The sequence below is a fragment of the Bacillus thuringiensis genome, from assembly GCF_022095615.2.
Lineage (GTDB): Bacteria > Bacillota > Bacilli > Bacillales > Bacillaceae_G > Bacillus_A > Bacillus_A cereus_AG.
Map to the genome: position 1 here is coordinate 1,517,787 of NZ_CP155559.1, position 57,671 is coordinate 1,575,457.

Here is a 57,671-nt window from a genome sequence, read left to right on the forward strand (position 1 = left end):
GGCTGCGCACAAGATCTTCCCTCAAAACCGAATGATACTAGTTGTTCAGATTGGGATTGGGATGATGAACTTGGGGTATGGCAGTGTGATGATAGTAGTTCAGGTTACCGTGGGCATTATTTCTATGGTGGGCGATACTATCAAAATAAATCCGCTTTTAAAAATTCATCGGCGTTTAAGTCGTATCAATCGTCTGCGGAATTTAAAGGTGGAATTGGAAGTGGTTCAAAGGGTGGATTTGGGGGCTAACATATGTCGCAATACATAAGAGAACGAAAAGAGTTTTATTCGAAATATCCGAATTTCTGGTCGAATTTATATGAATGTGAGTATAGTTTGTTTCATGTTTTCTCTATAACAAATGAGACTATGAAACAATTACAAGTAGCGACTGAACGGATGGGGAAAATATTTTTTAAGACTGCTAGACTTTTGCGTAATTTAAGTGAAGAACAGCTTCTTGAACTTGGTTTTCCTCCTGCGAGCTTAACGTTCATTAGAATGAAAGGATTGTATCCTGAATCTGTTATTTCACGATTTGATTTCGTTGTAACTGATGATAACCAAATTAAAATGCTTGAGTTTAATAGTGATACGCCAACTTTTATTATGGAATGCTTTCAAATGAATGGAAAAGTTTGCGGAAAACTAGGCTACGATGATCCAAACTTGGATCAAGAACGGTTGCTATCTTCTGGTGTTACAAAAGCTGTTATGGAGGCGACAAAGGGAATAGATAACCCAAATGTTGTTTTTACAGCACATCATGAACATATTGAGGATTGGAATACGACTATGTATTTGAGTCAGTTATGCCATGTTGAAAATAAAGTAGTGCCAATGTCAAAACTTAGAATTACAAAAGATGCTTTAGTGGATAGTGATGGAGTAAAGATTGATGTTTTATATCGTCAAACTTATCCGATAGAAGATTTAATTGAGGATCAAGATCCTGAAACAGGAGACTTGGTAGGTGTGGAACTGTTGCAACTTGTAAAAGCCGGAAAGCTTTTTATAATAAATCCTTTGTCAGCATTTTTACTTCAGCCCAAATCAATTCAGTGTCTAATTTGGGGGTTAGCAGAAGAAGAGGCCTTTTATACAAATGAGGAACAACAGTGGATTAAAGAATATATGTTACCTACATATTTAGAGCCAGATTTATTTTTAGGAAAAGATTCTTTCGTTCAAAAACCTTCATTTGGTAGAGAAGGGGACACAATTACCGTTCGAGATAAGGACGAAAATATTATGATGCAAAATGCATATCAGACGTATAAAGCGTCACTGCCGATATTTCAAAAATATATAGAACTTCCAGTTGTATCCTTGGAAACAGAAAAAGGGATGGAGACAATGTCGTATGTGTTTGGTTCGTTTTTAATTGCTGGAAAAGCGAGTAGTATCGGTATTCGCGCTGGGGAAAAAATTACGGGGAATGAATCGTACTATTTACCGGTAGGTATAAAAAGGAGGAAAGTACATGATTAATTTTTTATTATATTTAGCAGTAACATTGGGACTTTTATGCATTGGTCTTTTCCTAATGGAAGTGACAACGAAAGTAAAAGAATTTAAGTTAATGGCCCAAGGAAATAAGGCGGTAAGCTATGTACTTGGAGGACGATTACTTGGGTTAGCTATTGTTTTATATTCGACAGCAGCTAATTCTATTTCACTTCTTGATATGGTTTCGTGGGGAGCAGTTGGGATTTTGGCTCAAATTATCGTCTTTTATTTAGCTGAGTGGCTTACACCGCGCTTTAATATAAACAAAAGTCTCGAAGAAGATAATCAAGCAGTCGGTCTTTTTCTTATGTTTTTATCGCTTTCCATTGGGATTGTAATTGCTGGTTGTATAACTTATTAAAAACTTTACGTTCAAACGTAAAGTTTTTAATTTTTATAGATGTTAGTTTGCCATACCTTTCGAAAAAATTGTAGGCTACTGTTGACATCTATTTTAAATAAGAGTAACATTTTCTATGTAATAAAATATAAGTCTCTGTTAGGTGAGGCTCCTGTATAGAGAAATGCTACTGCCCAAAAATGTCGAGAGACGCCAATGGGTCAACAGGAATGATCGAATTAAGGTTTTTCTTAACGTAGCTGGTAATGTACCTATGCTATACAGTGCTAAAACTCGGCGAGGGAGAGGTCCGTAGATTTCTAATTGTATTAGGAATCGTTTATTTGTGTATGTAATGGCCTTTACTCTTTTCGGAGTAAAGGTCTTTTTGTTACCAAGCTATGAGTAATTTCATAGTATAAACTATAAAATTAAACGAGGAGGTGAGGAGCATGTCAAATTCTGACTCGGTTCCGTTACCCATATACTTCAATTCAAAAATATATGATGTAGGCAGGAAACGACTTGTTCCTCCCTCTATATTTATCATAATGTAGCGTTTATATGGATGTTTAAGCGCTAGACACTGTTACGATAAAGTGGATAATTTGAGAAGCAAAGCGTTTCTTCTTATGTTGTACAGGAGGAGACGATAATATGTTATATGCAAACAAAACTGTGGGTAACACGTCATATAAATTAAGTAAAAAATCAATGAAAGAACAAACAATGCTTCAGAAAAATAAAGATTTATTAATTGAAATCGCAACGAGAGATGTAAAATCTGTATTTGCGTATTTTAAAACAACAAGAGACGGATTATCTATGAAAGAGGCACAAAAACGTATTCAAGTATACGGCCGAAATGAATTAACTTCAAAAAGAGCGCGTATTGCGGAATTGATGATGAAGCTAAGCGGAATGATTCCAGGTTTTTCAAAACAACATGTGCGTGATGGATCACAATGTGAGAAAATTACTGTGTCTCGAGTAGAATGTTCTAGTGTAATAGGGGTAAACGGTGAATTAAAAATGATGAATTTGCCAGTACAAGAGCTTGTTCCTGGTGATATGATTTTTCTTTCAGAAGGTGATATAGTACCAGCAGATGTACGTATCATTTACGCGAATGATTTATTAGTAAATGAATCTGTGCTAACAGGAAAAGATGCAAGTATTGAGAAATTTGAAAGTTGCTATCATCTTGAGCGCAAACGATTTATTCCTTTAAAACGAATGAAAGACTATAATCCACTTGAACTTGAAAACGTATGTTTCAAAGGGACGTATATTGTTGGTGGAAATGCAAAGGCTGTAGTTGTTTCGACTGGGAAAAATACGTATTCAGGAATTCTTCATACTTGTTGTAGTAGAATGTCTTAATGTGTAAATGATGCTAAATATACAAAAACAATGTATAATAGACAAAGTTGAAAAAACGTAGAATGGTAATCTATTTATATAACCTTACGTGATGACGTGGGGTTATTATTTTTTGTAGTAGGAGAGGAATTATGAAAAAAGTATTATTAGTTGATGGTATGGCACTATTATTTCGTGCTTTTTACGCAACAAGTGTCTACGGACAATTTATGAAACGACAAGATGGTACCCCTACAAACGGGATTCATGGTTATATGAAACATTTATTAACAGCTATGCAAGCAATTGAACCAACACACATCGTAACATGCTGGGATATGGGAAGTACGACATTTAGAACAGAATCGTTCTCAAATTATAAAGCGAATCGTGCAGCGCCGCCTGAAGAATTAATCCCGCAATTTGATTTAGTTCAAGAAATGACTGCGAAATTGTCTATTCCAGTTATTGGTATGAAAGGGTATGAAGCGGATGATTGTATCGGCACGCTTGCAAAACAATACTGTAATGAAGCGGAAGTGTATATTTTAACAGGTGATACGGATTTACTTCAGCTTGTTGATAAGAACGTTACAGTAATGCTCTTGCGCAAAGGAATTGGAAATTACGAATACTACACACCAGAGAAAATCATGGAAGAAAAAGGTGTGGAGCCTTGGCAAATCGTGCATGCGAAAGCATTCATGGGAGATACGAGCGATAATTACCCAGGTGTAAAAGGTATCGGGGAAAAAACAGCGTATAAATTGATTCAAGAGCACGGAACAGTAGCAACTGTACTAGAAAATGTAGCATCATTAACGAAAGCGCAGCGTACAAAGATTGAAAGTGATCTAGAGAACTTAAATATTTCATTACAATTGGCACAAATTCATTGTGAAGTTCCTATTTCTTGTTCATTAGAAGAAGGATTACACACAATGGATGAAGAAAAACTTAGATTCGTTTGTGAAGAAATGAATTGGGGAAGACCTGAAATATTAATAAATATGCTGTAAATAGTTTTGAAAGAGGGATGTTGTATAAGTCAAACTTTGACTTATACAACATCCCTCTTTTTGTTTTTACGAATAGGATCGTAGTAAATAAAATTATATCGAACTCAATTTTAAATATATAAATGTTTTGACAAAATATATTGGTAGAAGTTGATGACAATAACAACTTTTATAATGAAATGAAGCAATTTCAAAATGGTTTTAGGATGATCACATTTTTGCATGTTCACAAAGTTGTCAGAAAATAAACGGAATTTTCATATGAAGTTCAAATAGAATTCACAACAATCAATTATTATAAGGGCACACAGATAATTCCTTATCTTTTATATAAACCATCCCCCAAGGAGGACAATGAAAATGAGAAAAAAAGTGAGAAAATCTTTTAAACAATTATTAATTGAAAATAAACAATCACTATTAAATAATAAAGAAAATATGAAAGAAATTGAAGAGAGAATTGAGAAACGACATGTAGCATATAGTGCTGCTAGCAATTGATAATTTTGCTTATGAAAAAAGCTTGTAGTTTGGATAGTATCCAAACTACAAGCTTTTTCTTTTTTATTACTTCCACCAAATCCAAGCCCAAAAGTAATTTCGTATATTTCGAGGAGTAACGTGTATAAAACGTTCACCGTCAAAGAAGCAATTTAAATTTGGAAGTGTTTCATCTGGATTTTCTGAAATAAAGGCGACGATGTTTTCGTTGCTTGTAACGGTTACTGTAATTGGTGGATCGGTAGGTGAGACCTGAAGTTGTAACGAAATATTCGCCGTGTTTTTGAATTCATTATTAACAGGTGGACGTATCACTTGTACTGTGAATAACACGATAATTGTTTCGTTTGGCTCCAAATTAGTAGCGACTAGGAAACCGATATTCGGATTCGCTAGTGGAGAGCGTTCGCCGTTAATAAAGACAGTGCCGTTCATAAATTGTAAACCTGGTGGGATGGTATCTTGTAATGAAACATTTGAAAGTGAAATATCAGAAGTATTTGTAATACGCACCGTATAATCAAAATATTGGTTTAAATAAGCGGAGCTGACGGAAGCGTTTTTTACTACTGTTGCAGTTATAAATTGAACTGGTATACGAACGATATTTGAATTAACAATAAAAGTAATAATTGGGTCTTGTGGTGTCAACTGGAAGGCAACTGTAACCGTTGCAGAATTGATAATTGTGCTGTTTGAAGGAATAGAAGTGACGAGAACTTGAAATGTTATAGTTGCTATTCCATCTGCAGGTAAAGCGCCAATATTCATACCAGTGTCTGGACGAACATTTGGAACCGGAGTACCGTTAATTGTTACGCTGTTTTCTATAAATGTTGTACCAGATGGAATGATATCTAGGACAGAAGTACTGATTGTAGGAATTGGTGAATGATTTATTACTTCTAATGTGAAAGTTATCGTCTCTCCTGTTGTTACGATAGATTTATCAGCTGTCTTTTCAATGCGAACCATCGGATCAACTACTGTTGTTGTAACGGTATTTGTTTGCTTTGTAATTGTAATAGGCGGTTCATTCGGATCAATGGTAACAGTATAGGAAACAGAAGCATCATTATTGATTGTAGATTGAAGAGTTGAAGAAGATATTGTTACTTGGAAAGTAATGATAGCAGATGCATTAGGAGCAAGGTTTCCTAATGTAATACCATTTTCAGGGTTTGCATTAGGTTGATTGATTCCGTTAATCGTAACGCTACCCGTAACGAAGGTTGTATCTACTGGTACGGTGTCTATGACAAGAAGATCTTCAATCGTTACATTACCGCTATTCGTAATCGTAATTGTATACGTTAAAGTTTGACTAGGTAATGCATTCGTAGCATTAACAGACTTTATGGCAACGACATTATCATTTTGGACAGTTGTTGTGACGGTATTTGTTGTAGTCGTATTTGTAACAGGTACGTTATTTGGGTTGACTATATAGCTAAAGGTAGTAATTGCTTTGTTGTTGAGTTCATTTGGTGTTGGAATAGAAGTTACGGATACTTGGAATGAAGCGCTAGCATCTCCACCAACAGTTATAGTACCAATTGGTATACCACTTACTGGATTAACTCCTGGAAGAACTTCTCCGTTTACAATAACGCTATTCTCTACAAACGTAGTACCTTGAGGAATCATATCTTGAATGATTACATCATTAGCTGCAACATTACCAGTTTGTTTGAGTGTAATCGTATATGTTAACGTGTCATCGACTGTTGCAAATGCACGGTCAACTGCTTTATTACTATTCAAATTCGCATGATTAATTGTTGTTACGGCAGCTGATGAAATAATAGTTTCTGTAATAGGTGGCTGGTTTGGTACCGTGTATTGGTATTCAATTGTACTTGTGTTAGAAATTGGATTGGTTTGCGGAATCGAAGTAACCCGTACTTGGAATAGAATAGTTGCTGTCGTATTAGGCGGAATGTTATCAAGTTGTATCCCGCTAAGTGGATTGTCATTTGGACGAGCGTTTCCATTCACAATAACACTATTCTCTATAAAGCTCGTATTTGCTGGGATGATATCTGTAACAATAATATTTTCCACTTGTATATTTCCATTATTTATGATTGAAATTGTATAAGGGATAATAGTTTGTAGGTCAGCATATTGGATAGGTGTTGTTTTTGTTGCAATTACAGTAGCAGAAATAACTTCAGTGAAGGTAATATTACTAGTCGATATTTGTTCCTCACCATTAATTGTATAACGAGAAGTCGATTGATTTTGAATACGACCGCTAGCTGGAAGAGCTACGATGGTAACAGAAAAGGTGACTGGGATAGAAACGTTAGGAGCAATCGTTCCTACAAGTATACCAGCACTTGGATTGGCGTTAAGTTGAGGAATGTTATTTACTAAAACGCTACCTTCTATAAAGATTGTTCCATCAGGTATATTGTCTGTAAATACAACAGCAGTAGCATCCGTATTTCCTATATTCGTTAAAGTTGTTGTATAAGTTAAAATGTTACCAATCGTTACAGAAGTCAAATCAACAGTTTTCAGTGAAACGATATCAGCATCATTAATTTGAATGAAAGTAGTATTGGAAGTAGTAGATTTTTGAATTGGTGCAAAATCAGGATTGAAAATAAAGTCGTAGACGATGTTTGTCGTATTAGGTGTTGGATTTACAGCAGGTAAATTCGTAACGGAAACTTGGAACGTTATTGTAGTCGCTTGACCTGGCGTAATATTAGGAATGGAAAAGCCGATATTCGGATCTGCTGCAGGAAGTACAGTGTTGTTAACTGTTACACTTCCTGGAATAAATACTGTTCCATCTTCTATAGTATCTGTAAAAAAGATGGAGTTAGTTGTAGTGGATCCATTATTTTGAATGAATACTGTATATGCAATGGTTTCACCAATATTAGCTAATACTTTATTAGCGGATTTTGTAGCGATAAGAATAACATCAATAAATTGTATATTTGTAGTATTGGAAGAGGTCGTTTCTGAAATTGGTGGTGCGCTTTGTTCCGGTTTATATTCATAGTGAATGACAGCGATATTATTAATATTATTTTGTGAAGGTATAGAGACTACATTTACTTGGAACGTAACAATAATCGTATTATTTGGAAGGATAATACCAAGATTGATACCGGTAACTGGATTTTCATTAGGTCTCGGTACGCCATCTACAAGGATGCTATTTGGAACGAATGTTGTACCAGCAGCAATTGCGTCAATTAGGAGAGTATTTGTAATAGGTATTGTACCAGCGTTTGTAACGGCGACTGTATATGTGATAATTTGGCCGATACGTGTAACAGATCTGTTAGCGGATTTAATTGCACTAACATTCGCCGTCCGCACTTCAGTATTTACTGCATTTGATAACGATCTACGCTGAATGATAGGGGAACTAGGGTCAATTTGGTATTCGTACGAAGTGTCTGAAATGTTAATGACTGTGTTGCCCTCTGGTATACTTGTAAGTTGTACTTGGAATGAAATAGTGACTGTTTCATTTGGTTGTATCGTGCCGAGAGTTACTCCATTTTCAGGGTTCGCACCAGGATGCATCACATTATTGATTGATAAGCTATCTTCAATGAATATAGTACCTTCTGGAATGTTATCAATGAACACCGTATTGTTAGCTGGAACGGTTCCTATATTTTGTAGTGTATTTGTGTAGGTAATAATTTGCCCGATTGATACGAAAGTTACATTCGCGCTTTTAACAGAAATAATATTTGCATTTTGAAGTGATGTTGTAACGATATTAGAATTTGCAGAGCGATTCACTGGTGGAGCTGTAGGGATACTTACATATTGGTAAGTTGCTGAGGATTGATTTATAATTTCGGTTTCAGTAGGTGGGGTATTTGTTTGCACTTGAAATAGTATCGTTTTGGAACTGTTTGCTGGAATTGTTCCAATCGGTATTCCGTTTTCAGGATTTACACCTGGCTGTAGGACACCGTTAATTGTGACACTATCGGGAACGAATGTAGTGCCAGGTGGAATAGAATCTGTGAAAATAATATTTATTGCATCAACATTTCCAGTATTTTTCACTTCAGAAATATAAAGTATAGTTCCGCCGATATCTACAGTTATTGGATTGGACGTTTTTGTAATTGTCAATTGTGCTTGCACGAAATTTGTAATGACAATATTACTTGTAGATGTTTCAGTAATAGGCGGTTGTCCTGGATCTGGTTGGATTGTATATGTTGTATTGGATTGATTTGTAATCGATTGTTGCAAGAATGGATCGTTAATAAAAATTTGGAACGAAATAAGGTGAGTAGCGTTTGCTACTAGGTTAGGCAAAGTAACACCTACATTTGGATTTGCACCAGGTATAGTTGCTCCGTTAAGCGTAAAACTATTTTCAACGAATGTAGTCCCTTCTGAAATAGTATCTGAAAATATGAGATTAGTAGCTGGAATGTTTCCGGTATTTTCAAGCGTTATCGTATAGGTTAAAATATCACCTGTTGTTGCTTGTTGTGCATTGACTGCTTTTAAAGAAAGGATAGTTGCATCCGAAATTTGTGTGAAAGCTGGATTAGACGTAATTGTTCGAGAGATGATAGGAGCGTTTGGATCGGCGATAAAAGTATAGTCAATACGGGCTATATTAGAAATTGGATTCACGCTTGGAATGGATTGAACGATAACTTGGAATGTGACGGTGACGATTTCTGAAGGTGTAATGGAGTTTAATGAGATCCCTATGTTTGGATCGGCACCTGGAGCTGAAACGCCATTAATATTCACGCTATTCGGAATAAATGCAGTTCCTTCTGGGACCAAATCTGTTAAAGTAACTGTATTTGCAGTAGTATTTCCGTTATTTTGAATGACTACAGTGTAAGTGATTGTACCGTTAGTAGACTGTACGAGGGAATCTGTGTTTTTAATTACAGATAGCGATGCATCAACGACAGCTGTAGTAACCGTATTAGATGAAGATGTTGCTGTAACTGGAGGTTGACTTGGGTCGACAATATACGTGTAACTTGCAAGTGCTTGATTTATAATCGCTCCTTGTGGTGGAATAGAGCTTGCAAGAAATTGGAACGTAATAGTAGCAGAATCACCTGGTGCGATAATACCAACTGGAATACCGAGAGTTGGACTTGCATCTGGCAGTGAAACCCCATTAAGCGTGACACTATTTGGAACAAATAATGCCCCTTCAGGAACTCCGTTAATGAGTAATACAGAATTTGCTGGGAAGTTTCCAGTGTTTGTTAATGTTGCAGTGTACGTAATTATATCTCCAATAGATACAATTGTTCGATTTGCTTCTAAAACAGTTGTAACAGTCGCGTTATTAATTTGTGTTGAAGCACTTCTAGAATTTATAGTGCCTGTAATAGGAGGGGCTGCGGGGTCAACGATGAATGCGTATTGAATAGATGCAACGTTTGTAATTGGGTTCGAAGGTGGAGTAGATGTAACTATGACTTGGAAAGTAACAGTTAAGGAATTACCCGCGTTAACGGTTCCGATATTAACTCCGTTATTTGGATTTGCACCTGGAATGGTACTTCCATTTACAGTGAAACTATTTTCAACAAAGGTCGTTCCTACTGGAATGAGGTCTGAGAAATTTAAATTCGTAGCGTTTGTATTTCCACTATTTTGAATTGAAACGGTATAAGTGATCGTGTCACCGATATTTGCAAAAGCTGTATTAGCAGTTTTTACAGCTGAAAGTATTGCTGAATTAATAGAAGTAACGAAGACGTTCGTTTCCACATTGCCAGGCTGAGCTTGTAATGCATTGCCTACGTTATATTGGAAGTTAACAAATCCTAAGTTTTGGAGTTCAGGAGTGAATGTTGTTGGATTGCTTACAATTTGAACTTGGAATATGATTGTTACAGTTTGATTTGGATTGATTGTATTTATACCAACACCATCAATAATAGAAGCGGATGATAATGGAGTGCCATCAACAACAACTGATCCTGCAACAAATTGTGTCCATGTCGGTAAAGGGTCTGAGAAAACAACATTGTTAGCTGGAATATTTCCTGTGTTCGTAATCGTAGTTGTATACGTAATTGTATCACCGATCGTTGCAAAAGCTTTATCTCCGATTTTAATCGTGTTTAAAATAGCACTTTCAATTTTTGTTGTGACGTTGTTAGAAGTAATATTTTTTGAAACTGGAGGGTTTGCTGGATTAACGATATGTTGGAAGCTAACGCTAGCTTGATTCGTAATTGGATTTATAGGCGGAATTTCATTGGCATTAATATGAAATGCTACGATGACAGATTGGTTTGGCGCGATATCACCAATTGGAACACCTGTAATTATATTTGCATTTGGGATGCTAATTCCGTTAAGTGTAAAACTATTCGGTTCAAAGGAAGTTCCGTCTGGAATAAGGTCGGTAAAAATAACATTCGTTGCACTAACATTTCCGCTATTTGTAATTGTAACGGTGTAGACGATATCCTGCCCGATATCTACCGTTGATACATTTGAATTTTTTTGTGCAGTAAGGATAGCACTATTAATTTGTGTGGTCGTTGTATTAGATTGATTGGAAGTTGTAATAGGTGGCTGGCTAGGATCAACGACGTAATGATATGCGGTTAAAGTAGAATTAGATATTGGATTCAGTGTTGGAAGTGTAGTAACAGCTGCTTGGAATGTGACGATTGCCGTATTACCACCATTAATGGAACCTATATTTACACCAGTAGATAAATCAGCGTTTGGAATGGTTTGCCCATTAACTGTGAAACTGTTTGGAACAAAAGTTAAATTGCTATCAAGTATATCGATAACGGTAACATCAGTTGCAGTCATATTCCCAGTATTAGGGAGGTTAAGTGTAAATGTTATTGTATTACCAACATCCGCAAAAGTAAGATCTGCTGTTTTTGTACTTATAATATTTGCGTTGTTTATTTGAAGAAGCGTAGTGTTGGAAGTAGCTGAACTCGATACTGAAGGATTAACAGGATCAACAATAAACTCATATGTCGTTGATGCTGTATTCGGTGTTGGATTAATAGATGGAATGCTGTTAACCGTAACTTGAAAGACGATACTGTATATTTCATTTGGTGGAAGTGTTGCAAGTAATACACCTGTATTTGGATTCGCATTCGGTTGTAAAACGCCATCGACAGTTAATGTGTTAGGAACAAATGTGAGTCCGCTTGGTAATACATCTGTGAATACTATATTAGCTGCATCCGTATTTCCTATATTGGAAATAGAAATAGTGTAAAAAGCAGTTTGCCCGATATCTGAAAAGGATGCACTTTCATTCTTCGTCATTGATAATATGGCTTCTTTAATTTGCGTTGAAACGGGATTGCTAATTGAAGTTTCTGCATCAGGCGGTGAGACTAATTGATACGATGTCGATGAGAAATTTACAATTGGGTTTTCAGTTGGTAATGAGGTCACGTTTACTTGGAAGGAAACATTTACTATAGCCCCAACTGTTATAGGCCCAATATTTACACCGTTTGTTGGATTCGCACCACTTTGAGGAATTCCATTAATGGAAAATGTGTTTGCAATAAATGTAGTACCGCTCGGCACAGTATCTGTGAATATAACATTTTGTGCGGATGAATTTCCGTTGTTTGTTAAAGTAACAGTATAAGTGAGTGTGTCTCCGATGTGGCTAAATGATTTATCAACTTGTTTAGATGAAAGAATAGTAGCTGTATTAATTGTAGTAAACGTTGTATTTGAAGTAACATTTCTTGAAACAATCGGTGCATTTGGATCAGCGATAAATGTGTAAGAAGCAGTAGCGGAATTGGCAATAGGATTTTGAACAGGGGTAGAAGTAGCGGTCACTTGAAATGCTATAGATATCGAGCTGTTAGCAGCAATTGATCCAATCGTTATGCCAGTATTAGGATTCAATCCAATTTGTGTGATGCCATTTATTGTAACGCTATCAGTAATAAACGTTGTACCATTTGGTATAAGATCAGTGAAAGTAATATTCGTTGCATTTGTATTACCAGTATTCGTTAAAATTGTCGTATAGGTAATCGTATCACCTAGTGTTACAAGTGTTTGATCGACCGATTTTACCATTGTTATCATAGCATCTAGTACCGGATTTGTAACGATATTCGTTGAAGTAGAAGTTGTAACAGGAGTTCCGTTTGGATCAACAGTATAAGAGTATAAAATTGTGTCATTACCCATAATCGAATTTGAAGGGGGTACAGAAAGAACAGTTACTTGGAAAGTAACAGTTACTGTTGCGCCTGGCGCGATATTTGGTATAGTTACTCCAAGTGCTGGCTGTGCACCAGGTTGCTGTATGCTATTGATTGTGACCGAATTTGGTATAAATGTAGTGTTAGCTGGAATAGCGCTTGTGAAAGTAATATTGGTTGCTGGTGTATTACCGGTATTCGTAATAGTAGTTGTATACGTAATCGTATCTCCAACTGAAACTATAGATTTATCAGCACTTTTTGTGGTAGCTAATATTGCACTATTTATTGTCGTAGTAACGGTATTAGATGAAGCGGTTTGAGTGATAACCGGTTGACTTGGATCAACAATATGCTGAAATTGTACAGAACTAGAATTAGAGATTGGATTTATACTTGGAATGTTTAGGACAAGTGCGTTAATAGTAATAACGGCCATTCCGCTTGGGTTTATATTTCCAATTTGTATTCCGTTCGCAGGATTTCCGATTTGCTGCGCACCAGAATCATTTACAAGAGTGCCAGATATAAATGTCGTTCCATCAGGCAAAATATCCGTGATATTGATATTTTGTGAAGTGACATTTCCAGGGTTACTTAATGTAATTGTATAAGAAATTGTATCGCCAATCGTTGCGAAAGTTTTATCTACAGATTTAACTGCCACAATTTCTCCAGAATTTATTTGTGTCGAAACGGGATTGGATGTTGTACTTCTTGAAGCAAGTGGTAAATTAGGTCCTGTCATAAATTGATAATCAATCGAAGCGCCGTTTACAACCGGTGAATTTGGACCCCCAGGTCCAATTGTGAAAATCGGATTTGGAATACTAACTACTTGCACACGGAAGGTGACGTTTATAAAATCTCCTGCAATAATATCCCCAACAGGTATCCCATGCGCTGGATTTACCCCAGGTAATAAAACTCCCCCTACTCGAACGCTATCAACTATAAATACTGTATTATTTGGAATTGGATCTGTAAAAATGATGTTAGTAGCAGTCGCGTTCCCGATATTTTCTAATAAAACTGTATATGTTAAAAATGAATTTCCAGGTGCTACGTCAGAAAATAGTCGATCCACACTTTTCGTTGCTTGAATAATTGCTTCGTTAATTTGCACTAAAGTTGGATTACTTGTAGCTGTTTCTGTCACTGGCGGCTGGGTAGGATCCACAATAATAGAGTATGTCGTACTAGATTGATTCAACGTTGGATTGGAAGCTGGTATTGAGCCAACGATAGCTTGAAAGCTAATTATTGTCGTTCCTCCAACTGGAATTGAGTCTAAAGAAATCCCGCTATCTGGTCTAAATCCAAGTTGTGAGATGGTATTGATTTGTACGCTATCAGGAACGAATGAAAGTTCAGGTGGTAATATATCGATAAAAACAGGCGAGTTTGCGATAGTATTTCCGCTGTTAGTGAGGGCAGTTGTATACGTAATTGTATCTCCAACAGCAGCAAATGCACTGCTCGCAGTTTTGGTTGCGATAACGGAAGCGGTATTTACTTGTGTAAAGGTTTTATTAGATTTAACTGTTCGTGAAACAGGTGGTTCATTTATATCTACAATAAAGCTATATTGAAGTGAGGATTTGTTAGGGATTGGATTAGGGTTTGGAATTGTTGTAATGTTTACTTGAAAACTAAGTGTAACGGATGCATTTGAATTCAAGTTACCAATATTGATACCATTTTGTGGATTTGCATTAGGAATAGTTGTTCCATTTACCGTAAAACTATTTGGAATAAACGTTGTACCATTTGGAATTGCATCTGTAAAAATAACATTGTTTGCGGTAGTATTACCAGAATTAGTAATGGTAGAAGTGAAAGTAATTGTATCTCCAATAGTAGCGAATGTTGAATTGACAGTTTTATTTATAGAAAGAGTAGCATCAATAATTGGAGTAACCGTCGTATTCGTAATTGTACTGCTAACAGCAGGTGATTGGTTTGGGTTCACGGTATATTCATAATTTACAAGAGCATTATTTGTTAATGTGCCACTAGGTGGTATCGCTAAAATTTGTGCTTGAAAAGTAATGAATACAGTATCTCCTGGCGAAATATCTGCTAAGTGAACACCAAGTGATGGATCTAATCCTGGTTGTGGAACATTATTGATCGTTACGGAGTTTTGGATAAATGAAGCTCCTGCGCCAAGCCCATCCGTTAAAACAGTTGCACTAGCAGGGATATTACCTGTATTTGTTACTGCAATCGTATAGGTCACGATATCACCAATTGCAGCTGTCGGTGTATTCACAGACTTAGTAGCGACAATAGTAGCATTATTAATTTGAGTTGTTATTACGTTACTTAACGTATTGGCGGATGCTGGAGGTAAGTTAGGATTTACGACATACTGGTACGTTGTATTGCTTTGGTTCGGGATAGGATTTGGATTCGGGATAGAATTTACTTGTACTTGGAACGAGATGGTCGTATTTGCATTGGGGTTTATTGGATCAATTGCTATGCCATTTGCTGGATTTACATTAGGGAGTGTATTCCTGTTTACTGTAACACTATTAGGAATAAAAGACGTCCCGTTTGGAATTACATCTGTAAATATTACATTTGATGCAAGTGTGTTCCCGCTATTCGTTAAAGTAGTCGTGTACGTAATAATATCATTTACATTCGCAAACTGTTTATCTGCAGATTTCGTAGAGGTAATCGTAGCGTTATTAATAGTTGTTTGTACAGTGTTAGAAGCAACCATCTGCATTACAGCAGGTTTGGATGGATCGTACGTGTATTGGAATGTTGTGCCCGATTGATTCGTAATCGGATTTAAAGTAGGGATACTTGGTACAGAAATTTGGAATGCAACAGTACGTGATGAATTTGCTCCTATCGTACCGATAAAAATGCTGTTAGCAGGATTTGCATTTGCTATAGGGACACCGTTAATCGTTACAGTATTAGGAATGAAGATGGTACCCGCTGGAATGATATCTGTAAACGTTACATTAGAAGCAGCGATATTCCCGTTATTCGTTAAAATAGTTGTATACGTAATGACATCACCAACATCAGCGAAGTTTGTGCTTGTTAGCTTCGTTGCAACAATATTAGCAGTATTAATTTGTGTCGTTACTATATTACTAGTAGCGTTTCTCACAACAGCAGGTAAATTTGGATCGGCGATAAAGCTATATTGAAGTGCAGCGCTGTTTTGAACTGGATCTGGTAAAGGTAAACTATTTGCACTAATTTGGAAAACAATGGTTGTAATACCACCTGCTGGAATCGTACCAACTTGAAGACCAACACTTGGATCTACACCTAGCTGTAAAGTACCACCTATAAAAATACTATTTGGTACGAGAGTCGTACCAGGAGGTAGAATATCTGTAACGATTACATTATTTGCTGGAGTATTCCCAGGATTAGCTAGGGCAATAGTATATGTGATCGGTTGCCCAACATCTGCAATAGTTAAATCTACCTGTTTGACAATAACTACATTTGCTAAGTTGATTTGTGTACTGACAGTATTACTTAAAGATGTTTCTATAGTTGGTGGATCGCCTGGATTTAGAATAAAGCTATATTGTGTACTAGCTGAATTTATTGTTGGGTTTTGTGTTGGTAAAGAAGTGACAGTTACTTGATAAGAGACTGTCAGTGAGCCGTTAGCAGGAATGGAAGGTAACGGAACACCGAGATTTGGATCGGCGTTATTTTGGAGTACACCATTAATAAGGAAAGTGTTTTGGATAAAGGTAGTACCGTCTGGATTCGTATCTACGAAAGTAGGACTATCAGCAGAAACGCTTCCTGCATTCGTCAAAACAACGGTATAAGTTAATATATCCCCTACAGTAGCGAACGCTCGATCCGCTGTTTTGGTTGAAATGACATTTGCATCGTTTACTTGAGTAAATGTAGTAGTTGAAGTAGTGTTCTTACTTACAGGTGAAGCGTTTGGATCAACGATAAAGTTATAGGAAATGGAAGCGCTATTTGAAATGGGATTTGGGTTTGGAATGCTAGTTATTACTACTTGGAATGAAGCTGTAATTGTAGTAGTAGCATTGATGCTACCAATGCTGATGCTAGCTGGTGTTGCTCCCGGCTGAGTGATACCGTTAACTATAACACTGTTCGGTACAAAGGTAGTACCGTTCGCAATTGGGTCGGATAGTAATACGTTGTTCGCTGTAACATTTCCATTGTTTGTAAGAGAAAAAGTGTAAGTTAATATATCTCCAACTTCCGCAAATGTTTTATCTACAGATTTAATAGCTTGAAGGTTTGCTAGTCTAATTGCGGATGTAACAGCATTAGAATTTGCAGTTTTTGAGGTGGGTGGCAGACTTGGATTTACAGTATATAGATAAGAGGCGAAAGCATTATTAATGATAGGGTTTTGGGCGGTAATATTGATGACTGTTACCTGGAAAGAAAGGGTAAAAGTAGCTCCGCCAGGAATTGTGCCGATAGGTAAAGCAACTAGAGAATCTACATTTTGCAAAACTCCGTTTAGTGTTACAGTACCAGCCGTCAATATCGTTCCATTTGGAAGTGGATCTGTTAGTTGTACGTTAGTTGCAGCTGTATTTCCACTGTTTGTAATAAGAATTGTATAATTGATTGTTTCGCCAATTGTAGCAAATTGTTTATTTGTTGATTTTGTTAATGTTACATTGGCATTGTTAATTTGAGTGGAAACGAGATTAGAAGAAATGTTTTTTATAATGGGTGATTGACTTGGATTGACAGTGTACTGATAAGAAGCACTTGAACCATTAGATACGGCATTTGAAGCTGGTATTGTGTTTACTACTACTTGAAATGAAACATTTTTAGTTGTGCCAGTTGGAATCGATCCAATGTTCACACCGTTAGCGGGATTTGCTCCCACTTGTGTCGTACCATCTATCGTTAAACTGTTGAGAACAAAAGTTGTTCCAGTAGGAATGATATCTGTAAAAATAACGTTGTTCGCATTCGTATTACCTGTACCTGTAAAGGAAACGGTGTACGTTAGTGTATCACCAATATCTGCAAAATTTTTATCTACTGCTTTCGTCATGGTGACAGTAGCATTATTCACTTGAGTGGATACGGTATTAGTTGTATCAGTCCCGCTTACTGCCGGTTGATTTGGCACAGGAATGTATTGATATGTTGTTGTACCACTATTTAATATTGGATTTGTTTGGGGAATAGAAGGAACGAATACTTGAAATGAAACAGTAGTCGTAGAATTAGCAGCAATAGATCCAATTGATATACCAGTAGCGGGATTTGCTCCTGCTTGAGTAACCCCGTTAACAGTTACACTCCCTGGAATGAAAGTAGTCCCGCTAGGAATCGGATCCGTATATATAACGTTCGTTGCAGCGATATTTCCTATATTAGCTAAGGAAATACTGTAAGTTAATGTTTCACCAATGTCAGTAAAGATTTTGTTAACTGATTTTGTTCCATTAATATCGGCGAGGTTAATTTGTGTTCCAGCAGAGTTGCTTGTTGCAAGACCGTTAAAGGTTGTTCCTCCAGCAATTGGTGTATATTGAAATGTAATATTAGCAGTGTTAGAAATCGGATTTGGGTTTGGAAGAGAGACGACAGTCGCTTGGAAAGTTACGGTACGAGAAGCGTTGTTATTAATTGTTCCAAGAGATATACCAGCAGCAGGATTTGCATTTGTCTGTGGTACGTTATCTACTGTTACAGTGCCAGGTATAAAAGAAGTACCGTTAGGGAGACTATCTATAAAAATAGCATTATTGGCGGGAAGAAGCCCGGTGTTAGGGATAGTAACGGTATAAGTGAGAATATCTCCAATTGCAGCAACACTTTTATTCACGCTTTTCGTTGCTTGTATATTAGGTGAATTTATGTTGATTTGTAAGCCGACTGTATTTAACATATATGCATCTCCGTTAGTTGTTAAACGGATTGCGGCGGAGACTTGAGAGTTTGTTAAATAAGGAGAAATATCAATAGAAGTAATGTCCCAACCTTGCCGGCCTGCGGAGATATTTGTACTTGTAGAAGCACTTTGATTTCGTGTTCCGAATGTCCCCGTTGTATCTAAATTTCCGGCAGCATTATTAATTTGAGAACCAAAGAAATTATTTATAGCATTATTTGGTCCAGATAAAGCATTTAATGAACTGAAATTGGGTCCAAATAAAGCTTGATCCCCGGTTAAATCAGCATCTCCTTCGGTAGAACTTAAAAATAATCTCCCGCTTACAGGTCCTCCTGAAGGTGTTAAAAATCCTGAGACTGATACATCGGCACTACCAGTTTCCACAGAAACACGGTTACCAGCTACGTAAATTGTTAAATTTCTTGCAGGTAAGGAACCGTTTTGATAAGCGACAATGAGCGTCCATCCAGAAGAATTGATAGCCCCATTAGAAGCATCTAAAGGATCAACAAGTCCAGGGACAGAGCCGGTTGTATAAGAGCCAGATCCAGCAGCTTGGACGAGGGATGTTACATCTGCGGATCGCGTATAGAATCCAAATGTGACAGATCCAGAAACGAATGTTTGATTTGAAGCTGTAACAGCTGAAGGAGTAATCGAGTATGTTGATACAGGTGTTGTGAAAGAAACAGGATTCCCTAAAACACTCGTAATATTTTGATCACGAGATAAGTAGTTTCCGCCCCAAACAAGTTCTGCGTAAAGAATAGTACTACCAGCAGGGATATTTAAAATAGCGGTAGAACTATTTTGTGTATAGTTTAACGTAGTACCAGCAGGAAAAGTCGTAACTTGTAAAGCGGTATTCGTAGTTATAAACGCCCCAATTGCACCGATTGTACCAGCACGGTTTTGATTACTAATTTTACTTAAGCCTAAAGTGTTTCCTGTAATAGCGAGTGCGCCGTTAGTGGTGGTAGAAAATCGATTTGTAATTGGCATGTTGTCACCTCATTTACAATATAGTTTTGGTCAAAATAGGATATGTGTGTGACAAATAAAGGGAAACATGTACAAGTTGATTTGGTAATAATGATTTAAATGTCTAGATAAGGGGATGGAGTATGATTGAATTAGAAATTAGGTTGGAGCGTCTTAAGGAAGAACAAATAGGCGATATTGTAGCGTTATCTTCTTATATTGGATGGGATTATAACAGAGAAGAAATTGAGACTATTTTTGATTCAGGTATCGTATATGGTGCGTGGAATGAGAGGGAGAACCTAATTGCTAGCGCAGCAATAATATTATATGGGGAGAAATTAGCGTCTATCGGAATGGTCATTGTACATCCAGATTATAAGGGGAGAGGGATTGGAAAGGCGATAACGAATTCATGTATTAAGAGCGTATCGGTTCAAACTCCCATTATGCTTATTGCTACGGATGAGGGAAAGCCTCTATATGAAAAATTAGGATTTAGAGTAGTAAGCTATGTTTCTAAATACATATGTAACTCGTACAATGTGAATGATTATTGTGTAGGAAATGAAGATTATATGATGAATTATGAAGAGTGTGATTTAGAAGAAATAATAAAATTGGATGAGTGTGCGTTTGGAACAAATAGAGAAGAGTTTTTAACGAAAAGAATGATGCAAAGTGAACAGTGCATCGTTGTAAAGGACAAGGAACAAAATGTATTAGGTTATGGTTTAAGTATACAAACACCAGAAAATAAAATAATAGGACCAGTCGTTGCAAGAGATGATGCGATGGCAATGAGGATTGTACATTATTTAGCAAGAGGGCATCATGGTAAATTAAGAATGGATGTACCAGAAGGAAAGAAAGATTTTGTGAAAGAATTAGAGATTACTGGTTTTCAAAAGGTTAATACACCACCAATTATGATGAAAAATAGCGATAAATTATTAAAAAGGAGTAATGAACTGTATAGCATTGCAGCACAAATTTTTGGATAAAAAAGAATCCTTCTGAATGAAGGATTCTTTTTATTAATCACGGTATTGATCATGAATAGGTTGAAAAAGGTCTTCCTCGACATCTCTAACAACTGAAAAATGATCAACATTATAATGACCATGTAGAGTTTTATTATGATGACCAATGATTTGCTCTGCAGATAATACGTTAGAATCAGTTGTGGAATGACCGTTTTTAATTAATGTAACGTCAAATCCTTGTACAGTCGCCGTTCTAACAGCGGTATCGATACAATGTTCTGTTTTACATCCACCGATAACGATATGGCTAATTTTTTCTTCTTTTAAAAGTTCGAGTAAAGAGGTGCCATAGAATGCGTTTGTTGCTGCTTTATTAATAAGGATTGCAGACTTAGGTACTTTAATTTGATTATGTACTTCAAATCCTTCTCCGCTGCCAGAAGCAACATCAATATCTCTTACGAAAACAATAAGGGCATTTGCATCTATTGCTTTCTGTACGGCTGTATTTAATGTAGATAATAACTCGGTTTTACGAAAAACTTCTTTTTCTTGTTCATTTCCATCCATTAATTCTTGCTGCGCATCGATAATTAATAGTGCCTGTTTCATCGTGTCTCCCCTTTAATCTGAAATAAGTTCCACTGTACATATTCCGTTATATTGATAGGAAATCCTTCATTGCAAGCGAAGTAGACGATAGATTTACAAAGTTGTCAAATAAATTTCATTCTCTTAGCGTGTAAAAACATGTATGATAGGAGATGGAGAATTTTTGAGTAGGTGGGAATAACATGCAAACAGTAGAGGATTATCTTTCATTCTTACATACGAAAGGATTTAAATTATCAGAGGAAGCACAAGGGTTTATTATGTTCGGACAAGGATATACTGGTGCATCTGATGGAATTGTGAACGCGGCAATAGAAGCGACAATTAAACATCAATTACAGTTCGATGGAAGTTATTTTGTTGCGTTATTAGAACGATTGAAAGAAGAAGATATTACAGATAAAAAAAGCGCTAAGGCTTTTATGCGGAAGTTACAAGCGTAACTTCACGCAGCCTGCGCTTCTTTTTTTGTTTTGGAAGGTAATTCAACAAAAATCATGCCTAGGAAAATACATAAGCATCCGATAATAGCAGAAATAGAAAGTTGTTCGTTTGCAACGAGAACGCCTGTTAAGGCAGCAAAAACGGGCTCCATTGCGAAAATAATTGCTACTCTCGTTGGAGACGTATGTTTTTGTGCGGATGTTTGAATGAAAAAAGCAATGGATGTCGCGAATAGGGAAGTTAGGAATAGAGCAAATAAAAAGGAAGAATTCGTCCATAGTGCTACTGAAAATAACTTTTCCCAATCTTCAAACAAAAAGGCGCAAATAGAAGAAAAAATCCCGACAGCTAATACTTGCGACGTGCTTAACAATAAAGGTGATATTTTCTTAGAGAAGAAGCCGTTAACAAGAATATGAGCAGCGAAAGCAACTGCACAACCGAGAACGAGTATATCTCCTATATTTAATTGAAAAGAATCACCAGCTGTTAATAAGTATAGCCCTGCTGTTGCTACAGCAATGCCAATTACGATAAAAATGGTAGCTTTTTGCTTTAAAAAGATAAAAGACAAAATTGGTACCATAACGATACTAAGCCCCGTTAAAAAACCAGCTTTTGAAGAAGTTGTATAAAGTAAGCCGAATGTTTGTAATACATAGCCAACGCATAAAAAGAATCCAACGATTAATCCAGCGAGACTACTCTGTTTTATATCTTGTTTTGAAGTTTTTTTTGAGAAAATCATTTGAACGAATAATAAAATAATTCCAGCGAATAAAAAGCGAATACCATTAAAAGTAAATGGACCAACGAAAGACATAGCATTTTGAACGACGACAAATGTAGCTCCCCAAATAAAAGAGACAAATAATAAAGCAAGAGGAGCAACCCAATCTTTTTTCACACTCATACCCCCGTTAATTTTGTAAGATAGCTTTTCTAGCTAATTCATCAGCGACTTTATTTTGACTACTTGGAATCCACTTAATAAAAAAGAGATCAAAACTTTTTATGTACTGCAGTGCTTCCTCTAATAGTGGTGCAAACATTTTATTTTTTGCGTATTCTTTTTCAACAGCTCGCTCGACAAGTTGCGAATCTGTACGAAAAGAGACAATGTTATAATTATGCTCCGTGCAATATTTTAATGCCGCAAGTAAAGCGTGGTATTCCGCTTCATGATTGGACATTGTCCCAAGGGGTAATGATAATTGTACAGCTGGTTGTACCCCTTTAATAAATACTCCTGCACCAGAAGGACCAGGATTTCCTTTTGATGCACCATCAATATATACTTCAATCAAAATGAGAAACCTCCAAATAATAAGATGATCCCCTACTTATATGTTTCCTTGAAGTAGGGGATAGGGTACTTAGCCGATTGTAATACTATAACGACATGTAAATGTTTCATTCGCTTGTAAAGATTGAATTCCTTTTTTTTCCTTGAAATCTTTTGCTGGATTTACTTCATCAGCAATTCCGTACCAAGGTTCAATACATAAGAAAGGTGCGTTCTCACCTGGTGTCCATACGCCGACAAATGGGAACCCATCAAATTCTACCTTTACAAATTTATTATGTTTATGAGAACGAATAGAGATTTCATCCGTATTCATATTTTCAAAAATAAGTGCATCATTTTTGAATAAATCGTATGTAAGTGGCAATTCATTCGTATTTTCAGCGATTAATTGCTTTTTACTAGAAAGGTAAGGTCCTTCTAATACACTTGTTTCTAAGCGTTCAGAACCATTAAATGATAAATGGTAATCTGTAAATGATTCACCCTCTAATAACGGGAAGTTGAATCCAGGATGCGCCCCGATTGAGAAGAACATTTCTTTTGAAGTAGGGTTATTCACTTCATATGTTACATGAACGATTTGTCCGTCTAGCTCATAAGAAACAAGTAACTCAAATTCGTATGGGTATTTTTTTAATGTTTCTTCATTACTAGTTACAATATAAGTGATTTTCGTTTCACTTTGTTCTTTTACAGAGAATGTAAGATCACGAGCAAAGCCGTGTTGTGTTAAAGAATAAGGTTTACCATCTACGTAGTATGTATCATTTACTAATCGGCCGACAATTGGGAACAAAATTGGTGCGCGGCGCCCCCAATAAGTAGAATCGCCTTGCCATAAGTATTCAGTGTTGTCTTCTTTTAAGCGAACGCTTTGTAATTCTGCACCTTTGTCAGAAATGGAAACGATCACTTTTTCATTTTGAATTGTTGCAGTCATGAAGTAAAACCTCCTAAATTTTTCATATATTTCATTATACGTTGTCTAAAAGAAAAAAGGTAGTTCATGATAGGAATCTATTGACGAAAGGGGGGGCTACCGCGTAAAATATAATCTTGTTGCTTAAAAAACGAATAACGTGGTTCGAAACCATCCCACGTAAAAAAACTAAGGAGATTTTGTCATGAATATTAGAACTTTAGTCGGTAATGGTATTTTAGCGGCATTATATATTGCTGTTTCTATGCTTATTCAGCCATTTGGCTTTACGAGTGTACAGTTTCGTATTTCAGAGATGTTTAATCATCTCGTTGTATTTAATAAGAAAGCAATTTACGGAATTGTATTAGGTGTATTTTTAACGAATCTCTTTTTCTCACCTATGATCGCTTACGATTTAGTATTTGGAGTAGGGCAATCTATTCTGGCATTAGTTGCGACGATTATTTCTATGCGATTTATTAAAGGTGTTTGGGCTCGTATGGTTTTTAATACAGTTATTTTTACAATTACAATGTTTATGATTGCAATTGAACTTCATCTTGCATTTGATCTACCATTTATGTGGACTTGGTTAACATGTGCAGCGGGTGAATTCGTTGTAATGGCGATTGGTATGCCTGTAATGTACTGGATTAATAAACGAGTACGATTTGAAAGATTTATGTAATAGATAAAAGAGCTATTCCTATAGGGATAGCTCTTTTTGTATGGAGTCAAATTGAATATAATACTGTGACTCTTGATAAAATATAATAAAATAAAGTGAGGCTTTCATTAGCTGGCTACATATAAGAAGTCTTATATAAGGGGAATCTGGTATGAAATATAAAATCCATTGGTTGTATAAAACGAAGCGCGGTTTGCAGACGGAATTAACGACAGGTTATATGAACATAGAAGATGTATTGCAATTTGCAGAGGATTTCGAGAAAACAGGAAGAGTGAAAGAACTATTATTTTATGATGAAATGAATGCAGAATGGTCATTAAAGGAAATGAAAAAGCTAAGTAAGCAAGTGGAGGAAGAGCCCCAAGAAATACTCGTTTATTTTGATGGCGGGTATGATGTTCAGACGAAAGAAGCTGGAGTAGGTATATGTGTATACTATAAAAAGGGAAATACAAAATACCGAATTCGCCGTAATGCATATATTGAAGGTATATATGATAATAATGAAGCAGAATATGCATCATTATTATACGGCATGAATATACTCGAGGAATTAGGGATTAAGTATGAAGCAGTTACACTTCGCGGTGATTCTCAAGTTGTACTGCAGCAATTGGCGGGGGAATGGCCTTGTTATGATGAGCATTTAAATCATTATTTAGACCAAATTGAACAAAAAGCGAAGCAAATGAAATTAAAACTTGTATGTGAGCCGATATCTAGAAAACAAAATAAAGAAGCACATCAATTAGCAACGCAAGCATTAGAAGGAAAAGTCATTGATAGTCATAAAGAAATAACCGAATAGAGAGGTGCAACGGTGGATAAAAAGCAACTCATTACAGAGGTAAATGACTTATTAGAAACATATTGTGAAGGGTGTTTTTTACGAGAACATAATCGAAAGACAAATAGTAAATATTATGCTCATTCTTTTTGTATTAGGCAATGTACAGTTGGAGAAACATTGAAAAAGTATGGAGAACAGTTGTCATGAAAAAACATCCAGAGAAAATTCTCTGGATGTTTTTTAGTGTCTTGCTTCGTTTAGTTGATGCTCGCATTTGCTTAATTTTTTTTCCTCATTCATTAAAAATGGCTCATCTAAATCTGTCGCAACAGATTTCATAATTTCAAGCTGAGAGCGAGCGGCTTCTACGGCAGTAGTCGCATGCTCTAATGTATCTGGATCCATTGAAATTGTCGCTGACCCTACCATTTTTTGTGCTGTTTCTACACGGAATTTCACTTCTTCAAAATCATTTACTTCTGATCCCATTATTACTTCCTCCTTTGTATATTGCGCATTTCACATAGTTTTTGCTCTGTAAAACGGAAATATACAAAGGAATAACAAAGGAGGTTACCAAGTAAGGTAACCTCCTATTATATGTTGGATTAAAGTTTTACTACGTTAGCAGCTTGAGGTCCGCGGTTTCCTTCAGTAATATCGAAAGATACTTCTTGACCTTCTTCTAAAGCTTTATAGCCGTCACCTTGAATAGCAGAGAAATGTACGAATACATCGTCAGCGCCTTCCATTTCGATAAATCCAAAACCTTTTTCGTTGTTAAACCATTTTACTTTTCCTTGCATGTTACAATTCCTCCTAAAAACATTTGCTTTTTTCATTTAGTGAAATTCATTTGAAAGATAATATAAACTAAAAATGCTATAATCTTGAATATTCTGCTAAATGATTAATTTAAATATACATGAATTGGTAGAAATTAGTCAAGTAAGCGATTTTATTTTTTTGTATTTTTAAATAATTTTCCAGCCGAATTTTTAAATAGGTATAGGACAGGCCGAGTATGTAATATTCTTAATTGAATGCTATACATAATGAGGTGAAAGAAAGAATGAATGAGTCTTATTTATTAGATAATGAAGGAATGAGAACGAGAACTGACATACCAAATTGGGTTACAAAAGAATTTCAAAATTTTTCGAGTGTTGTGCTAGAACCAACTTTCCCATGTTATTTCGGCTTAACAGCTTTGAAAAAGAATGAACTTCGTTATTCATTTCTCTCTCATAATGATTGGAGTCATTTGCCACATACAATGTTATCTTTTTTAGAGTTAATGAAAGAGCGCCCAATTGTAAGAAGAGGATTCTTTCTTTTTGTGGAACCGGAATGTGAAGAGCAATCACTGGAATATTATCGTGATTACTTTTGGAAAGTACTACAATATTTACATGAAAACGATGACCAAACATGGCCGAAGCAAATTCCTGAAGACCCAGACCATTACTTATGGGAATTTTCATTTGGTGGTGAACCAATATTCGCATTTGGAAATGCGCCAGCTTATAAACAACGAAAAACTAGGCATTTAGGAAATTCTCTCGTTATTGGGTTTCAACCACGCACCATCTTTGATGGATTAGAAGGGGATCGTCCTAAAGGAGCATATTCAAGACAAACGGTCCGAGATCGAGTTGAAAAGTGGGATCAGCTGCCGAAACATCCTAACATTAGTCATTATGGTGATCCAGATCATCGTGAATGGAAACAATACTTCATAGGAGACGATGTAGAGCCGATAAAAGGAAAATGTCCTTTTCTTCATAAGTTAGAAAAGTAAGAGCCATCATGCGGATGGCTCTTTTGCATATTTTGGATAAAAAAGGGTATTTTAGTAGTAAATATTTTGATGAAAGCTAGTCTATTTTTAATCATTACATCATTACTTAATAGTAAAGGAAGTAGAAAGGATAGAGCGATGTTTGGAGCGATTATACAACAAATTGTATTAGGTATTTCATTAGCTGCACCAGTAGGTCCGATTAATATTGAAATGTTAAAACGAGGAATTGAACGAGGTTTTTGGCATGCGTGGGTTGTTGGAATTGGTGGAATGACTGCAGATATTTTGTTTATGCTTCTCATCTACTTCGGTTTATCTTCTGTGTTTATGTATACATATGTACAAGCTTTTATGTATTGCACAGGTTTTTTCTTATTATTTTATTTAGGATTTCAAAGTGTAAAACAAGGAATTTCCCACTCGAATATGGAATATAAAAAGGAAGAGGTAGGTGGTCTTAAACAATCGTTTATGGCAGGTTTTTTAATTGCGATATCCAATCCATTAAATCTTGTTTTTTGGTTTGGTATATACGGAAGTACACTTAGTTCATTGCTTACGAAGGTAACGAAACAAGAAGCCTTTTTGTACAGTCTGTGTATTATCATTGGCATTATTTTATGGAATTTAAATATTGCTTTTTCTGTCCATTTTGGCAGAACTTTACTAAAGCCAAAAGCACTTGGCTATATAACAGCCGGAGCAGGTATTATTTTAGTAGGATATTCTATCCATTTTGCATACAAAGCTTTACAGTTGTTCACATAAGATTGAAGGGGAGATTTTTATGTATCGAACCACTATTGACGGAAAAGAAATTATTATTACGTTGGCACCAAAAATCCGAAAAGAAATTACTGATAGGAATCCACTATATGAAGCGGTATTTCATAATGCAGCAAGATTACTACAAACAAAGCAACCAACGTTTGCGCTGAATCATGAAATATTTGGGCTCATTATTGGAGAGGTACAAAGAGGAGAAGTAACAGTGTTTGCGGTGGAACATATTATTCCAAAACAAAATATATTTGGATCGAACAATTTTTTCTCGACAATAGAGCAGCAGGCAAATTTGTAAAGTGAATAGAATAAGAATAAAAAATAAAAGAAATAGTCGTAACGATATGTTGCGGCTGTTTTTTTAGAAAAGGGGGAAGGAAGATGAAGAGAGTGGGGAAAGAGTTCTTTTTACAACATGATATCGTTATTATGTATAGTATTTTATTTATTTTCATCATTATTTTAAAAATGCAATTATTCACATGGATTGGTATGTTAGCGTGTTTATTTGGGATTGCTTTTTATACGCTTAACGAATATATGACACATCGATTTTTATTCCATTTAAAGCCACCTAAAAACGTATTTTTATTAAAAATGTTAAGAAGATTACATTATGATCATCATGTATATCCAGATGATTTAAAACTATTGTTTTTGCCTGTATGGTTTAGTATACCTAGCTTTACTATATATTTACTTATAGCATATGGTATAACGAAAAGTGTTACTATTACACTTTCATTCGGAATTGGAATGATTATTATGCTTCTCGTTTATGAATGGAAACATTATATTGCACATAAGCCGATTCGTCCGTTCACTAAGTTTGGACGATGGCTCAAAAAACAGCACATATTACACCATTATAAAAATGAAAAGTTTTGGTTTGGTGTTTCCAATCCAGTATTCGATTTCCTATTTGGAACACTTAAAGACGGAAAAGACGTTGAATTAAGCGAAACAGCACGTAATTTAGAAAAAGAGAAAAAAACAGAAGTGGTGCGATAAGCACTACTTTTTGTTTTGTTTTAACGAGAATAAAAGCTTGATTGGTACGGGTTGAAAAGCAAAAATTTTATGTTGAAAAAGTATATTAAAAACTTGGGGGAAATTGCCGAAAAATGTCTATCGAAAAATCTTTGCAGGAATGTATGGATTGTCTAAAATGAAAATAAGTTTCTGAATATTTATAAAATTTAGTCTTTAGGTATGCAAGGGGGAATTGTATTTCTAGTAAGAGAGGGGAATGGGAATGAAAAGAAATGATACGTCAGCACGTAAGTTACAAAATGAAGTGAATTATACAGAGGTTGTTCAGTCAGAAGAGTTTCAATTGCTATTAAATACGAAAAAGAAGTTTATCGTTCCGATGAGTATTTTCTTTTTAAGCTTTTTTATTGCATTACCTATTTTAACATCGTATTCAAAGGTGCTCAATACATCGGCATTTGGTGATGTTACGTGGGCGTGGGTGTTTGCATTTGCGCAATTTATCATGACGTGGTCATTATGTATGATTTATAGCAAAAAAGCAGAATCCTTTGATAAAATCTCGCGAAAAATTCTACAAGATATGCAAAAAGGGAGGGACTAACTTTGAATGTAACCGCTTTTGCATTATTTTTAATCATTGTTCTTGGTACACTCGTCATAACTTATTTTGCATCGAAGAAAACGAAAAATGCGAGTGAGTTTTATACAGCTGGAGGGGGATTAACTGGTTGGCAAAATGGTCTGGCCATTGCGGGAGATTACATGTCTGCTGCGTCTTTTCTTGGTATAGCCGGAGCGATCGCATTAACTGGGTTTGATGGGTTCTTTTATAGTATCGGTTTTTTAGTTGCTTATTTAGTTGTTCTATACCTTGTTGCAGAACCGCTTAGAAATTTAGGGAAGTATACGTTAGCGGATATGATTGCAGCACGTTTTGATGCGAAAAAAGTTCGCGGCGTTGCAGCACTTAATACGATGACGATTTCGATTTTTTATATGATTGCACAATTAGTTGGTGCGGGTGCACTTATTAAATTATTATTAGGGATCGAATATACGACATCTGTTTTAATCGTTGGTACATTAATGACAGTGTACGTTATTTTTGGCGGAATGACTGCGACGAGCTGGGTGCAAATTGTTAAGGCTGTATTACTTATGGCTGGTACGTTTATTATTTCTGTTATCGTTTTCTCCAAATTTAATTTCAGTGTGACGGAAATGTTCGCTCAAATGAAAACTGCTACTCCATTAAAAGATTCGTTTTTAAATCCAGGAGTAAAGTATAAGGATGGTCTTGATACACTTTCTTTAAATTTAGGACTAGTTCTTGGTACAGCTGGATTACCACATATTCTTGTCCGCTTTTTTACAGTGCGTGATGCAAAAACAGCACGTCAATCTGTTGTATACGCTACGTGGTTAATTGGCGCATTTTATATTATGACAATTTTCTTAGGATTTGGGGCAGCGGCATTTGTAGGGAATGAGGCAATTATGAAAGCAAACCCTGCTGGTAATATGGCAGCACCTTTATTAGCTAAAGCGTTAGGTGGAGATTTCTTATTTGCTTTCGTATCGGCCATTGCCTTTGCAACGATTTTAGCTGTAGTGGCAGGTCTTGTATTAACAGCAGCATCAGCATTTGCACATGATTTTTATAATGAGATTATTCGTAAAGGAAAATCAACGGAAAAAGAGCAAGTGTCAATGGCTCGCTATGCGTCTATTGGAGTAGCGGTATTATCCATTATACTAGCGTTATTTGCTCAAACATTGAACGTAGCATTTTTAGTTTCATTAGCATTTGCAGTTGCAGCGAGTGCAAATCTACCAGTTATATTATTCACAATATATTGGAAGCGCTTCAATACAACAGGTGCCATTTCGGGTATGGTTGTTGGTCTTGTATCAGCAATTGTTCTCGTAGCGTTAAGCCCGAATGTTTGGAACCCTATAGCTGGAAAAGCTATATTTGTTGGAGAAGCGATATTCCCATATACGACACCTGGAATTATTTCAATCCCGCTCGGATTCCTTGCAGCATATTTAGGAACCATTTTATCTAGTAAGAAAGAAGATGCAGCGAAATTTGATGAAATTCTCGTGAAATCTAATACCGGTCATGGCATTAGCGATGCGTCTTCGCATTAAATAAAAGAAGAGCTTTTCGATAGATAAGAAAAGCTCTTTTTTCTTTTGTCATTTTCTTGTAAATATTACTGTATTGTTAGTAGGATTTTGTCTTAATTTTGTGGAATGAAAATAGCAGGGAGAAATTTAAATCATCATGGTACCAGCGCAGCTTTTGTGAAAAATAAGTTGTTATGGAAGGTGGAAGAAATGATGAAAACGAAACAGACTGATGAATTATTAGCAAAAGATGAGCAATATGTTTGGCACGGAATGCGTCCCTTTAGTCCAAATAGTACAATGGTAGGGGCAAAAGCAGAAGGGTGCTGGGTTGAAGATATAGAAGGGAAAAGATATTTAGATGGTATGAGTGGTCTTTGGTGCGTGAATAGTGGATATGGAAGAAAAGAACTCGCAGAGGCGGCATATAAGCAATTACAAACATTATCATACTTTCCGATGTCACAATCGCATGAACCAGCTATAAAGCTTGCAGAAAAATTAAATGAGTGGCTTGGAGGGGAGTATGTTATTTTCTTCTCTAATAGTGGCTCGGAAGCGAACGAAACGGCTTTTAAAATAGCAAGGCAATACTATGCTCAAAAAGGTGAACCGCATCGTTATAAGTTTATGTCACGTTACCGTGGGTATCATGGAAATACAATGGCAACGATGGCAGCGACGGGACAAGCACAGCGTAGATATCAATATGAGCCATTTGCTTCAGGATTTTTACATGTAACGCCGCCAGATTGTTATCGTATGCCTGGAATAGAAAGCGAGAATATTTATGATGTAGAATGTGTAAAAGAAGTAGATCGCGTTATGACATGGGAATTAAGTGAAACGATTGCAGCTTTTATTATGGAACCAATTATTACGGGCGGAGGCATTTTAATGCCGCCACAAGACTATATGAAAGCTATTCATGAAACGTGTCAAAAACACGGTGCACTTCTCATTAGCGATGAAGTGATTTGCGGTTTCGGACGTACAGGAAAAGCATTTGGATTTATGAATTATGACGTTCAGCCAGATATTATTACGATGGCAAAAGGGATTACGAGCGCATATTTACCATTATCAGCGACAGCTGTGAAAAAAGAAATATATGAAGCATTTAAAGGGAAGGGAGAATATGAATTCTTCCGTCATATTAATACATTTGGTGGAAATCCTGCAGCTTGTGCATTAGCGCTTAAAAACTTAGAGATTATGGAAAATGAAAATTTAATTGAGCGATCTGCACAAATGGGCTCGCTTTTATTAGAGCAATTAAAAGAAGAAATTGGAGAGCATCCACTTGTTGGGAATATTAGAGGGAAAGGTCTACTAGTTGGAATTGAACTAGTAAATGATAAAGAGACGAAAGAGCCAATTGATAACGACAAAATTGCAAGTGTTGTAAATGCTTGTAAAGAAAAAGGTTTAATTATTGGACGAAACGGTATGACAACAGCAGGATATAATAACGTCTTAACATTAGCACCACCGCTTGTTATTTCAAGTGAAGAAATTGCTTTTGTTGTTGGAACGTTGAAGACAGCGATGGAACGCATTTAATGAATGAAGCGAGCTGTAGATTACAGCTCGCTTTTGTTTAGTATGACGGGCTTTTATGGAGAAACATGATCTGAGTCAACATTATCACATCGGATATTATGAAGATGGATATGATTTAGAAGTAACGGCGTACAAAAGAATAAATGAACCAGTTTGGGATGCTTATATTCCGCACTATGAGGTAGGCGATTTTTACAAAAAAGTGGAGAAAATGAAACTGGGTGAATATACGGATGATTACGGCATTATGGTGTATTCATTTAGTGATGATATGGATGATGAAGAAGCGCGAATTATGTTTGAAAAATGGTTAAAAAAGAACGGGATTGTTTAAAGATACAATGAAAAAGGAGATTACTATCTTATAAGATAGCAATCTCCTTTTATTATATGAAACTTATTTACTTGCTTTCATTGCTTTATCTTTTGCACCAAAAGTGTATTTTAACATTGGTGGTGTAATCATTGTAGTTAAAATAACGACAATAACGATAGCTGTAAAGTAATCTTGTGCTAGTAGACCTGAAGAAAGTCCTGTTCCAGCGATGATAAGTGCAACTTCACCACGAGAAACCATTCCAGAACCGATAATGGCAGAAGACTTAGCGTCAAATCCAGTCATTCGTGCACCCAATCCACAACCAATTAGTTTCGTTAATACAGCGATTACTGTTAATGCTAGGATGAACCAAATTTGATTGCCAATACCGTCAAATGTAATATTCATACCGATACTTACGAAGAATACGGGAACGAACATAGCGTAAGCGATTGGTTCTACTTTCTTTTCTACTTCATGTTTGTAGTTCGTTTGAGAAATAGCGATACCAGCTGCGAAAGCACCGATAATACCAGCAATTCCTAATAATTCGCCGAAATATGCGAATGAGAAACAGATGATAAGAGCCGCGCTCACGATAGACTCAGATACGCGTAGTGGTGATAACCAGCGCATAATCGCAGGAACACCTTTCCATCCGATTAAAATAATAGAAGCGAAGAATACAACTTTCTTCAAGATAATCATTGTTAAGTTAACATCATCTGTACCTAAGAAGCTCATTGCAAATGCTAATAAAATAACGACAAGGATGTCATCAAATACAGCCGCGCCAAGCATCGTTGTACTTTCACGTGTTTTCATCTTTCCTAAATCGCGAAGTGTTTGTACGGAAATACTAACACTTGTCGCACATAGAAGTAATCCTAAAAATACAGCATTTCCTTGTTCCATTCCGATAACAAGACCAGAAACGTAACCACCTATGAATGGAAGAAGGATACCTCCAAGTGCAACTGCTAAAGAAGAATTACGATTTGCGTTTAATTCCTCTAAGTCTGTTTCAAGTCCTGCCATAAACATTAAAAGAATAACACCGACATTACTTAATTGTGTTAGAAGCTCTGAATTTTCAATCCAACCTAATATAGCTGGACCGATAACGATACCGACAATTAATTTACCTAGTACAGAAGGTTGACCTAATCTAACACTAAGATCACCAGCGAGCTTTGTACTTAATAAAATAAGTGCAATTTGAAAGAAAAATTCGAAATCCATCGGATCCTCTCCTCATCATTTTTATTTTTATCATACGATTTCTCGGAATTTGCCTAATGAAAATATGTAAAACCCATTAAACAAAGGGTCTGATTACAAGTTCTTTTGAACTCGTAATTTGAACCTGTAATTAATATATAATAAAATGTATGAAAAATCAATGAAAAAATAGCAGATTTTCATGATAGGATTCGATTTAGGTATGGAGAGAATCACTATATAATAAGAAGAAATAAGGATATATTTTTTATGAATTGGAGAAGGGTATATGTTATTAAATAAACGTTTTACAATTGGAGAAATGGCAAAAATGCAAAATATAGCGGAATCTACTCTACGCTATTATGATGAAAAGGGGATTTTTCATCCGTCCATTGTGGACCCGAAAACAAATTATCGCTACTATACAATCGATCAATTTTCACTATTAGATACGATTAAATTTTTACGCCAATTAAATATTCCATTAAAGGAAATTAAGAAATATATTGATGAAAGAAATCCAGCATACGCACTCAATTTACTGGAAAAACAACAAGAAATGATGTTGAAAAAACAAAGAGAAATTGAGTATGCTTTGGCGAAAATGGAGCATAGAATTCATTTAATTAAGGAAGCAACAAAAGTAAAAGCTGAACAAATGGTAATTAAAGAGATCCCGCAGCGAAAGATAACAGCCATTGCTGTTGCCCCGAATACGACGGATGATATGTTTGAGTACTATATTCATTCGCTGCAAAAAAATATGAAACAAATGGATGATAGTTTATTTTCTGGAGATATCGGTGTAACGGTGGCAAAAAAAGGATTAATGCAAAATGAGTTTCAAGCGTATAGCAGTGTTTTTATTCTGCTGGATTACATGCCTTTTCAAATGCATAGTTCAGATGAAATTAAAGAAGGTATATTTGCCTGTGTATATCACCATGGACCATATGAAGAAACGGATGAAACATATAAGAAGGTAATGAAATATATTGATCAAGAAGGATACAAAGTAAGTGGAGATGCGATTGAGATTGCATTAATTGATTGGTCTGTAACAGAAAATCCAGAGGAGCAAGTAACAGAAATTCAAATTCCTATCATGAAAAAACAAAGCAATAAGTTGTAGGGCTCGTATCATAACAAATTGGCATCAAACACAATAATTAAGTTACCTATTTTTTAATTCTCTATTGACCTTCAAGTAACTTTAAGGTTTAAACTGTGAACAGAGCATTGAAAAAAGGAGCATTTATATGATGGAAACAACAGAAAAGTTAAGAGAAAAACCGATAAAAAGTTTATTTATTTCATATTTAATACCAGCTGTTCTTGGAATGGTATTAATGTCAGTTAATATTGTGATTGATGCGGTTATGATTAGTAGAGGAGTTGGAGCAAATGGATTAGCAGGAGTAAACGTGGCTATTCCAGCGTTTTCAATTTTCTTCTCTATTTCATTATGGATTGGAATGGGCGGGGCAACGTTATATTCCATTGCACTAGGTGAAAATAAAGTAGAAAGAGCAAGGTCTATTTTTACGCAATCTATGACCGTAGCAGTAATGATCGTAGGTGTGTTAGCAGCGATTTGCTTATGGAGAATAGAAGATATAGCATACTTATTCGGTGCAAACGAAGTGATTTTACCGTATGCGTTAGACTATTTACACGTATTATTAACATTTGGAATGATATACGTTTTAGAAAATATTTTAAGTACATTTATACGAAATGATGGAAATCCTAATTTAGCAATGGCAGGTCTAGTTGTAACGGCTGTATTAAATATAGTGTTTGACTATATCTTTATTTTCATCTTTGGATGGGGCGTAACAGGTGCTGCTTCAGCGACTATTCTTTCAGCAGCGATTGGATTCCTTGTATTATTAACGCACTTCTTTAGAAAAAGTAGTATTTTAAAATGGACGAAATTCCATTTTGAATGGGATACAGTTAAACAAATTATGATCATAGGTTTCCCGAGCTTTACAGCAGAAAGTACAGTAGCGATTGTAACGATTGGTTTTAATATTGCATTCGTTCAATATGCAGGAGAAGTAGGAGTCGCTTCTTATGCGATGGTGAATAGTATTCACGCTATGACATTACTATTATTCTTCGGTGTCGGTGCTGCATTGCAACCAATCGCTAGTTTCCATTACGGTGCAAATTTATCAGAAAGATTGCGTGAAGGATTAAAGTTCGCTGTAAAAATTGCGGTAGTACTTGGTGGTATTGCAATAATTGTCGGATTATTCTTCGGGAAATATATTATTGGTCTATTTGATGTCCAATCTCCAGAGTTATTGGAGTTAACATTAACGGGTATTAGCTTGTTCTTTATCCAATATGTATTTTTAGGCTACAACATTGTGTATGGAGAGTACTTCCAATCAGTGCGACAAACTACAAAATCAGTGCTTATTATAATGAGCCGAGGGTTACTATTTATTATTCCATTATTATGGATTATGCCAAAATTATTTGGGATAAATGGAATTTGGCTTGTTATGCCAGTAGCTGAAGTATTGACAGCAATTATCGTATTTACGATGAATCGTATGAAACATCCTGTTCCATTAAATATGGCGGGAGAGAAAGAAGCAATATAATGAAGAGAATCCCCTTGAACAAGTAAGGGGATTCTTTTATGCTTTTAAACTAATCGCAAAAGATCCATCTGTTTCTTGAACAGACGCGAAAGCAACGTTTTTAATATTTGTAATTCCTTTTTCTTTTAATTCTTTATATAACCATTTTTCGTCCTTATGAATTAACTTTAAGTTATCGTATTGAATTTGCGAATCAACGATAAGGACAATTGGTAATCCGGCATACGTAACATCTATGTTCAAATCTTTTGGAGTTAATGGTACAAGCTCACGCTTAGGTAAAATACTAATGGCTCCATTCGCTTCTAAAATAGCGTATTCAATTTCATGAACACTGGGGTATCCTGCGACGCGAAGGTTAGAAAGTAGTTCAGCAATTGGATATCTACTTTTTTGTAAGTTCTCAAAAATAATGTCACCATGTTTAATTAAAATGATAGGATGTCCGAGAATGAAACGATTTAGTTTGTTTAGTAAGCTTAATTTTGTAAGAAGCAAATGCAAACATGTAATAACGACCATACCGAGAAAGGCTTGCAAAGCACCAGAGACTGGTATGGCCTGAAACGCTAAATAAGATAAAAAGATAATAGCACCAAAATCATGAGGAGTTAGTTGGGCTAAAGCTGATTTACCGAGCATCTTAAGTGATAGTAAAAATAAGATAAAAAAGAACGATACGTTACATAAAAAGAGAAGCAATAGAGACACTCCTTCGTGCAAAGTTGTACTTACTTTTCCCGAAAGGAATATAAATATTACTTCCCAGAGGATAAATTAGGGTGAACTGGAATTTGTCTGTATACAAACAAATAAATGGATATTATCATGAAAGAAGCAAAGAACTTAGGAGAATATGGATATGAAAAAGAAGAAAATAATTAAGTATATGATAGGAATTATAATGGTTTGCGCCGTTTATGCGGGATTTTTACAATATAACATTTATAAGCATGGGCAAATGAATGCCACCTACGATGCGGATTATATAATTGTATTAGGATCGAAAGTCAACGGAACGAAACCATCATACTCATTGCAATATCGTATTGATAAAGCAGCTGAATATTTACAATCACATGAGAAGACAATTGCGATTGTATCTGGAGGGAAAGGAAAAGGGGAAGATATTTCAGAAGCATTAGCAATGAAAAATGGATTAATGAAACTAAAAATTGCAGAAGACCGCATTATAATGGAAGATAAATCAACGAGTACAGATGAGAATATTAAATTCTCAAAACCGTTAATTTCGAGCGATATGAAAAAAGGAATGATCGTAACAAACGATTTCCATATGTTTAGAGCGAAAAAAATAGCAGCAAAACAAGGTTTACAATTAGAAGGCCTTCCGGCTGAAACACCGAAGCGAATTGTCATTCCATCGAATATACGAGAGTATTTAGCCATTACGCAATATTGGTTTATGAATCGAATATAGAGAAAATAATCCCGCCTGGAAATCTAGGCGGGATTATTTTTGATGGAAATCTTACAAATATGTCATGTTTGTGAAAGGTAAAGCGATAGTTTCTACAATGGATTCCTGACATAATGAAGATAACAAAAACTATTTAGAGGTGAATCGGATGAAAGGAAATAATATATTATCTTCACTATGTTACTTTAGTATCTTTTTTGCACCATTTTTACTGCCAATTATCGTGTACTTCGTTGCGGAGGATGAAGTGAAATACCACGCGAAAAAAGCATTTTGGTCACATATTTTCCCGTATGCGATTTTATTTGGTGGCTTAGCAGTATCCGGCATATATGGCTTAAGCTTCAATCAATCTGATGGTGCTGGAATTGGAATGATGATCACGTATGCGGTGTTCATTCTTGTAGGGATTTATTACTTCATTTGGAATATCGTAAAAGGTATTAAAGTTTTGAAAACAGCGTAGTAAAATAAGGAATAATTCGATGTGAGTTCGTCGTTATTTGTCGGTAAGTCGATATCTCTTGTCGAATCGTCGATATATTCGAAAAATCGTTGATATAGTGCAAGGAATCGTTGATATATCTGAAAAATCGCCGATATATTTAAATTATCGCTGATATAATTTCATTTACCGTATTAATAGACGTTTTAAAAAGAGCAATTCAAAAAGAATTGCTCTTTTTGTGCTTATAAGTTGTGAATATTGAAAAAGATATGTTAATTTTTCATTATGAAGAGAAAAAAGGAGTGTTTTTCATGAATGAGATTATACATAAAATGGAGCAACACGTTTCAGTTCGTAAATATAAAGAAGAATCAATTCCGAAAGATGTAGTAGACAGAATGGTACAAGCTGCGCAGCATGCCGCTTCCTCACATTTTGTACAGGCGTATTCAGTTATATATGTAACAGATCAAGACCTAAAGGCTAAACTAGCAGAGTTATCCGGAAATCGTCATGTGAAAAACTGCGCAGCATTCTTTGTTTGTTGTGCAGATTTAAAACGACTTGAAATAGCATGTGAACAGCATAGTACAGAGATAAAACATGAAGGAGTAGAAGACTTTATCGTTGCGACGGTAGATGCTTCACTTTTCGCACAAAACTTAGCGTTAGCAGCAGAATCGTTAGGATACGGCATTTGTTATATTGGTGGTATTCGTAATAATCCGAGAGAAGTAAGTGAATTGCTTCATTTACCAGATAAAGTATATCCTGTATTCGGAATGACAGTTGGTGTACCAGATGAAGAACATGGAGTGAAACCACGTTTACCAGTAGCAGCAATCCTTCATGAAAATGGATATGATGAAAAGAAATATGATGAATTATTAAACGAATACGATGAAACGATGAGTTCGTATTACAAAGAAAGATCATCAAATAAGAAAAACATAACATGGACGGAATCAATGAGTTCGTTTATGGCTAAAGAAAAAAGAATGCATATGCAAGAATTTTTAAGTGAAAAAGGATTTAATAAGAAATGAGTAAAAAGGCAGTCCTGTATGCAGGTCTGCCTTTTTTGGAGGAGAAATATGATTGTCTTCGAATAAGTATAGGGGGAGGAGATAATATGAAAAAAGCATTAATCTTTTTATTTGATGGATTTGCAGAATTTGAAGTGAATATAGCGAGTTTATTTTTAATAAGTAAGGAATTCGAAATAATAACAGCAACAATAGACGGCAAAACAGTTACAGGAGAAGGTGGTTTTTTGTGTCAACCACATGTTTCTATCGAGCTTATTGAAGTAGCGGACTATGAAGTGCTTATCGTACCAGGAGGACATATTTTTGACCATTTAGAAAATGAAAAGTTGTTATCTATCGTGAACGAATTACATAAGCAAAATAAATGGATAGCGGGTATTTGTGCAGGGACATCTTTACTACATGCAGCAGGAGTACTTAATAAGAAGAAATTCTCAACATCATTAACACCAGATGAAAAACAATTAGCGCATTTACATGAATGGGAATATATACAAAATAAAGATATAACCGTTGATGGAAAAATTATAACAGCGGTAGGGTCTGCGTACGTTGAATTTGCTGCTGAAATAATGAAGCAGCTCAATTTATTTAATGAAGCTGAAGTGAAGGAGAACTTGCAATACTTTAAAAATGTAACAGCGGTTTGTGATGAAACGTTAGTTTAAGTGAAGATAAAAAGCGGCATAATAGCCGCTTTTTATCGTTTAGTTAGTATTTTATTTATGATTTTGTATCTCTAAAATATGTTTTTTATTTATGATGTAAAATACTCCACCACACGTAATAATATAAAGCATCTTTTATATTGAAAAACTTACTTATAACAAATGTAAACTTTCAATAAGAAGATACATCCCCGTACAACTCAAAAGGATATATGTAAATATTTTGAAAATCCGTTGATTAAGCCATTTGAAAATAATTTGACCTATATACAAACCTAGAAATACGATTGGAATAGCATAAAAACTGGATTCCCAAATTGTTTTGTTTGTCCCAGTGAAGAGTATTTGAGTTAGTAGACTAATGAAATATATAAACAGATAAAAGGCTAATGTAGTTGCTCGTAACTTCTCCTTTTTCGTATCAGTTCCTGTAAAATAAAGTAACAGGGGAGGACCTGGCATACCGATACTTGTCGTTAAAAGACCAGATAATCCGCCAACTATGAAATCTCTAGATTTTGTTGATTGAATCATAAAGTTGCATATTAGCATCAACGTTAATAGTAAGAGCAGGATGCTAATTGCTAATTTAAATGTGTTGATGTTAATGGAAGTGAAAATGATAATACCAAACGGAACACCAACTATGCTTCCGAAAATTAATCTTTTCAGTAGAATAAAATCAATGTCTGTTCTTATTTTCCAAATGAGTGATATGGAAATAATTAATGATAAAATAATATTTATTTGAATAGCTTCTTGTGGTAGAAATAGCATGAGTAAGAAAGGTGTTGCCATAATAGAAAAGCCAAAACCTGTACTTGTTTGTAAAATAGAAGCTACTAATATAATACATATGAAAGTGAATATAATCTCCAAAATAACCCTCCTACATAATCAAATCCAATACATATTTTAACATAAAGTGAAACTTAAATCAGTGGGGCTTACTGTCCTTTAAAACGGGAAAAAAGCGGCTAAATAGCCGCTTTTTATGATGCATTTAATATTCCAATGATGATCCTGTAGCCTTAAAATATTTTTCTCGTGAAGGCGTCATTACCCGGATTGCTAATAAACAGGAAAGGAGAAGAATGAGTAACGAGCTAATGATTACAGTAATTTGAACGGAAAGAAATTGTGCGGATGCCCCAATTGCTAAAATGAAAAAGATTTGGATGAAATTTTTTATAGAATCAAATACGCTATCAATCCGTCCTATCATGTCTACAGGGATGTTATTTTGATAAAATGTGATAAAGCCAGTACCAGCAAATGATGAAGAAATGCCCAGTAAAATGAAACCGCCTGCCGCGACTATAAATGAATTTGAAAAGGCAAAAATTACATAACCTATTGCTGTAAAAATCATACCGAATCCGATACAATGTTGAATCGGTAATCGTTTAGCAAAGAGAGAAACAAGAAATGAACCGAAAATATATGCAGCACCAGTTATACTAACAAGCATGCTATATTTCATGTCGGATAAAAACAGTACTTGTTTTGTGAATACAACTTCTTGTGAATCGAGCGCCATAGACACAAGCATAGTAGCTTGAAATAAAACGAATATGAGAATGATGTAAGTTTCCGTTCGAGCAAATGAAAAAACTTGTTTCAAATCACTTCGTAATGTTTGTACGAAAGTATTTGCAACTTCTTCGTTTTGCTTTGTTTGTAATGTAATGTTTGGCAAGAAATAAATGAGAATAGTAGAAAGTAGAAAGGAAAGTGAGTTGCAGTAAATTACAAAGGATGCTGAGTACGTGGTGAGAAGTATTCCAGCAAGGGCTGGACCGATAATAAAAGCCCCGCTTGTACAAAAGTTATTCCAAGCATTGAATTGAGCGCGTTCTTCAGCTCGTATGAGCATTGTTCTATAAGAAAATGATGCTGGATCGAAAAATGATGTAGCGATGCGAGTTAAAAAGATAAAAATATAAATGGCCCAAATAGAATCAAATAGTGGAATACAGCCAATGAGAGCTGCCCGAATTATATCTGTGATGAGCATAATAGACCGTTTGTTTAATCGATCTACTATGCTACCAGACCATATTTTTGTAACAACGGTCGCAATTGGACCTACAATCCATAATCCTGCTACAGCAGCAGGGGAGTTTGTGCTATTTAACACCATTACGTTTAGGGCGATGAGATACATAAAATCACCTAAACGAGAAATTCCTGTTCCCGACAATAATAATAATTTATTTTTCATGAGCGGCTGGACCTTTCTTTCATTGTTTTTTTATCCTGCAGGAAATAGCGTATTCCTCTTCGGAGTTTGATTGACGAGCGGTTTTGTTTTCCCAGCGTAATAAAACTTGTGTAACTTCCCAAGTAAGCTGTTGTAATTCCTCTGGAGTTAAAAATAAATGAGATACAATATGACTACCTGTATTCGTTCCTTCTGTGCCGCTTTCTTCAATATAGAAATGAGCAGATTTTGCCTTGTAATATTTTTCAATAATTCCCCGTTTTTCTTTCGTTTCTACTAATTCAAGTAACCCTCCATCATATAAAATTTGAACGTGATAATGTACGCTACCAGCAGATTTATTTAGTTTAGTAGCTACTTGTTTTGCAGTGAGTGCTTCGTCTTTTAAAAGGTGAAGAATTTGAATGCGAGTTGCGTTGGAAATGAGCTTCTGCTGCTCAGCTGAAATAGTAAGTCTATCGTCAAACATTACGACATCTCCTTTCTTACAATCTAAATTTATTGTACATTCTAAAAAATTAGAACGTAAGGAAAATAAATCGCCTTTTTCCTTTAAATTTCGACATAAATAAAAATAGCATGTACATAAACATGCTATTAAATGATAGTGGATTCTTTACTCAGTTTCCCTCGATAGAATAAGTAAAGCCATATAAAACTAACAAAAATACAGCATATAGCCAACAAGGTACCGATAACTTGCGGAGAAAGAACTTCTAGAAGCGCTCCTGTAAAAAACATAGATAACTGAATAAGAGATCCATAAATGGAATAATGGAATGAAAAAACTTTACCCATCATATTTTCCTTCGTGTAAGTTTGAAGTAATGTCGTATCAAGTGGAACGATGATTCCTCCTGCTATGCGCATACAGAGTAATGTAATAATACCGACAATAAGCTGATCGGATAAAATGAATGCGAGAAAGAAAACTCCTTGTAGGAAGTAGGCCCAGCCAAATGCTTTTTTCATTCTTTCTTTATGATGAGATATATAAAGATTAACGAGGAGACTACCCATCATAAGCCCAGCCCCTTGAACCGTATATAAAATTCCGATATTCGTGTGAAAAATTTTTTCGGCATAGATCGTTAGAAGTAGCTGATAAGCACCTCCAATCATGCCCCATGAAATGCCGACAAGAATTAAGGTTAAAATGATTTTTGTTTGTAATATGTATGTATAACCATCTTTTATATTAGTAAAAAATGCTTTTTTTGTGTTACAAGTATCATGAGAAGGGACGCTCATATTATAAATAAAATAGGCTGAAATAAAGTATGACAGGCTATTTACTAAAAAAGCGAACTCAATATGTAAAGATTGTGCAAGGATTCCGCCTAAAGAAGCCCCCATAATAGACATAAAACCATTCATTATACTAGAAAGAGAGTTAGCAGTTACGAAATGATCTTGGTGTACGATATTTTTTAAGGTTGCTTGTTTAGCCGGCTCAAATAAACAAGAAAGTACAGCTAAACATATATTAGAAATGAAAATAATCTCAATTTTATATATTGCAAATAAGTAAGTGAGGACGATTATGCTTCGTAAAATATCGGTAAAAATCAGAATCTTCTTTTTAGAAAAACGATCTACAATCCCGCCTATGAAAGGACTAAGCAGAAGTTGAGGCAATCCTTTACTTATAAAAGTGAGTGCAATCATAAACGGAGATTCCGTTATGCTATAGACGAATGTTACTAAAGCTACAGTATGAAACCAATCTCCAAGTACACTTAACGTTTGACCGTAAAATAGTTTTTTGAAGTTATTATTTGTTTTTAGAAGTGCGGAATAAGAAACTGACATAAAAAGATTAATCCCTATGTAATGATGATGCCTGAACTTGTTTTTTCCACTCGCTTACATACACTTTCTCCGCTGTAGGAAGTCCAACAGGTAATTGTGCAATCAATTCTAAACTATTTCCGTCAGGATCGTTAAAGTATACGGCGGCATGTGCTAATTCTGGAAAAACAATCGGTTCAATTGGTTCCATTCCGAAATCTTTTCGTGCTGAAATGCCTTTTTGATTTAGCCAATGAATCGCATTTTCTAAATCATGTAAGCTTACTTGAAAGGCGATGTGTCGTAAAGAGGGATGATAATTAACTTTGTATTCTGTGCCTTCCCAAAGGCCGAGCCAACTTTCATTTTCTTTAATCCAAAAGAAAGCAATATCATCTCCTCTTTTGTATAATTTCAGTCCAAGTGATTCATAAAAAGGTATTGATATCTCTAGGTTGCGGACAGGTAAATGTGCTTCGTAAAGACCTTTAATCATTGTAATCCTCCTTAGTAAAGTATTTCTTAATTTCATAGTAAACGTTTTTTTATTAGTTGAAATCGCAAAAAAGAGGGATATTCATTCATACGAAAGTATGAAAAAACAGCTCAAATATGAGCTGTTTTCGTATAGTTTTTCGTTCATTTGTTAAGGATAGGATATATTAGTATCCGTATCCGCCGCCACCCCAACAGCTACATCCGATGATGATTAGAAGGATGAATAGTACGATAAGCAAAGCAAATCCACCGCCGAAACCAGCGCAACTTCCACCATAGCTCATATGTTTTCCTCCTTTTGAGTAAGTTAATCTATATAATTCATGGACTACTATATACAATATGTTTTTTGTATGGAAAAGGAGCCAGTCTCTTTTGGAATTAGACAAACGCCTGTATGGTTATTTTGATTGTATGTTGGGCTAGTGATATGTGAATGAATTGTTATATAATTTGCGATTTGTTCATAAAAAATATAAAAATTGTAAAAAAAACCATTTTTATATTTTTTTATGAGAAGATTTGTACTATAATTTTACAAGTAATATTATGGGAAAAGGGAGTTTTAGTAAAGAGATGGAGATGGGAAAATTACACAATAAAATAGAAAACAAAAAGAAAGAGCTAATCCAACTTGTTGCTAGACATGGATTGGAACATGATAAAGTTTTGTTATTTAGCCGAGATTTAGATATACTTATTAATAAGTTTATGAATGTAAAAGATAAATTACATAAATAATTTGTAGTTTTTTATATTAGGATATTTTGCGAAAAAGGAGAGAAAATTATTTGGAACATTTACAAGAAGAGTTATATAAACAAATAAAAGAAGAAAAAGGTATTGTTACAGTTTTTTTAAAGAGTGGCGTTAGAATAGTAGGAGAAATTGTTGCGATAGACAAATTTACCGTTTTAATGTTAGTTGATGGAAAACAACAACTGATTTACAAGCAGGCTGTATCAACGATAATGAAATAAGACACTCAATTTGAGTGTCTTTTCATTATCGTTTGCAAGCTTCCACGTCAATGCCGGCTGCTAGTAATTTCTTTTCTCCATCTTGTTCAATCATTTTTTGTAATTTAGATAGGAAAGAATCAAAGTTTGTATGCTTTGCTACTTGGAATGTCATTTTATGCTCAATTGGAAGCCACGTATCAATATCAGCTTCGTTATGTTGAATTTTCACCTCAAGCTTATCAAGTGCGTTAGCTACTTTTGCTTCGTACGTTTCTTTCGCTTCAAACTCCATCCATAAATCATATAATTCCTGACCGAGAGAACCTTCTAATGTTCGTTTAATATTTAAAATGGCTTCTTGCTCATTTTTTTGTTTTTGTAATTGTAATTCATGACTATTCATTGTATCAAAAGCAGGAATATCACCAGCTTCAGCTTCGACTAGGTCGTGAATAATGACCATTTTAAGTAATTTTTCAATGTTTACTTTTTGATCTAAATAAGGCTCAACTAAAATGGCCATTAGAGACATGCGCCACGTATGTTCAGCAACACTTTCTTGACGTCCGTTAGAAAGCCAGCTGTGTCGCATTTCATATTTTAGTTTTTCTGCTAGTGCAATGACTTGTAAAATATTATGTTCCATCGTGATCCTCCTCATATTTCCATACTATAATTCTAATATGGAAATGAAATGTGTCAATTCTATGAGTATATTGCGATAAATAGATGATAAGCGTATAATACTTAATATATGTGAAAACACATTATTAAAATAAAAAAATGTTTTATAAAAATGAAAAGGGAAGGGCCGGAATATGGGAGACGAAAATCAAGTGTTTGCTAGACCAGAAAGAAAAAAAAGGAAGTTTGATATTTCTAGCCCAGTGGGCATAATAGTAGGTTTTGCTATTGTAATAGCGGCAATTATGATTGGCGGCGGCGGAGTAAAAGCTTTTAAAAACTTTTTAGATGTTTCATCTATTTTAATTGTCATAGGGGGAACTACAGCGACAATTGCTGTGGCATATCGATTTGGAGAAATAAAAAAATATACGAAAAGTATTTTTACTGTTTTACATAGAAAAGAAGAAGATTTAGAACAGTTAACGGATTTGTTTGTCGATTTTTCGAAAAAGTCTAAAAAACACGGTTTGCTTTCTTTAGAAGTTGATGGAGAGCAAGTAGACAATCCTTTTATTCAAAAAGGAATTCGATTAATGTTAAGTGGTTACGATGAAGATGAATTAAAAGAAGTGTTAATGAAAGATGTTGAAACGGAAGTGTATGAGTTAAGAAAAGGGGCAGCATTACTAGATAAAATTGGCGATTTCGCTCCAGCTTGGGGCATGATAGGGACTTTAATCGGTCTAATCATTATGCTTCAAAACTTGCAAGACACATCGCAAATTGGTACAGGGATGGCAGTTGCGATGTTAACGACATTGTATGGGTCAGTACTTGCGAATATGATTGCAATCCCTCTTGCTGAAAAAGTGTATCGTGGTATTGAAGATTTATATACAGAGAAGAAGTTTGTTATTGAAGCGATTTCAGAATTATATCGTGGTCAAATTCCTTCTAAATTAAAGTTGAAACTCGATACATATGTATACGAAACAAAGATAAAAAAGGTAAAACGAGCAGCCTAATATTTCAAGGAGTGGTATGGTTATGATGCAACGACCGCAAAAGGGATCGCCTCGTTGGATGACGACTTTTACAGATTTAACGATGTTATTATTAACTTTCTTTGTATTACTAGTTGCTACATCAAAGCAGGATGCAGTAAAATTGTCACAGATGCTTGAAAAGTTTAGTGACGTGGAGCAAGTAGATGCAAAAGTAATGGAAAATACAATACCAGATATTTCACATGAAAAAAATGATGAAAAAATGGTCTCTAAAAAGAGAATGGACGAATTATATAAAAAGTTAAAAGCATATGTAGATAATAACGGTATTAGTCAAGTGAATGTATATCGAGAGGATACGGGAGTAAGCGTCGTTATAGTAGATAATTTAATATTTGATACGGGTGACGCGAACGTTAAACCAGAAGCGAAAGAGATAATAAGTCAATTAGTTGGGTTTTTCCAATCAGTACCAAATCCGATTGTTGTTGAAGGGCATACAGATAGTAGACCTATTCATAATGACAAATTCCCTTCTAACTGGGAGCTGTCTTCAGCAAGAGCAGCAAATATGATTCATCACTTAATTGAAGTGTATAATGTGGATGATAAAAGGTTAGCTGCGGTAGGATATGCAGACACAAAGCCAGTAGTACCAAATGATTCACCGCAAAATTGGGAGAAAAACCGTCGCGTTGTCATTTACATAAAAGAATAGTATATTATCATTTTAATAATAAAATAATGAAAATACGAAAATTCTTTTAAAAAAATATTAAATTTTATCATTTTATTTTGTATAATGAGTGAGAATGATAAGGTGAAATATTAAGATATATTTATACATAGAAGGAGAGAATTAAAAAGAATGGCACATAAAATTTTAGTTGTAGACGATGCGATGTTCATGCGAACGATGATTAAAAACTTATTAAAAAGTAATTCTGAATTTGAAATTATTGGTGAAGCAGAGAATGGAGTAGAAGCAATTCAGAAGTTTAAAGAACTTCAACCGGATATTGTAACATTAGATATTACTATGCCAGAAATGGACGGACTTGAAGCATTAAAAGAAATTATTAAAATTGATTCAAGTGCAAAAGTTGTTATTTGTTCTGCAATGGGACAACAAGGTATGGTATTAGATGCAATTAAGGGTGGGGCAAAAGACTTTATTGTAAAGCCATTCCAAGCAGATCGCGTAATTGAAGCTTTAACAAAAGTAGCAAACAGCTAATATAGAAGGGGCGCCACAAGGAATCTAAACATTGATAGCGGATATGCGTGTGGCCCCCTTTTTTCTTGCTTTAAAACACTAAATTGTTATACATGAATGAAATGTTTGTTAGACAGGTAGGGGATTAAAATGCAAACAGATCTATTAAATATATTTTTTGAGGAATCAGAAGAACATTTACAATCGCTAAATGAAAATGTGCTAACTTTAGAACAAAATCCCACTGATATGGATGTTGTGGGAGAAATATTCCGCTCAGCCCATACATTTAAAGGTATGTCAGCGAGTATGGAATTTACGGAAATGGCGGATTTAACGCATAAGATGGAAAACGTTTTAGATGAAATTCGTCATGGGAATATAGTTGTAAATGCAGAGATTATTGATGTGATTTTTGAGTGCATTGATAATTTGGAGAAGATGGTTGCAGATGTGCAACAAGGCGGAATGGGCAATATTGATGTAATTACAACTAAGCAGAAATTAGAAGCATTATTGAATGGCAATGTAGAAACTCCTGCGGAATATATTGAGCAAGAACCTATAAATAATGATGCAGTTTCACATGAAGTGCATATAACTGTTGAGCAACAAGCTATTTTAAAAGCAGTACGTGCAATTATGTGTATTGAAGCACTGCAAAATGTAGGTAATGTACAAAAAACAGTTCCAAGTATTGAGGAAATTGAAGCAGATGCTTTCGGGTTTGAGTTCACAGTATTTATGGATACTGATCAAAGTGAAGAAGAATTAAAACAAGTAGTGCTTCATGTTTCTGAAATTGAGAAAGTAGAAGTGAAGCAAGGACATACATTAAAAGAAGTAGTCTCGAAAGAATTGGGTACACAAGAAGCTGTGCAGGAAGATTTACAAGCGGCTACGCATGTGGAACCAACTAAAGAAGAATCGAAGCAATCAGCTAATGCTACACCAGCTAAAAGCGCTGCAAAAACGAAAAATGGTAAAGTGGAAAATCGTTCCATACGTGTTCAATTAGAAAAAATTGAAAGATTAATGAACATGTTTGAAGAAAGTGTAATTGAGCGTGGCCGTATAGATGAATTGGCACAAGCAATTCAAAACAAGGAATTAATTGAGCATTTAAATCGATTAGGCGATATTTCAAAAGATATTCAAAATGTACTACTAAACATGCGTATGGTACCAATTGAAACGGTATTCAATCGTTTCCCGCGTATGGTACGTATGTTAGCGAAAGATTTAGGGAAGAAAATCGATTTACAAATTACAGGTGAAGACACCGAAGTTGATAAAATTGTTATTGATGAAATCGGTGACCCACTCGTTCATTTAATTCGTAATGCAATTGATCACGGTGTTGAAACAGTTGAACAACGTCGTGATGCAGGTAAAAATGAGACAGGTACGATTAAATTAGAAGCGTTTCATAGTGGAAATCATGTCGTTATTCAAATTACGGATGATGGAAATGGTATTCATAAAGGGAAAGTATTAGAAAAAGCGATTAAAAATGGTGTTGTAACAGAATCTGAGGCAAATAAATTAACGGACCGTGAAGTATTTGATTTAATCTTCCAACCAGGATTTAGTACAGCTGAAGTTGTATCAGACCTTTCTGGGCGTGGCGTTGGATTAGATGTAGTGAAACATACGATTCATAGTTTAGGTGGACATTTAATTATTGATTCTGAAGAAGGAAAAGGTAGTACATTTAGAATTGAACTGCCATTAACGTTGTCCATTATTCAATCTATGCTTGTTCAAACGAATGATAAACGTTATGCTTTCCCTCTTGGTAATATTGTTGAAGCAATTCGGATTAAGAGAGAAGACATCCAATCCTTACAAGGAAAAGATGTGTTAAATTACCGTAATCAAATTATTGAAGTGAAGCATTTAAGTACTGTATTTGGTGAGAAAACAGTAGATGAGGCGTTTGCGTCATATGATGGTCAAATGGTTCCTGTGTTAATTGTTCGTAATACACATCGCAGCTATGGACTTATTGTAAACACAATTATCGGTCAAAGAGAAATAGTCCTAAAGTCATTAGGTGACTTCTTTGCAGAGAGTTCTAACTATTTCTCTGGTGCGACGATTCTCGGTGATGGACGAGTGGTCCTCATTTTAAACCCAGAAGGTTTATAATAGGAATGAAGGAAAGCTCCCCACTTGTATACAATTGGGGAGCTTTTTGGTTAATCGTTACTAATCTAAAAATGGGAATAAATACATATTAACGTTTTATATAATAAGTTTGTTAAAATAAAATGAGAGTTTATATCATTTGATAGAAAAACAGAAATGAGGAGGCAGAGAAAATGCCTGAGCAACACACAAAAGGGGATACGAGCACAATTGTGCTAGAAAAAGAAAATGAGCATTTAACGCCTCAAGAATGCGATATTCTTGGCGAAATTGCAAATATATCATTTGGTTCAGCTTCGACTGTATTATCAACAATCTTAAATAGGCAAGTAAGCATTACTGCTCCTCGTATAGAATTGGTAGATTTATATGATTCAAGCGACGTCGAAGTTCCACACGTTGTATTAAACATTCATTTTACAAAAGGATTAGATATGGAAAACCTTCTTGTCCTTAAGCAAGATGTTGCATTATCCATTGCTGATTTAATGATGATGGGAACAGGTGAAGTGGAAGACGGAAAAGAACTTGGTGAATTAGAGCTAAGTGCTGTACAAGAAGCGATGAATCAAATGATGGGGTTCGCAGCTACATCTATGTCTGAATTCTTCCAAGATACAGTAGATATGTCTCCGCCGACAATTAAAGTTGTAAAGTTATCAGAAGAAATGGAGAAAATCTCTGAAATCGATGGGAATCATACGATTGTTAAAGTATCGTTTGATTTAAAGATAGATAATCTTGTAAGCTCTAAACTTGTGCAAATTGTTTCAGTTGAACATGCGAAACGAATGGTAAATAAATTAATGCAATTATCTGGTGACGTAGAAGAGCAAGACGAGCCAGCAGAAGTAGTGGAAACTGAGATTGTAGAAGAAGTTGAAAAAGAGCATTTAACACAAGAAGAGAAGGATGTCCTTGGTGAAATTGCAAATATTTCAATTGGTTCCGCTTCAACAGTATTGTCAACACTTTTAAATCAGCCAGTTACAATTAGTACGCCGAATGTAGAATCAATCAATGTTCGTCATTATGACGGAGTACCAGTCCCATTTGTTATTTTAAATGTTGATTTTGTTGAAGGACTAAAGAATGAGAATGTATTCGTATTTACGAAAGATGTCGCTTTAACAATGGTAGATTTAATGATGATGGGAACAGGAGAAGTTGATCCAGAGAAAGAACTTAGTGAATTAGAATTGAGCGGTATTAAAGAGATCATGAACCAAATGATGGGGCATGCTGCGACGGCGATGTCAGAAATGTTTCAAGAAAAAATGGACATGACACCACCAAATGTTAAATTCGTAACGTTAAAAGAAGAAATGGAATATTTGGGAGAGTCAATGAAAGTGGACGAACTCGTCCAAATTACGTTCAACCTTGAAATTGGCGACCTGCTTCAATCGAAAATGTATCAAATTTTACCGATTTCAGAAGCGAAAGAAATGGTTAAAAGACTTCTATATCCAATGATGGAAGAGGAAGAAGAGATTGTTACGGAAGAAATTGAAGAAGAAAAAAATGTAGAACCTGTTGTGCAACCTATTGAATTTAAAGAAGTAAAACAAATGGAACCAGTATACATGGACACATCCATCTTACAAAATGTAGAAATGAATGTGAAATTTGTATTTGGAAGCACAGTGAAAACAATTCAAGATATTTTAAGTTTACAAGAGAATGAAGCGGTTGTACTAGATGAGGATATTGACGAGCCAATTCGTATTTATGTAAATGATGTATTGGTGGCGTATGGTGAACTTGTAAATGTAGATGGATTTTTCGGAGTAAAAGTGACGAAATCACTATAAGGCGTTGAAATAGTAGATGAAAAGCGTAAAGGTCTTTCTAATTTGCTGGCTATGCATACATGTATGCTTGCTCTTCCCGCTGCAAAGTCAGGCGGAAGAGCAAAATGTGCCAGAACAAAAATTAAATGAAGTGAATGTGCAAGAAGAAAATAAAGAAGTTCAAGAGCAGCCAGAGCAAGAAGAAATGAAGCAAGATAATGAGAAACAACAAGAAGTAGCAAATGAACAAGAAATCGAAAAAAAGATAGAGACGGATCAAGGGGTTATTACAGTAAATAAGCCAGAATTAAAAGTTGGCGAAGAAGTGCGGCTTATTGTAGAACCGAAAGAGCAAAATGTTCAAAGTATAAAAGGTATTTTGCGCTTGCCAAAAAAAGGCGATCAGTATGAACAAGAAAGAATTCTATCGTTTAAGTATGAAGAGGAAACGAAGCGATGGATTGCTAACTACAAGGTCGAGACTTTTGATTTGCAAGGTGATTGGAACCTTCAGCTCATTCAAAGTTACAAAGAAAATGAGAAAGAAGAGCTTGTAGAAAATGAAGTGAAAGTCCCGCTCATTCGTATAAATAATGAAGTGCCAACTCTAGATAAAGAGTTACCGAAGTTGCATAAAGTTACGATTGATGAGACGAAGGGAAACGTAATTGAACGAAAACAAGGCGATTCTATACGTGTGCGAGTGAAGGCGACAGACGTAGAATCAGTTGTGAAAGAAGTCCGTGTGATATTAAAGGGGAAAGAAAATAAAGAGATTACCTTTTTATTAGATTACAATAGGCGTGATATGGATTGGCAAAAAGTATTTGAAATAACGGATACGTTGCCAATTGGCACATACGAACTAGTTGTAGAGATAGTGGATGCGGCCGGCAATAAACTGGTTGAGGCAAGTGAGTATATCGTTTCTGTTTTGGAGCAAAAAACAGAAGAGGATAAAAAGGTAGAAGAACGAGAGAAAGAAGAGAAATTAGAAGATAAGAAAGAAACTGAGAAGCAGGAAGACTCGAAAGTAGAAATCCCGCTTCCAGAAGAAAAACCGCCAGTTGTTCAAATTCCGAAAAAAGAAGAGAATGTAAACGGTCTTATAAAAGAACCATTGAAAGAGAAAGAAAAAATTACTTATGTTATAAAAGAGCCTTTCACAGACAACAAGGAAGTAAATAAAGCGAAGGCACAAATAGATAAAGATAATAACAATCAAGTCATTTCGAAAAAGAAAGAGAAAAAAGAAAAGCCAGAAGATAAGAAAGAAGCTAAAAGTGAACAGGGAATACAAGCTTCTAATGTATTTGCCATCATGTCAGGTTTATTCGTATTGTTTTTAGTTTTAAAAAGTAATAAAGAATGGGGCTAATAATTTCATAGTAGTGGAGGCGCTTAGATGGAGATTAAACGTACGACAATTGAAAATAAGACGCTACAACCATTAAAACAGCCTGCAGCTATTTCGGAACATGAAATCCAGAAAGAACGAAAGCATAGTAATCTAGTGTTTACTGGACAGTCTAAGATTATTTCGAGAAATAATGAAATAGGGATTTTACTTGCGAGTTTAGGTGATGGAAAGGTTATGAAGGAAATGCTTTCTAAAGAGATGGATACAGTGTTACAACTCTTTAAAAAGTTGCATACGTTATCTGGAGAAGGGAAGCAAACAGAAAAAGTATTTGAACAAGTAATGAGAAGTTTACAAGGGCTTGTTAAGCAGGCGCATATAAAAGAACTTCCTTTGTTAGATGGAACGTATGATTTCGCAGAAGTACAACTATCATTTGGTAGAAAGGTACATATTCCGTTATTAGATGTAAGTGCACTCATTTCTAGAGTGGAAAGTGATTCTTCAGAAGGAAATATAAATTTAATGGTAACGGTTATTACTGCTTACATAACGAAATTGTCTAACGAAACTATTTTAATTAGCGTTACAGATCGCACTGCTAAAGAGCGGGATGTAAGTGTATGGAGAGCGCTCGCAGAAATGAATATGACACAATTATCACAGGCCCTGAAACAAACGATGCAAGAACATAAATGGTCTATGACATTTCTTTTTCTCTTTGTATGGATTGTTGCTATTATTTTAATTCGAGTTATATAAAAAGGTCGTCACTTTACATTGTGACGACCTCTTTTATATTTTTTCGTAGAAGAATGTATCAAATCTCTGAAGATTATAACGTTCGGGTGTTAAAATTTGTTCTGTGCTACCAACAAATAGCACCCCGCCTTTTCGTAAAGAGCGACTAAACTTTTCGTAAAGTTTTACCCTTGCTTCTTCAGTAAAGTATATCATTACGTTGCGACAAATGATTAAATCGTAATTTGTATCGAACGACTGCATTAACAGGTCATGTTGTTTGAACGTAACGTTTTGCTTAATGTTTTGATGTAATGAATATATATCATTCTCTTTTGTGAAATGACGTTCTTTCAAATCGGTAGGTAATTCTTTTAAAGAACGTTCTGTATATTGACCGCGTTTTGCAGTTTCTAAAATGTGAAAATCAAGATCTGTTGCTTGTATTTCAAAACGAAATGGAGCTAAATGTTTCGATAAAATTAAAGAGAGTGTATATGGTTCTTCACCTGCGGCGCAAGCGGCACTCCATACTTTTAATTTTCCGTTATTTTGTTCAAGTAATTTTGGTAGTGCTTTCGTTTCTAACGTTTGCCAACGTTCTTTATTTCTGAAAAATTCTGAAACGTTAATTGTAATATAATCAATAAAACTTAAAAATAAATTTTGATCGGTACGTAAATTACTTAAAAAATTAGTGTAGTTCTCAAAACTTTTTCTCGAAATAAAAGCATCGATTCTACGACGCATTCTATCTTGTTTATATGAAGCGATATCCATATTAAATTGTTGTTTAAAACTCGCGATAAAATGATCATAATCTTGTTCAATTATCATATTTATAATAGGCACAATAACGATATTGTGCCTCCCCCTTTACATCATACGGATTTTTTGTTCAAAGTTTTTTTTCATCTGTTTTTCATGTAAACCAGGTAAATCATAAATAACAGCATCAATTCCTGCATCTTTTGCAACGTCAACGGGAATGACAGATGTATGCTTGTCCCCATTATAAAAACAGAGAACTAAATCGGTATCTTCAATTATTTGTTTTACAAAAAACATATAATCCGATCGGTAAATGGAGTCGGAAGGATGATCAAAAGCGACATACTCGGCTCCGTGTCTTTTTAAGTAATCAACGACCTCTTGAAATTCATCTGTTAATGATTGTAACGGCTGTAGTGTGTAAAGGCATAAATTTTGAGCGAGTCTTTCGTTTTCGATGAAAAAACGAAGAATCTCATTTTCGATAGATTTATAACATAATATGTAAATTTTATGTTTGTGAGCATAGTCAGTTAAAAATTTTTTTATTTCTTCTTGATCTAATGCTGTTAATTGATTTGAACCACAAAGAAAAATATTCATAGATTTGTGCCACCTCATGCTAAATTGTAACATATCTTTTATAAAAAATAACTGCAAAATATTAGTGTTCAGAGTATAATTATAAATAACTGGATTTTACGATTAAGTTTAGGAAGAAATAAAAAAATAAATAGGTGATATATATATGCTGCGTTCGATCTCACATAATCCGATTTTATCGCATATACCGCCTGCTACTCAAATGCCGAAAGAAGCAAATGTCAGGACAGGACTTGCATTTTCGGATAATTTGCATGCAGATCCGAAAAAAGATAAATTGCTAGAACAAATGGAAGCATTTGTCGATAACATTGGAGAAATTAAAGAGAAAATTGAAATGGAATTAACGCTTGATAATGTAATGGAATACAAAAATACAGTAAAATCATTTTTGAATTTTTACGTAGATAATGTATTGCAATATAAAGACGTCATGTCTCGTCATCCGCGTTACGGATATTCACAGAAAATGACGATTGTGAAACAGGCGGAAATGGGATTAAATGAGTTAGAAGATGTTATGAATTTAATTAATACGAAAACGGGACATTTAGAAATGTTAAATCAGATTGGAGAAATCCACGGCTTAATTGTAAATTTAGTCTTGTAAAAGGGAAGGAAGCTATATGTACATACAATTATATGAAAAACTCGTTATTATTCAAAAAGCATATGAAAACATTCAAGTGCTTGGAGAACAAATATATGAGAATTTAAAACATAAAAATGTAAATGCAGTTCAAAAGTTACAAGTAGAGCAATTGCAGTACATTGATGGTTTAAAAAAGTTATCAAGTTCATTTGAAGAAATGGTTGTTCAGTTTTGTAAAGAACAGGGCGTGGAATCATTTCGCGTAAGTGCGTTATTTTCGTATTTTTCTCATGAAGAAATAGAAAAAATGGAAGAATTACAAAAAAATGTAGCTGAATTAGAAGAGAATATAAAAATGATTCTTTTGAAAAATCAATATTACTTAAACGTACTATTAAAAACTACAGAAAGTATTGTGGATTCCGTTTCTGAATATAATTTAGAGCGAAACAATAATTCACAAATCTTTATGAACGAACTATTGTAAAGGGGAAGTGAAACATTATGAGACTATCTGATTATAATACGCCGTTATCGGGTTTGTTAGCGGCACAAATGGGATTACAAACGACGAAACAAAATTTATCTAACATTCATACGCCTGGTTATGTGCGTCAAATGGTGAATTACGGATCGGCTGGAGCAAGTCAGGGCTATTCACCAGAACAAAAAATAGGTTATGGTGTACAAACGTTAGGCGTTGACCGTATTACAGATGAAGTGAAG

General features: G+C 35.1%; 55 protein-coding genes and 2 riboswitches (2 of these 57 cut by a window edge). Of the genes, 37 read left to right on the forward strand and 18 right to left on the reverse strand.

Annotated elements, in window-relative coordinates; genetic code table 11:
• The 6 genes from KZZ19_RS07910 to KZZ19_RS07935 form a co-directional block, all read left to right on the forward strand.
• Window positions 1-249, forward strand: partial view of a hypothetical protein gene (locus KZZ19_RS07910; RefSeq protein ID WP_063263216.1) — the 3' portion only. It extends 63 nt beyond the left edge of the window; the window shows 249 of its 312 coding nt (coding positions 64-312); its start codon lies off the left edge, out of view; it ends in the stop codon at window positions 247-249.
• A 3-nt stretch (window positions 250-252) separates the two neighbouring features.
• Window positions 253-1,491 (forward strand): glutathionylspermidine synthase family protein, encoded by a 1,239-nt coding sequence (locus tag KZZ19_RS07915; RefSeq protein ID WP_237981891.1) that lies wholly within the window; start codon window positions 253-255, stop codon window positions 1,489-1,491.
• On the forward strand, window positions 1,484-1,870 hold the full coding sequence (locus KZZ19_RS07920) for a DUF350 domain-containing protein (RefSeq protein ID WP_000606860.1): 387 nt from the start codon (window positions 1,484-1,486) through the stop codon (window positions 1,868-1,870). Before KZZ19_RS07915 ends, KZZ19_RS07920 begins: the two co-directional genes overlap by 8 nt.
• A 127-nt stretch (window positions 1,871-1,997) precedes the next feature.
• Window positions 1,998-2,163: riboswitch (M-box (ykoK) riboswitch) on the forward strand.
• Between the two features lie 343 nt (window positions 2,164-2,506).
• Window positions 2,507-3,232, forward strand: coding sequence for a cation-transporting P-type ATPase (locus KZZ19_RS07925; RefSeq protein WP_098343566.1), 726 nt, complete (start codon window positions 2,507-2,509; stop codon window positions 3,230-3,232).
• A 131-nt stretch (window positions 3,233-3,363) separates the two neighbouring features.
• Complete coding sequence (locus KZZ19_RS07930) at window positions 3,364-4,230, forward strand: 5'-3' exonuclease (RefSeq protein ID WP_048527107.1); 867 nt, start codon at window positions 3,364-3,366, stop codon at window positions 4,228-4,230.
• 360 nt (window positions 4,231-4,590) lie between these two features.
• Entirely contained in the window at window positions 4,591-4,731 is a 141-nt protein-coding gene (locus KZZ19_RS07935; RefSeq protein WP_016088576.1) for an FbpB family small basic protein, read from the forward strand.
• 66 nt (window positions 4,732-4,797) lie between these two features.
• Here the strand turns inward: KZZ19_RS07935 and KZZ19_RS07940 are convergent, their stop codons facing one another.
• A complete protein-coding gene (locus tag KZZ19_RS07940) occupies window positions 4,798-19,830 on the reverse strand; it encodes a DUF11 domain-containing protein (RefSeq protein ID WP_237981892.1) in 15,033 nt (5,010 codons plus the stop codon).
• Window positions 19,831-19,952: 122 nt separating this feature from the next.
• On the opposite strand from KZZ19_RS07940, the gene KZZ19_RS07945 reads away from it, so the two are divergent.
• Complete coding sequence (locus KZZ19_RS07945; RefSeq protein WP_237981893.1) at window positions 19,953-20,813, forward strand: GNAT family N-acetyltransferase; 861 nt, start codon at window positions 19,953-19,955, stop codon at window positions 20,811-20,813.
• A 33-nt stretch (window positions 20,814-20,846) separates the two neighbouring features.
• Here KZZ19_RS07945 and KZZ19_RS07950 read toward each other — a convergent pair whose 3' ends face one another.
• Window positions 20,847-21,407: a cysteine hydrolase family protein gene (locus KZZ19_RS07950; protein WP_237981894.1), complete on the reverse strand. Its 561-nt coding sequence runs from the start codon at window positions 21,405-21,407 to the stop codon at window positions 20,847-20,849.
• Window positions 21,408-21,589: 182 nt separating this feature from the next.
• Between KZZ19_RS07950 and KZZ19_RS07955 the strand changes: the two genes are divergently transcribed.
• Entirely contained in the window at window positions 21,590-21,850 is a 261-nt protein-coding gene (locus KZZ19_RS07955; protein ID WP_088095826.1) for a DUF6123 family protein, read from the forward strand.
• Between the two features lie 2 nt (window positions 21,851-21,852).
• On the opposite strand, the gene KZZ19_RS07960 is transcribed toward KZZ19_RS07955, so the two are convergent.
• The 3 genes from KZZ19_RS07960 to KZZ19_RS07970 all read right to left on the reverse strand — a co-directional run bounded on the left by KZZ19_RS07960 (window position 21,853) and on the right by KZZ19_RS07970 (window position 24,100).
• Window positions 21,853-22,758 (reverse strand): DMT family transporter, encoded by a 906-nt coding sequence (locus KZZ19_RS07960; protein WP_237981895.1) that lies wholly within the window; start codon window positions 22,756-22,758, stop codon window positions 21,853-21,855.
• A 13-nt stretch (window positions 22,759-22,771) separates the two neighbouring features.
• Window positions 22,772-23,158 carry a reverse transcriptase-like protein gene (locus KZZ19_RS07965; RefSeq protein ID WP_000573873.1) on the reverse strand — a complete coding sequence of 129 codons (387 nt, stop codon included), beginning with the start codon at window positions 23,156-23,158 and terminating at the stop codon, window positions 22,772-22,774.
• Between the two features lie 69 nt (window positions 23,159-23,227).
• Window positions 23,228-24,100, reverse strand: coding sequence for an aldose 1-epimerase family protein (locus KZZ19_RS07970; RefSeq protein ID WP_088095828.1), 873 nt, complete (start codon window positions 24,098-24,100; stop codon window positions 23,228-23,230).
• Window positions 24,101-24,233: 133 nt separating this feature from the next.
• Window positions 24,234-24,278: riboswitch (PreQ1 riboswitch) on the forward strand.
• A gap of 6 nt (window positions 24,279-24,284) precedes the next feature.
• Between KZZ19_RS07970 and KZZ19_RS07975 the strand changes: the two genes are divergently transcribed.
• From KZZ19_RS07975 to KZZ19_RS07985, 3 genes are all read left to right on the forward strand, one after another.
• A complete protein-coding gene (locus tag KZZ19_RS07975; RefSeq protein WP_226546367.1) occupies window positions 24,285-24,770 on the forward strand; it encodes a QueT transporter family protein in 486 nt (161 codons plus the stop codon).
• Window positions 24,771-24,921: 151 nt separating this feature from the next.
• The gene (locus KZZ19_RS07980) at window positions 24,922-25,581 is read left to right on the forward strand and encodes a ribonuclease H family protein (protein WP_237981896.1); all 660 of its coding nucleotides are present in this window, start codon (window positions 24,922-24,924) and stop codon (window positions 25,579-25,581) included.
• A 12-nt stretch (window positions 25,582-25,593) separates the two neighbouring features.
• Window positions 25,594-25,770, forward strand: a complete 177-nt coding sequence (locus tag KZZ19_RS07985) for a zinc-finger domain-containing protein (protein WP_000358801.1) — start codon at window positions 25,594-25,596, stop codon at window positions 25,768-25,770.
• A gap of 33 nt (window positions 25,771-25,803) precedes the next feature.
• Here KZZ19_RS07985 and KZZ19_RS07990 read toward each other — a convergent pair whose 3' ends face one another.
• Window positions 25,804-26,052, reverse strand: a complete 249-nt coding sequence (locus tag KZZ19_RS07990; protein WP_000534395.1) for a DUF2564 family protein — start codon at window positions 26,050-26,052, stop codon at window positions 25,804-25,806.
• A gap of 119 nt (window positions 26,053-26,171) precedes the next feature.
• Window positions 26,172-26,369, reverse strand: a complete 198-nt coding sequence (gene cspB, locus KZZ19_RS07995) for a cold shock-like protein CspB (RefSeq protein ID WP_001161731.1) — start codon at window positions 26,367-26,369, stop codon at window positions 26,172-26,174.
• Between the two features lie 266 nt (window positions 26,370-26,635).
• On the opposite strand from cspB, the gene KZZ19_RS08000 reads away from it, so the two are divergent.
• The 8 genes from KZZ19_RS08000 to KZZ19_RS08035 all read left to right on the forward strand — a co-directional run bounded on the left by KZZ19_RS08000 (window position 26,636) and on the right by KZZ19_RS08035 (window position 33,176).
• Window positions 26,636-27,364, forward strand: a complete 729-nt coding sequence (locus tag KZZ19_RS08000) for a YqcI/YcgG family protein (RefSeq protein ID WP_001005945.1) — start codon at window positions 26,636-26,638, stop codon at window positions 27,362-27,364.
• A 138-nt stretch (window positions 27,365-27,502) separates the two neighbouring features.
• Complete coding sequence (locus KZZ19_RS08005; protein WP_237981908.1) at window positions 27,503-28,135, forward strand: LysE family transporter; 633 nt, start codon at window positions 27,503-27,505, stop codon at window positions 28,133-28,135.
• A 19-nt stretch (window positions 28,136-28,154) separates the two neighbouring features.
• Entirely contained in the window at window positions 28,155-28,448 is a 294-nt protein-coding gene (locus KZZ19_RS08010; RefSeq protein ID WP_000286360.1) for a hypothetical protein, read from the forward strand.
• 83 nt (window positions 28,449-28,531) lie between these two features.
• On the forward strand, window positions 28,532-29,161 hold the full coding sequence (locus KZZ19_RS08015) for a sterol desaturase family protein (RefSeq protein ID WP_098343562.1): 630 nt from the start codon (window positions 28,532-28,534) through the stop codon (window positions 29,159-29,161).
• Window positions 29,162-29,405: 244 nt separating this feature from the next.
• Window positions 29,406-29,747: a DUF485 domain-containing protein gene (locus tag KZZ19_RS08020; protein WP_237981897.1), complete on the forward strand. Its 342-nt coding sequence runs from the start codon at window positions 29,406-29,408 to the stop codon at window positions 29,745-29,747.
• 2 nt (window positions 29,748-29,749) lie between these two features.
• The gene (locus tag KZZ19_RS08025) at window positions 29,750-31,300 is read left to right on the forward strand and encodes a solute symporter family protein (RefSeq protein WP_237981898.1); all 1,551 of its coding nucleotides are present in this window, start codon (window positions 29,750-29,752) and stop codon (window positions 31,298-31,300) included.
• Window positions 31,301-31,492: 192 nt separating this feature from the next.
• A complete protein-coding gene (locus tag KZZ19_RS08030) occupies window positions 31,493-32,842 on the forward strand; it encodes an aspartate aminotransferase family protein (protein WP_140392407.1) in 1,350 nt (449 codons plus the stop codon).
• A gap of 55 nt (window positions 32,843-32,897) precedes the next feature.
• The gene (locus KZZ19_RS08035; protein ID WP_098324348.1) at window positions 32,898-33,176 is read left to right on the forward strand and encodes a DUF3986 family protein; all 279 of its coding nucleotides are present in this window, start codon (window positions 32,898-32,900) and stop codon (window positions 33,174-33,176) included.
• 63 nt (window positions 33,177-33,239) lie between these two features.
• Here the strand turns inward: KZZ19_RS08035 and KZZ19_RS08040 are convergent, their stop codons facing one another.
• Window positions 33,240-34,403: a cation:proton antiporter gene (locus KZZ19_RS08040; RefSeq protein WP_061680520.1), complete on the reverse strand. Its 1,164-nt coding sequence runs from the start codon at window positions 34,401-34,403 to the stop codon at window positions 33,240-33,242.
• A gap of 268 nt (window positions 34,404-34,671) precedes the next feature.
• Between KZZ19_RS08040 and KZZ19_RS08045 the strand changes: the two genes are divergently transcribed.
• Entirely contained in the window at window positions 34,672-35,517 is an 846-nt protein-coding gene (locus KZZ19_RS08045) for a MerR family transcriptional regulator (protein WP_237981899.1), read from the forward strand.
• Between the two features lie 130 nt (window positions 35,518-35,647).
• Window positions 35,648-37,003 (forward strand): MATE family efflux transporter, encoded by a 1,356-nt coding sequence (locus KZZ19_RS08050; protein WP_063263730.1) that lies wholly within the window; start codon window positions 35,648-35,650, stop codon window positions 37,001-37,003.
• Window positions 37,004-37,039: 36 nt separating this feature from the next.
• Here the strand turns inward: KZZ19_RS08050 and KZZ19_RS08055 are convergent, their stop codons facing one another.
• Window positions 37,040-37,705 carry a DUF421 domain-containing protein gene (locus KZZ19_RS08055; RefSeq protein WP_237981900.1) on the reverse strand — a complete coding sequence of 222 codons (666 nt, stop codon included), beginning with the start codon at window positions 37,703-37,705 and terminating at the stop codon, window positions 37,040-37,042.
• A 160-nt stretch (window positions 37,706-37,865) separates the two neighbouring features.
• Between KZZ19_RS08055 and KZZ19_RS08060 the strand changes: the two genes are divergently transcribed.
• The 4 genes from KZZ19_RS08060 (at window position 37,866) to KZZ19_RS08075 (ending at window position 40,609) form a co-directional block, all read left to right on the forward strand.
• A complete protein-coding gene (locus KZZ19_RS08060) occupies window positions 37,866-38,444 on the forward strand; it encodes a YdcF family protein (protein WP_097817788.1) in 579 nt (192 codons plus the stop codon).
• A gap of 148 nt (window positions 38,445-38,592) precedes the next feature.
• Window positions 38,593-38,910, forward strand: coding sequence for a DUF4870 domain-containing protein (locus KZZ19_RS08065; RefSeq protein WP_000678044.1), 318 nt, complete (start codon window positions 38,593-38,595; stop codon window positions 38,908-38,910).
• A gap of 293 nt (window positions 38,911-39,203) precedes the next feature.
• Entirely contained in the window at window positions 39,204-39,938 is a 735-nt protein-coding gene (nfsA, locus tag KZZ19_RS08070) for an oxygen-insensitive NADPH nitroreductase (RefSeq protein WP_098324350.1), read from the forward strand.
• An 86-nt stretch (window positions 39,939-40,024) separates the two neighbouring features.
• The gene (locus KZZ19_RS08075) at window positions 40,025-40,609 is read left to right on the forward strand and encodes a DJ-1/PfpI family protein (RefSeq protein WP_237981901.1); all 585 of its coding nucleotides are present in this window, start codon (window positions 40,025-40,027) and stop codon (window positions 40,607-40,609) included.
• A gap of 153 nt (window positions 40,610-40,762) precedes the next feature.
• On the opposite strand, the gene KZZ19_RS08080 is transcribed toward KZZ19_RS08075, so the two are convergent.
• The 6 genes from KZZ19_RS08080 to KZZ19_RS08105 all read right to left on the reverse strand — a co-directional run bounded on the left by KZZ19_RS08080 (window position 40,763) and on the right by KZZ19_RS08105 (window position 45,406).
• Window positions 40,763-41,488: a sulfite exporter TauE/SafE family protein gene (locus KZZ19_RS08080; protein WP_237981902.1), complete on the reverse strand. Its 726-nt coding sequence runs from the start codon at window positions 41,486-41,488 to the stop codon at window positions 40,763-40,765.
• A gap of 124 nt (window positions 41,489-41,612) precedes the next feature.
• Window positions 41,613-42,833: an MFS transporter gene (locus KZZ19_RS08085; RefSeq protein WP_097864586.1), complete on the reverse strand. Its 1,221-nt coding sequence runs from the start codon at window positions 42,831-42,833 to the stop codon at window positions 41,613-41,615.
• A 19-nt stretch (window positions 42,834-42,852) separates the two neighbouring features.
• Complete coding sequence (locus KZZ19_RS08090; RefSeq protein WP_000459092.1) at window positions 42,853-43,302, reverse strand: ArsR/SmtB family transcription factor; 450 nt, start codon at window positions 43,300-43,302, stop codon at window positions 42,853-42,855.
• Window positions 43,303-43,430: 128 nt separating this feature from the next.
• Window positions 43,431-44,645 carry an MFS transporter gene (locus KZZ19_RS08095; protein ID WP_098324352.1) on the reverse strand — a complete coding sequence of 405 codons (1,215 nt, stop codon included), beginning with the start codon at window positions 44,643-44,645 and terminating at the stop codon, window positions 43,431-43,433.
• A gap of 7 nt (window positions 44,646-44,652) precedes the next feature.
• Window positions 44,653-45,120, reverse strand: a complete 468-nt coding sequence (locus KZZ19_RS08100) for a VOC family protein (protein WP_237981903.1) — start codon at window positions 45,118-45,120, stop codon at window positions 44,653-44,655.
• 166 nt (window positions 45,121-45,286) lie between these two features.
• Window positions 45,287-45,406: a YjcZ family sporulation protein gene (locus KZZ19_RS08105; RefSeq protein WP_000120179.1), complete on the reverse strand. Its 120-nt coding sequence runs from the start codon at window positions 45,404-45,406 to the stop codon at window positions 45,287-45,289.
• 238 nt (window positions 45,407-45,644) lie between these two features.
• On the opposite strand from KZZ19_RS08105, the gene KZZ19_RS08110 reads away from it, so the two are divergent.
• Together KZZ19_RS08110 and hfq are read left to right on the forward strand one after the other, a co-directional pair.
• Entirely contained in the window at window positions 45,645-45,863 is a 219-nt protein-coding gene (locus KZZ19_RS08110) for an aspartyl-phosphate phosphatase Spo0E family protein (RefSeq protein WP_071743560.1), read from the forward strand.
• Window positions 45,864-45,913: 50 nt separating this feature from the next.
• Window positions 45,914-46,102 carry an RNA chaperone Hfq gene (gene hfq, locus KZZ19_RS08115; RefSeq protein ID WP_000400662.1) on the forward strand — a complete coding sequence of 63 codons (189 nt, stop codon included), beginning with the start codon at window positions 45,914-45,916 and terminating at the stop codon, window positions 46,100-46,102.
• Window positions 46,103-46,127: 25 nt separating this feature from the next.
• On the opposite strand, the gene KZZ19_RS08120 is transcribed toward hfq, so the two are convergent.
• Window positions 46,128-46,730: an HD domain-containing protein gene (locus tag KZZ19_RS08120; protein WP_097817780.1), complete on the reverse strand. Its 603-nt coding sequence runs from the start codon at window positions 46,728-46,730 to the stop codon at window positions 46,128-46,130.
• Between the two features lie 172 nt (window positions 46,731-46,902).
• Here KZZ19_RS08120 and KZZ19_RS08125 point away from each other — a divergent pair, with 172 nt between their 5' ends.
• The 7 genes from KZZ19_RS08125 (at window position 46,903) to KZZ19_RS08155 (ending at window position 55,000) form a co-directional block, all read left to right on the forward strand.
• Window positions 46,903-47,736: a flagellar motor protein MotP gene (locus KZZ19_RS08125; protein WP_237981904.1), complete on the forward strand. Its 834-nt coding sequence runs from the start codon at window positions 46,903-46,905 to the stop codon at window positions 47,734-47,736.
• 22 nt (window positions 47,737-47,758) lie between these two features.
• A complete protein-coding gene (locus tag KZZ19_RS08130) occupies window positions 47,759-48,436 on the forward strand; it encodes an OmpA family protein (protein WP_016134059.1) in 678 nt (225 codons plus the stop codon).
• A gap of 150 nt (window positions 48,437-48,586) precedes the next feature.
• A complete protein-coding gene (locus KZZ19_RS08135; protein ID WP_000940570.1) occupies window positions 48,587-48,955 on the forward strand; it encodes a response regulator in 369 nt (122 codons plus the stop codon).
• Between the two features lie 129 nt (window positions 48,956-49,084).
• Entirely contained in the window at window positions 49,085-51,085 is a 2,001-nt protein-coding gene (locus KZZ19_RS08140; protein ID WP_061680536.1) for a chemotaxis protein CheA, read from the forward strand.
• 173 nt (window positions 51,086-51,258) lie between these two features.
• Complete coding sequence (locus KZZ19_RS08145) at window positions 51,259-52,899, forward strand: flagellar motor switch protein (protein WP_237981905.1); 1,641 nt, start codon at window positions 51,259-51,261, stop codon at window positions 52,897-52,899.
• Between the two features lie 16 nt (window positions 52,900-52,915).
• A complete protein-coding gene (locus KZZ19_RS08150) occupies window positions 52,916-54,256 on the forward strand; it encodes a transglycosylase (protein ID WP_097817778.1) in 1,341 nt (446 codons plus the stop codon).
• Window positions 54,257-54,283: 27 nt separating this feature from the next.
• Window positions 54,284-55,000, forward strand: coding sequence for a hypothetical protein (locus KZZ19_RS08155; RefSeq protein ID WP_097817777.1), 717 nt, complete (start codon window positions 54,284-54,286; stop codon window positions 54,998-55,000).
• Between the two features lie 33 nt (window positions 55,001-55,033).
• Here KZZ19_RS08155 and cheR read toward each other — a convergent pair whose 3' ends face one another.
• Together cheR and KZZ19_RS08165 are read right to left on the reverse strand one after the other, a co-directional pair.
• Entirely contained in the window at window positions 55,034-55,816 is a 783-nt protein-coding gene (gene cheR / locus KZZ19_RS08160) for a protein-glutamate O-methyltransferase CheR (protein WP_141434893.1), read from the reverse strand.
• Window positions 55,817-55,855: 39 nt separating this feature from the next.
• Complete coding sequence (locus KZZ19_RS08165) at window positions 55,856-56,353, reverse strand: hypothetical protein (RefSeq protein ID WP_061680540.1); 498 nt, start codon at window positions 56,351-56,353, stop codon at window positions 55,856-55,858.
• Between the two features lie 145 nt (window positions 56,354-56,498).
• On the opposite strand from KZZ19_RS08165, the gene KZZ19_RS08170 reads away from it, so the two are divergent.
• The 3 genes in view from KZZ19_RS08170 to flgK are tightly spaced (at most 17 nt apart) and all read left to right on the forward strand, a layout consistent with a single transcriptional unit that may run on beyond the window.
• Window positions 56,499-56,963, forward strand: coding sequence for a YaaR family protein (locus tag KZZ19_RS08170; protein ID WP_000946323.1), 465 nt, complete (start codon window positions 56,499-56,501; stop codon window positions 56,961-56,963).
• 16 nt (window positions 56,964-56,979) lie between these two features.
• On the forward strand, window positions 56,980-57,432 hold the full coding sequence (locus KZZ19_RS08175) for a hypothetical protein (RefSeq protein WP_237981906.1): 453 nt from the start codon (window positions 56,980-56,982) through the stop codon (window positions 57,430-57,432).
• A gap of 17 nt (window positions 57,433-57,449) precedes the next feature.
• Window positions 57,450-57,671, forward strand: the 5' portion of a protein-coding gene (gene flgK / locus KZZ19_RS08180) for a flagellar hook-associated protein FlgK (RefSeq protein WP_064476546.1). 1,077 nt of this gene lie beyond the right edge of the window; 222 of the gene's 1,299 nt are visible here — the first part of the coding sequence; its start codon is at window positions 57,450-57,452; its stop codon lies off the right edge, out of view.

Excerpts from the sequence above, each read along its gene's own strand:
- KZZ19_RS08065 (WP_000678044.1), top strand. The coding sequence starts at position 38,593 with ATGAAAGGAAATAATATATTATCTTCACTATGTTACTTTAGTATCTTT.
- KZZ19_RS07990 (WP_000534395.1), bottom strand. The coding sequence starts at position 26,052 with ATGGGATCAGAAGTAAATGATTTTGAAGAAGTGAAATTCCGTGTAGAA.
- KZZ19_RS08170 (WP_000946323.1), top strand. The coding sequence starts at position 56,499 with ATGCTGCGTTCGATCTCACATAATCCGATTTTATCGCATATACCGCCT.
- KZZ19_RS08060 (WP_097817788.1), top strand. The coding sequence starts at position 37,866 with ATGAAAAAGAAGAAAATAATTAAGTATATGATAGGAATTATAATGGTT.
- KZZ19_RS08020 (WP_237981897.1), top strand. The coding sequence starts at position 29,406 with ATGAAAAGAAATGATACGTCAGCACGTAAGTTACAAAATGAAGTGAAT.
- KZZ19_RS08100 (WP_237981903.1), bottom strand. The coding sequence starts at position 45,120 with ATGATTAAAGGTCTTTACGAAGCACATTTACCTGTCCGCAACCTAGAG.
- KZZ19_RS08155 (WP_097817777.1), top strand. The coding sequence starts at position 54,284 with ATGGAGATTAAACGTACGACAATTGAAAATAAGACGCTACAACCATTA.
- KZZ19_RS08105 (WP_000120179.1), bottom strand. The coding sequence starts at position 45,406 with ATGAGCTATGGTGGAAGTTGCGCTGGTTTCGGCGGTGGATTTGCTTTG.
- KZZ19_RS08040 (WP_061680520.1), bottom strand. The coding sequence starts at position 34,403 with ATGGATTTCGAATTTTTCTTTCAAATTGCACTTATTTTATTAAGTACA.
- KZZ19_RS08140 (WP_061680536.1), top strand. The coding sequence starts at position 49,085 with ATGCAAACAGATCTATTAAATATATTTTTTGAGGAATCAGAAGAACAT.
- KZZ19_RS08130 (WP_016134059.1), top strand. The coding sequence starts at position 47,759 with ATGATGCAACGACCGCAAAAGGGATCGCCTCGTTGGATGACGACTTTT.
- KZZ19_RS07935 (WP_016088576.1), top strand. The coding sequence starts at position 4,591 with ATGAGAAAAAAAGTGAGAAAATCTTTTAAACAATTATTAATTGAAAAT.
- nfsA (WP_098324350.1), top strand. The coding sequence starts at position 39,204 with ATGAATGAGATTATACATAAAATGGAGCAACACGTTTCAGTTCGTAAA.
- KZZ19_RS08085 (WP_097864586.1), bottom strand. The coding sequence starts at position 42,833 with ATGAAAAATAAATTATTATTATTGTCGGGAACAGGAATTTCTCGTTTA.
- KZZ19_RS07955 (WP_088095826.1), top strand. The coding sequence starts at position 21,590 with ATGCAAACAGTAGAGGATTATCTTTCATTCTTACATACGAAAGGATTT.
- KZZ19_RS08050 (WP_063263730.1), top strand. The coding sequence starts at position 35,648 with ATGGAAACAACAGAAAAGTTAAGAGAAAAACCGATAAAAAGTTTATTT.
- KZZ19_RS08005 (WP_237981908.1), top strand. The coding sequence starts at position 27,503 with ATGTTTGGAGCGATTATACAACAAATTGTATTAGGTATTTCATTAGCT.
- KZZ19_RS08150 (WP_097817778.1), top strand. The coding sequence starts at position 52,916 with ATGAAAAGCGTAAAGGTCTTTCTAATTTGCTGGCTATGCATACATGTA.
- KZZ19_RS08165 (WP_061680540.1), bottom strand. The coding sequence starts at position 56,353 with ATGAATATTTTTCTTTGTGGTTCAAATCAATTAACAGCATTAGATCAA.
- KZZ19_RS07950 (WP_237981894.1), bottom strand. The coding sequence starts at position 21,407 with ATGAAACAGGCACTATTAATTATCGATGCGCAGCAAGAATTAATGGAT.
- KZZ19_RS08125 (WP_237981904.1), top strand. The coding sequence starts at position 46,903 with ATGGGAGACGAAAATCAAGTGTTTGCTAGACCAGAAAGAAAAAAAAGG.
- KZZ19_RS08000 (WP_001005945.1), top strand. The coding sequence starts at position 26,636 with ATGAATGAGTCTTATTTATTAGATAATGAAGGAATGAGAACGAGAACT.
- KZZ19_RS07980 (WP_237981896.1), top strand. The coding sequence starts at position 24,922 with ATGAAATATAAAATCCATTGGTTGTATAAAACGAAGCGCGGTTTGCAG.
- KZZ19_RS08075 (WP_237981901.1), top strand. The coding sequence starts at position 40,025 with ATGAAAAAAGCATTAATCTTTTTATTTGATGGATTTGCAGAATTTGAA.
- KZZ19_RS08035 (WP_098324348.1), top strand. The coding sequence starts at position 32,898 with ATGGAGAAACATGATCTGAGTCAACATTATCACATCGGATATTATGAA.
- KZZ19_RS07930 (WP_048527107.1), top strand. The coding sequence starts at position 3,364 with ATGAAAAAAGTATTATTAGTTGATGGTATGGCACTATTATTTCGTGCT.
- KZZ19_RS08090 (WP_000459092.1), bottom strand. The coding sequence starts at position 43,302 with ATGTTTGACGATAGACTTACTATTTCAGCTGAGCAGCAGAAGCTCATT.
- KZZ19_RS08145 (WP_237981905.1), top strand. The coding sequence starts at position 51,259 with ATGCCTGAGCAACACACAAAAGGGGATACGAGCACAATTGTGCTAGAA.
- KZZ19_RS08030 (WP_140392407.1), top strand. The coding sequence starts at position 31,493 with ATGAAAACGAAACAGACTGATGAATTATTAGCAAAAGATGAGCAATAT.
- KZZ19_RS07945 (WP_237981893.1), top strand. The coding sequence starts at position 19,953 with ATGATTGAATTAGAAATTAGGTTGGAGCGTCTTAAGGAAGAACAAATA.
- cspB (WP_001161731.1), bottom strand. The coding sequence starts at position 26,369 with ATGCAAGGAAAAGTAAAATGGTTTAACAACGAAAAAGGTTTTGGATTT.
- KZZ19_RS07975 (WP_226546367.1), top strand. The coding sequence starts at position 24,285 with ATGAATATTAGAACTTTAGTCGGTAATGGTATTTTAGCGGCATTATAT.
- cheR (WP_141434893.1), bottom strand. The coding sequence starts at position 55,816 with ATGATAATTGAACAAGATTATGATCATTTTATCGCGAGTTTTAAACAA.
- KZZ19_RS07940 (WP_237981892.1), bottom strand. The coding sequence starts at position 19,830 with ATGCCAATTACAAATCGATTTTCTACCACCACTAACGGCGCACTCGCT.
- KZZ19_RS07925 (WP_098343566.1), top strand. The coding sequence starts at position 2,507 with ATGTTATATGCAAACAAAACTGTGGGTAACACGTCATATAAATTAAGT.
- KZZ19_RS07915 (WP_237981891.1), top strand. The coding sequence starts at position 253 with ATGTCGCAATACATAAGAGAACGAAAAGAGTTTTATTCGAAATATCCG.
- KZZ19_RS08175 (WP_237981906.1), top strand. The coding sequence starts at position 56,980 with ATGTACATACAATTATATGAAAAACTCGTTATTATTCAAAAAGCATAT.
- KZZ19_RS08135 (WP_000940570.1), top strand. The coding sequence starts at position 48,587 with ATGGCACATAAAATTTTAGTTGTAGACGATGCGATGTTCATGCGAACG.
- KZZ19_RS08045 (WP_237981899.1), top strand. The coding sequence starts at position 34,672 with ATGTTATTAAATAAACGTTTTACAATTGGAGAAATGGCAAAAATGCAA.
- KZZ19_RS08010 (WP_000286360.1), top strand. The coding sequence starts at position 28,155 with ATGTATCGAACCACTATTGACGGAAAAGAAATTATTATTACGTTGGCA.
- KZZ19_RS07920 (WP_000606860.1), top strand. The coding sequence starts at position 1,484 with ATGATTAATTTTTTATTATATTTAGCAGTAACATTGGGACTTTTATGC.
- KZZ19_RS08095 (WP_098324352.1), bottom strand. The coding sequence starts at position 44,645 with ATGTCAGTTTCTTATTCCGCACTTCTAAAAACAAATAATAACTTCAAA.
- KZZ19_RS07970 (WP_088095828.1), bottom strand. The coding sequence starts at position 24,100 with ATGACTGCAACAATTCAAAATGAAAAAGTGATCGTTTCCATTTCTGAC.
- KZZ19_RS08015 (WP_098343562.1), top strand. The coding sequence starts at position 28,532 with ATGAAGAGAGTGGGGAAAGAGTTCTTTTTACAACATGATATCGTTATT.
- KZZ19_RS08120 (WP_097817780.1), bottom strand. The coding sequence starts at position 46,730 with ATGGAACATAATATTTTACAAGTCATTGCACTAGCAGAAAAACTAAAA.